Annotated in this window: 53 protein-coding genes, 2 tRNA genes and 1 pseudogene (1 of these 56 cut by a window edge); 36 read left to right on the forward strand and 20 right to left on the reverse strand. The window is 69.8% G+C overall.

The window, feature by feature from the left end; genetic code table 11:
• Nucleotides 1–495: 495 nt before the first annotated feature.
• Both IMZ11_RS00960 and IMZ11_RS00965 read right to left on the reverse strand, forming a co-directional pair.
• Nucleotides 496–1,962, reverse strand: a complete 1,467-nt coding sequence (locus IMZ11_RS00960; protein ID WP_228636806.1) for a serine protease — start codon at nt 1,960–1,962, stop codon at nt 496–498.
• 509 nt (nt 1,963–2,471) lie between these two features.
• Nucleotides 2,472–2,996, reverse strand: coding sequence for a MarR family winged helix-turn-helix transcriptional regulator (locus IMZ11_RS00965; protein WP_228636807.1), 525 nt, complete (start codon nt 2,994–2,996; stop codon nt 2,472–2,474).
• A gap of 80 nt (nt 2,997–3,076) precedes the next feature.
• On the opposite strand from IMZ11_RS00965, the gene IMZ11_RS00970 reads away from it, so the two are divergent.
• A complete protein-coding gene (locus IMZ11_RS00970; RefSeq protein WP_228636808.1) occupies nt 3,077–3,886 on the forward strand; it encodes a trans-aconitate 2-methyltransferase in 810 nt (269 codons plus the stop codon).
• A gap of 32 nt (nt 3,887–3,918) precedes the next feature.
• On the opposite strand, the gene IMZ11_RS46590 is transcribed toward IMZ11_RS00970, so the two are convergent.
• Nucleotides 3,919–5,094: a TetR family transcriptional regulator gene (locus tag IMZ11_RS46590; RefSeq protein ID WP_374461904.1), complete on the reverse strand. Its 1,176-nt coding sequence runs from the start codon at nt 5,092–5,094 to the stop codon at nt 3,919–3,921.
• A gap of 163 nt (nt 5,095–5,257) precedes the next feature.
• Nucleotides 5,258–6,196 (reverse strand): fatty acid desaturase, encoded by a 939-nt coding sequence (locus IMZ11_RS00980; protein WP_228636809.1) that lies wholly within the window; start codon nt 6,194–6,196, stop codon nt 5,258–5,260.
• A 289-nt stretch (nt 6,197–6,485) separates the two neighbouring features.
• Here IMZ11_RS00980 and IMZ11_RS00985 point away from each other — a divergent pair, with 289 nt between their 5' ends.
• The 6 genes from IMZ11_RS00985 to pth all read left to right on the forward strand — a co-directional run bounded on the left by IMZ11_RS00985 (nt 6,486) and on the right by pth (nt 11,762).
• A complete protein-coding gene (locus tag IMZ11_RS00985; RefSeq protein WP_228636810.1) occupies nt 6,486–7,070 on the forward strand; it encodes a hypothetical protein in 585 nt (194 codons plus the stop codon).
• 42 nt (nt 7,071–7,112) lie between these two features.
• Nucleotides 7,113–7,185, forward strand: a tRNA-Gln gene (locus tag IMZ11_RS00990).
• A 526-nt stretch (nt 7,186–7,711) separates the two neighbouring features.
• Nucleotides 7,712–9,160 (forward strand): bifunctional UDP-N-acetylglucosamine diphosphorylase/glucosamine-1-phosphate N-acetyltransferase GlmU, encoded by a 1,449-nt coding sequence (gene glmU / locus IMZ11_RS00995; RefSeq protein WP_061258208.1) that lies wholly within the window; start codon nt 7,712–7,714, stop codon nt 9,158–9,160.
• A 193-nt stretch (nt 9,161–9,353) separates the two neighbouring features.
• A complete protein-coding gene (locus IMZ11_RS01000) occupies nt 9,354–10,331 on the forward strand; it encodes a ribose-phosphate diphosphokinase (protein ID WP_061258362.1) in 978 nt (325 codons plus the stop codon).
• 147 nt (nt 10,332–10,478) lie between these two features.
• The gene (locus IMZ11_RS01005) at nt 10,479–11,090 is read left to right on the forward strand and encodes a 50S ribosomal protein L25/general stress protein Ctc (protein ID WP_228636812.1); all 612 of its coding nucleotides are present in this window, start codon (nt 10,479–10,481) and stop codon (nt 11,088–11,090) included.
• A 69-nt stretch (nt 11,091–11,159) separates the two neighbouring features.
• Nucleotides 11,160–11,762, forward strand: coding sequence for an aminoacyl-tRNA hydrolase (pth, locus tag IMZ11_RS01010; RefSeq protein WP_228636813.1), 603 nt, complete (start codon nt 11,160–11,162; stop codon nt 11,760–11,762).
• On the opposite strand, the gene IMZ11_RS01015 is transcribed toward pth, so the two are convergent.
• On the reverse strand, nt 11,746–12,294 hold the full coding sequence (locus IMZ11_RS01015; protein ID WP_228636814.1) for a 3'-5' exoribonuclease domain-containing protein: 549 nt from the start codon (nt 12,292–12,294) through the stop codon (nt 11,746–11,748). The genes pth and IMZ11_RS01015 overlap by 17 nt on opposite strands.
• Nucleotides 12,295–12,503: 209 nt before the next feature.
• On the opposite strand from IMZ11_RS01015, the gene IMZ11_RS01020 reads away from it, so the two are divergent.
• From IMZ11_RS01020 to IMZ11_RS01050, 7 genes are all read left to right on the forward strand, one after another.
• Nucleotides 12,504–13,925: a sugar transferase gene (locus tag IMZ11_RS01020; RefSeq protein WP_255705889.1), complete on the forward strand. Its 1,422-nt coding sequence runs from the start codon at nt 12,504–12,506 to the stop codon at nt 13,923–13,925.
• Entirely contained in the window at nt 13,926–14,687 is a 762-nt protein-coding gene (locus IMZ11_RS01025) for a 3'(2'),5'-bisphosphate nucleotidase CysQ (RefSeq protein ID WP_228636816.1), read from the forward strand. It begins immediately after the preceding gene.
• A 20-nt stretch (nt 14,688–14,707) separates the two neighbouring features.
• Nucleotides 14,708–15,622, forward strand: a complete 915-nt coding sequence (cysD, locus tag IMZ11_RS01030; RefSeq protein ID WP_228636817.1) for a sulfate adenylyltransferase subunit CysD — start codon at nt 14,708–14,710, stop codon at nt 15,620–15,622.
• Nucleotides 15,623–16,885 carry a sulfate adenylyltransferase subunit CysN gene (gene cysN / locus IMZ11_RS01035; protein WP_228636818.1) on the forward strand — a complete coding sequence of 421 codons (1,263 nt, stop codon included), beginning with the start codon at nt 15,623–15,625 and terminating at the stop codon, nt 16,883–16,885.
• Nucleotides 16,886–16,964: 79 nt separating this feature from the next.
• On the forward strand, nt 16,965–17,906 hold the full coding sequence (locus tag IMZ11_RS01040) for a sulfotransferase (RefSeq protein WP_308066716.1): 942 nt from the start codon (nt 16,965–16,967) through the stop codon (nt 17,904–17,906).
• Nucleotides 17,903–18,817, forward strand: a complete 915-nt coding sequence (locus tag IMZ11_RS01045; protein WP_228636819.1) for a glycosyltransferase family 2 protein — start codon at nt 17,903–17,905, stop codon at nt 18,815–18,817. The genes IMZ11_RS01040 and IMZ11_RS01045 overlap by 4 nt, the downstream gene beginning before the upstream one ends.
• The gene (locus IMZ11_RS01050; RefSeq protein ID WP_228636820.1) at nt 18,817–19,626 is read left to right on the forward strand and encodes a WecB/TagA/CpsF family glycosyltransferase; all 810 of its coding nucleotides are present in this window, start codon (nt 18,817–18,819) and stop codon (nt 19,624–19,626) included. Before IMZ11_RS01045 ends, IMZ11_RS01050 begins: the two co-directional genes overlap by 1 nt.
• Here IMZ11_RS01050 and IMZ11_RS01055 read toward each other — a convergent pair.
• From IMZ11_RS01055 to IMZ11_RS46595, 7 genes and pseudogenes are all read right to left on the reverse strand, one after another.
• Complete coding sequence (locus IMZ11_RS01055; protein WP_228636821.1) at nt 19,574–20,512, reverse strand: sulfotransferase; 939 nt, start codon at nt 20,510–20,512, stop codon at nt 19,574–19,576. The genes IMZ11_RS01050 and IMZ11_RS01055 overlap by 53 nt on opposite strands.
• A complete protein-coding gene (locus IMZ11_RS01060; RefSeq protein WP_228636822.1) occupies nt 20,509–21,795 on the reverse strand; it encodes a lipopolysaccharide biosynthesis protein in 1,287 nt (428 codons plus the stop codon). Before IMZ11_RS01060 ends, IMZ11_RS01055 begins: the two co-directional genes overlap by 4 nt.
• Nucleotides 21,792–22,667, reverse strand: a complete 876-nt coding sequence (locus tag IMZ11_RS01065; protein WP_228636823.1) for a sulfotransferase domain-containing protein — start codon at nt 22,665–22,667, stop codon at nt 21,792–21,794. Before IMZ11_RS01065 ends, IMZ11_RS01060 begins: the two co-directional genes overlap by 4 nt.
• Nucleotides 22,664–23,569: a hypothetical protein gene (locus tag IMZ11_RS01070; protein ID WP_228636824.1), complete on the reverse strand. Its 906-nt coding sequence runs from the start codon at nt 23,567–23,569 to the stop codon at nt 22,664–22,666. The genes IMZ11_RS01065 and IMZ11_RS01070 overlap by 4 nt, the downstream gene beginning before the upstream one ends.
• The gene (locus IMZ11_RS01075; RefSeq protein WP_228636825.1) at nt 23,562–24,908 is read right to left on the reverse strand and encodes a hypothetical protein; all 1,347 of its coding nucleotides are present in this window, start codon (nt 24,906–24,908) and stop codon (nt 23,562–23,564) included. Before IMZ11_RS01075 ends, IMZ11_RS01070 begins: the two co-directional genes overlap by 8 nt.
• Nucleotides 24,905–25,783, reverse strand: coding sequence for a hypothetical protein (locus tag IMZ11_RS01080; RefSeq protein ID WP_228636826.1), 879 nt, complete (start codon nt 25,781–25,783; stop codon nt 24,905–24,907). The genes IMZ11_RS01075 and IMZ11_RS01080 overlap by 4 nt, the downstream gene beginning before the upstream one ends.
• Nucleotides 25,784–25,873: 90 nt before the next feature.
• Nucleotides 25,874–26,122: pseudogene (locus IMZ11_RS46595) on the reverse strand (Wzz/FepE/Etk N-terminal domain-containing protein); the annotation flags it as partial.
• A 189-nt stretch (nt 26,123–26,311) separates the two neighbouring features.
• Here IMZ11_RS46595 and IMZ11_RS01090 point away from each other — a divergent pair.
• Nucleotides 26,312–27,352, forward strand: a complete 1,041-nt coding sequence (locus IMZ11_RS01090; protein ID WP_228636828.1) for a glycosyl hydrolase — start codon at nt 26,312–26,314, stop codon at nt 27,350–27,352.
• Here the strand turns inward: IMZ11_RS01090 and IMZ11_RS01095 are convergent.
• Nucleotides 27,324–28,226, reverse strand: coding sequence for a sulfite exporter TauE/SafE family protein (locus IMZ11_RS01095; RefSeq protein WP_228636829.1), 903 nt, complete (start codon nt 28,224–28,226; stop codon nt 27,324–27,326). The genes IMZ11_RS01090 and IMZ11_RS01095 overlap by 29 nt on opposite strands.
• A gap of 57 nt (nt 28,227–28,283) precedes the next feature.
• Nucleotides 28,284–29,510, reverse strand: a complete 1,227-nt coding sequence (cysC, locus tag IMZ11_RS01100; RefSeq protein ID WP_228636830.1) for an adenylyl-sulfate kinase — start codon at nt 29,508–29,510, stop codon at nt 28,284–28,286.
• A gap of 103 nt (nt 29,511–29,613) precedes the next feature.
• Here cysC and IMZ11_RS01105 point away from each other — a divergent pair, with 103 nt between their 5' ends.
• Complete coding sequence (locus IMZ11_RS01105) at nt 29,614–30,135, forward strand: SigE family RNA polymerase sigma factor (RefSeq protein WP_228636831.1); 522 nt, start codon at nt 29,614–29,616, stop codon at nt 30,133–30,135.
• Complete coding sequence (locus IMZ11_RS01110; RefSeq protein WP_228636832.1) at nt 30,132–31,433, forward strand: hypothetical protein; 1,302 nt, start codon at nt 30,132–30,134, stop codon at nt 31,431–31,433. The genes IMZ11_RS01105 and IMZ11_RS01110 overlap by 4 nt, the downstream gene beginning before the upstream one ends.
• Before the next feature lie 144 nt (nt 31,434–31,577).
• Here the strand turns inward: IMZ11_RS01110 and IMZ11_RS01115 are convergent, their stop codons facing one another.
• Nucleotides 31,578–32,324: a bifunctional 2-polyprenyl-6-hydroxyphenol methylase/3-demethylubiquinol 3-O-methyltransferase UbiG gene (locus IMZ11_RS01115; protein WP_228636833.1), complete on the reverse strand. Its 747-nt coding sequence runs from the start codon at nt 32,322–32,324 to the stop codon at nt 31,578–31,580.
• Nucleotides 32,325–32,478: 154 nt separating this feature from the next.
• Between IMZ11_RS01115 and mfd the strand changes: the two genes are divergently transcribed.
• The 13 genes from mfd to IMZ11_RS01180 all read left to right on the forward strand — a co-directional run bounded on the left by mfd (nt 32,479) and on the right by IMZ11_RS01180 (nt 46,665).
• Nucleotides 32,479–35,964, forward strand: coding sequence for a transcription-repair coupling factor (gene mfd, locus IMZ11_RS01120; RefSeq protein WP_228636834.1), 3,486 nt, complete (start codon nt 32,479–32,481; stop codon nt 35,962–35,964).
• A 59-nt stretch (nt 35,965–36,023) separates the two neighbouring features.
• Entirely contained in the window at nt 36,024–36,629 is a 606-nt protein-coding gene (locus tag IMZ11_RS01125) for a hypothetical protein (protein WP_228636835.1), read from the forward strand.
• 18 nt (nt 36,630–36,647) lie between these two features.
• Complete coding sequence (locus IMZ11_RS01130) at nt 36,648–37,607, forward strand: MazG family protein (protein WP_228636836.1); 960 nt, start codon at nt 36,648–36,650, stop codon at nt 37,605–37,607.
• Between the two features lie 88 nt (nt 37,608–37,695).
• Complete coding sequence (gene eno / locus IMZ11_RS01135) at nt 37,696–38,976, forward strand: phosphopyruvate hydratase (protein ID WP_061258229.1); 1,281 nt, start codon at nt 37,696–37,698, stop codon at nt 38,974–38,976.
• 43 nt (nt 38,977–39,019) lie between these two features.
• Nucleotides 39,020–39,418 (forward strand): septum formation initiator family protein, encoded by a 399-nt coding sequence (locus IMZ11_RS01140; protein ID WP_228636837.1) that lies wholly within the window; start codon nt 39,020–39,022, stop codon nt 39,416–39,418.
• A 12-nt stretch (nt 39,419–39,430) separates the two neighbouring features.
• Entirely contained in the window at nt 39,431–39,946 is a 516-nt protein-coding gene (locus tag IMZ11_RS01145) for a DUF501 domain-containing protein (protein ID WP_061258231.1), read from the forward strand.
• Nucleotides 39,943–40,902, forward strand: coding sequence for a Ppx/GppA phosphatase family protein (locus tag IMZ11_RS01150; protein ID WP_228636838.1), 960 nt, complete (start codon nt 39,943–39,945; stop codon nt 40,900–40,902). Before IMZ11_RS01145 ends, IMZ11_RS01150 begins: the two co-directional genes overlap by 4 nt.
• Before the next feature lie 72 nt (nt 40,903–40,974).
• Entirely contained in the window at nt 40,975–41,304 is a 330-nt protein-coding gene (locus IMZ11_RS01155; protein WP_061258233.1) for a PadR family transcriptional regulator, read from the forward strand.
• A complete protein-coding gene (locus tag IMZ11_RS01160) occupies nt 41,301–42,320 on the forward strand; it encodes a hypothetical protein (protein ID WP_228636839.1) in 1,020 nt (339 codons plus the stop codon). The genes IMZ11_RS01155 and IMZ11_RS01160 overlap by 4 nt, the downstream gene beginning before the upstream one ends.
• Nucleotides 42,321–42,369: 49 nt before the next feature.
• Nucleotides 42,370–43,164, forward strand: a complete 795-nt coding sequence (locus IMZ11_RS01165; RefSeq protein WP_228636840.1) for a uracil-DNA glycosylase — start codon at nt 42,370–42,372, stop codon at nt 43,162–43,164.
• Nucleotides 43,165–43,315: 151 nt separating this feature from the next.
• Nucleotides 43,316–44,683, forward strand: coding sequence for an NAD(P)/FAD-dependent oxidoreductase (locus IMZ11_RS01170; protein ID WP_228636841.1), 1,368 nt, complete (start codon nt 43,316–43,318; stop codon nt 44,681–44,683).
• 131 nt (nt 44,684–44,814) lie between these two features.
• Nucleotides 44,815–44,887: transfer RNA gene (locus tag IMZ11_RS01175), tRNA-Leu, on the forward strand.
• Nucleotides 44,888–45,942: 1,055 nt separating this feature from the next.
• Entirely contained in the window at nt 45,943–46,665 is a 723-nt protein-coding gene (locus IMZ11_RS01180) for a collagen-like protein (protein ID WP_228636842.1), read from the forward strand.
• Nucleotides 46,666–46,830: 165 nt separating this feature from the next.
• Here IMZ11_RS01180 and IMZ11_RS01185 read toward each other — a convergent pair whose 3' ends face one another.
• Together IMZ11_RS01185 and IMZ11_RS01190 are read right to left on the reverse strand one after the other, a co-directional pair.
• The gene (locus tag IMZ11_RS01185) at nt 46,831–47,451 is read right to left on the reverse strand and encodes a pentapeptide repeat-containing protein (protein ID WP_228636843.1); all 621 of its coding nucleotides are present in this window, start codon (nt 47,449–47,451) and stop codon (nt 46,831–46,833) included.
• A gap of 96 nt (nt 47,452–47,547) precedes the next feature.
• Nucleotides 47,548–48,024, reverse strand: coding sequence for a GreA/GreB family elongation factor (locus IMZ11_RS01190; RefSeq protein WP_228636844.1), 477 nt, complete (start codon nt 48,022–48,024; stop codon nt 47,548–47,550).
• Nucleotides 48,025–48,188: 164 nt separating this feature from the next.
• On the opposite strand from IMZ11_RS01190, the gene IMZ11_RS01195 reads away from it, so the two are divergent.
• The 5 genes from IMZ11_RS01195 to IMZ11_RS01215 all read left to right on the forward strand — a co-directional run bounded on the left by IMZ11_RS01195 (nt 48,189) and on the right by IMZ11_RS01215 (nt 52,814).
• Nucleotides 48,189–49,724: a CdaR family transcriptional regulator gene (locus IMZ11_RS01195; RefSeq protein WP_228636845.1), complete on the forward strand. Its 1,536-nt coding sequence runs from the start codon at nt 48,189–48,191 to the stop codon at nt 49,722–49,724.
• Between the two features lie 146 nt (nt 49,725–49,870).
• Nucleotides 49,871–51,073: an NAD(P)/FAD-dependent oxidoreductase gene (locus IMZ11_RS01200; protein ID WP_374461943.1), complete on the forward strand. Its 1,203-nt coding sequence runs from the start codon at nt 49,871–49,873 to the stop codon at nt 51,071–51,073.
• Nucleotides 51,074–51,225: 152 nt separating this feature from the next.
• Nucleotides 51,226–52,014, forward strand: a complete 789-nt coding sequence (locus IMZ11_RS01205; RefSeq protein WP_308066720.1) for a Bax inhibitor-1/YccA family protein — start codon at nt 51,226–51,228, stop codon at nt 52,012–52,014.
• A gap of 108 nt (nt 52,015–52,122) precedes the next feature.
• A complete protein-coding gene (locus IMZ11_RS01210) occupies nt 52,123–52,350 on the forward strand; it encodes a DUF4287 domain-containing protein (protein ID WP_061258367.1) in 228 nt (75 codons plus the stop codon).
• A 53-nt stretch (nt 52,351–52,403) separates the two neighbouring features.
• Nucleotides 52,404–52,814: a PPOX class F420-dependent oxidoreductase gene (locus IMZ11_RS01215; RefSeq protein ID WP_228636847.1), complete on the forward strand. Its 411-nt coding sequence runs from the start codon at nt 52,404–52,406 to the stop codon at nt 52,812–52,814.
• A 10-nt stretch (nt 52,815–52,824) separates the two neighbouring features.
• On the opposite strand, the gene IMZ11_RS01220 is transcribed toward IMZ11_RS01215, so the two are convergent.
• The 3 genes from IMZ11_RS01220 to IMZ11_RS01230 all read right to left on the reverse strand — a co-directional run bounded on the left by IMZ11_RS01220 (nt 52,825) and on the right by IMZ11_RS01230 (nt 56,523).
• The gene (locus tag IMZ11_RS01220; RefSeq protein WP_228636848.1) at nt 52,825–54,042 is read right to left on the reverse strand and encodes an acetyl-CoA C-acetyltransferase; all 1,218 of its coding nucleotides are present in this window, start codon (nt 54,040–54,042) and stop codon (nt 52,825–52,827) included.
• Nucleotides 54,043–54,136: 94 nt separating this feature from the next.
• Nucleotides 54,137–55,498 carry a PQQ-binding-like beta-propeller repeat protein gene (locus IMZ11_RS01225; RefSeq protein WP_228636849.1) on the reverse strand — a complete coding sequence of 454 codons (1,362 nt, stop codon included), beginning with the start codon at nt 55,496–55,498 and terminating at the stop codon, nt 54,137–54,139.
• A gap of 47 nt (nt 55,499–55,545) precedes the next feature.
• Nucleotides 55,546–56,523 (reverse strand): SGNH/GDSL hydrolase family protein, encoded by a 978-nt coding sequence (locus IMZ11_RS01230; protein ID WP_228636850.1) that lies wholly within the window; start codon nt 56,521–56,523, stop codon nt 55,546–55,548.
• A 121-nt stretch (nt 56,524–56,644) separates the two neighbouring features.
• On the opposite strand from IMZ11_RS01230, the gene IMZ11_RS01235 reads away from it, so the two are divergent.
• Nucleotides 56,645–56,713, forward strand: the 5' end (the start) of a protein-coding gene (locus IMZ11_RS01235) for a cystathionine beta-synthase (protein ID WP_228636851.1). It continues 1,302 nt past the right edge of the window; 69 of the gene's 1,371 nt are visible here — the first part of the coding sequence; its start codon is at nt 56,645–56,647; its stop codon lies beyond the right edge, outside the window.

Raw genomic sequence — 56,713 nt, forward strand, 5'->3', positions numbered from 1 at the left:
CCTACGGACGCCGACCCCCGTCGCCCCGTCGCCCCGTCGCCCCGTCGCCGTCGGCCCGACGGGCCCGACGGAACGGAAGCCGTTCACGATCGTGCTGGGAAAGCTCCGCACGAACGCCGCGCCATCTCGTCCAATCCCAATCCCATTCCCATGACCCCGGCGTCGCGCGGTTCGCATAAGGATCTCGCGTGGGGCCTTGTCGCGGCCCGCGTCTGCTTCCTGTCTTGGGCGACCGCGCTTCATGCGCAACACTCGAATTACCGCTTTATCGCACAAAAAGGATAATTAACGCAAAGAGCCATTTAAGGGTGAAACGCCCGATTTTTGCGTGAATTGGTCATGCGCGGGGAGTCCGCGGGTGAGGGCACCCGCGCGGTGGCCGGATGTGAGCTGCTTCCCGGCGGAGACGCGAAAAAGGGGCCCGGCTGGATGCCGGGCCCCTTCGTCGTCGCGGAAGGGCTGAGTTTTACCTCAGCTCAGATCGCTGATCAGTGATCAGACGATCTTGCCGGACCAGAGGTTCTTGGCCGCGGAGTAGACGCCGTACAGCTCACCGTCGAAGTACGGCGAGAAGCTGGTGTCGTAACGGTTGTTGCCGTCGGTGTCGGAGACGCCGATGGTCACACCGTTCAGGTAGCCCAGACGGCGGCCGTTGTTGTAGTTCACCAGCCAGGAGGAGCCGATGGCGCCCTCACCGGTGAACGACGACTTGGTGCCGATGAGTTCCTCGCCCTTGATGGCCGGGGCCTGGACCGCGAAGGTCTTGCCGTAGGTCCACTTGAGGGTCTTGCCGGTGAAGGCGTTGTTGCCGTCGGGGTGAACGCCGCTCGGGTAGCCGAACACGAAGACCGGCTTGCCGACCTTCTGGTTGTAGGCCAGACCCTGACCACCGACGTTGTCGCCCAGGCGGCCGACGTCCTTCAGACCGATCTGGAAGAACTTGCCGGTGACCTTGTAGTCAACGTCGTAGTTGATCCAGTAGGTGCGGGTGATGTACTTGCCGCCCGACTGGAAGTAGAAGGTCTTGCCGTCGGTGGAGACGCCGTCCTTCCAGCCCTCAGGCTTGGTGTCGGACTTGACGTCGGTGACGCCGGTGCCCTCCTTGAAGGGGCCGAAGGAGGCGGTGCCCTCAGGGTTGAGCTTCTTCCAGTCGTCCCGCTTGACGTAGACCTTCTCGGACCCCGGCGTGCCCTCCTTGACAACCTCGTTCGTCACGAACGGGGTCATCTTGGCGTGCCCACGCACGGTGGAGGGGGACTTCTCGATGCGGTCCACGTCGGCCTTGGCCTCGGCCTCGGTCTCCCAGACCTTCGTGTAGTGGCGGTCGGCGCTCACGCTCTCGGGCAGGACGCCGTTGTAGACGGTCACGAACGCGTAGTCGCGGTCGCCGTCCTCGTAGACGTCGTAGTCGTAGTGCGTGAAGGCCTGCTTGCCGACGTAGATGCCCCACGGGGTCTTGGCCTGGTAGTAACCCGGGACGAAGACCCACTTGTCGAGGGTGGCCTTGTTCGACTCGGTGTCGTAGACGCAGTGGCCGGCCGTGGCGACCAGGTTGCGGTACGCGGACTGGACCGAGGTGGCGGAGCACCAGTGCGGCTTGCCGTCCCCGCCCTTGAAGAACACCTTGCCCGTGGTCTTGGGCAGGTTGACGTTCTTCGACTTGGCGGTCGTCTTCTTCTCGTCGCCGATCGCGGGCACGACGCCGGGCTTGCTGTCAGCCGCGGGGCCGCCCTTGGAGACGTGCTTGGCGACGATCTTCGTCTCCACGCCGTACGGCGTGGCGTTGATCAGGTTGGCCTTGGCCTCGCCGTACCAGTAGGCGGCGACCTGCTGGGCGGCCAGGTTGGTGTTCGCGAGGGGGGTACTGGCAACGTCACCGGTGGCGTTGGCCGGGGCGGCCAGGCCGGCGGCGAGCAGACCGGCGGTGGCGACGAGGCCACCATAGGCAAGAGTGCGCTTCAAGGGGTTCGCTCCTTGGTCTGTCGTGGGGCGTCAACTTGCGTCCCACCGTCAGTAAAGGGATGACAAAGGACGTTACATAAGTGTTTGCTGTGAGGGAACCCGCCAGAAAAGTTCTGAGTCAGTGGAACCAGATGGCTGGTTGACACCGTCTGAGCGATGAGGAGCGGTATTTCCGCTGATCAACTTGGGGTGAGCCCGGCGTCCGGCACCCGAGCGGCAGCGCGTCGAGTCCGCCCGCGTTGTGAGTTAAATCACAGTTTTATCTACCGAATCGGCGTAGACGGCAATCGACTAAAGACCTCTTTGCCCGTTTTGTCCCGAAAAGTCGGAACTCAAAGGGTGTCAAAGAGGGCCCTGGCGCCTGGATGGCGAGAGGCGACGAGGTCACGCCCCCGCTCCGCGGATCTTCGTCGCGTGGAAGCGGGCTCTGCACGCCGGAAGGCGAAAAGGACGCTCTCGTCCCGTGGAGGGGCATTCGCGGGCCGCGGCCTGGTATGCCGCGGCACGACCTAATGCGATCCGCCGTCCGAGGCGTCGAAGGGGACGAGCAGGGTGTGAAGCAGGGCGGCGAGCGTGCGCTGCTCGCGTTCGCCCAGACCGGCGAGCAGTTCCCGTTCGCGGCGCAGTAGGCCGGCGAAGGCGGCGTCCACCCGCTCGACGCCCCGGGCGGTCAGTCGGACGAGAACACCGCGGCGGTCCTCCGGGTCGGGGTGGCGGGTGACCAGCCCGGAGGCGACCATCCGGTCGATCCGGTTCGTCATCGTTCCCGATGTGACGAGGGTCGCCCGCAGCAGCGCCCCCGGGCTCAGCTCGTACGGCCTGCCGGCGCGCCGGAGCGCGGTGAGCACGTCGAACTCCCATGATTCGAGGTCGTGCTCGGCGAACGCCGCGCGTCGCGCCCGATCCAGGTGGCGGCTGAGCCGGGACACCCGGCTGAGCACTTCGAGTGGGGTGACGTCCAGGTCGGGGCGTTCCTGCTGCCAGGCCGCGATGAGGCGGTCCACCTCGTCTTCGGCGGCCCTGGAGTGCGACATGGTGTTGATTTTAGCTCTCTTGACATCGAGAGACTCCGGTATGGACTATCTCGACATCAAGATAAAGAGGAGCGCCCTTCATGGCACCGGACATCTGGGATCCTACGATCTACGGGACATACGCCGACGAGCGGTCCCGTCCCTTCTTCGACCTGATCACCCGCGTGGCGGCCGACGCCCCCGAACATGTCGTCGACCTCGGTTGTGGCACCGGCGAGCTCACCGCCGAACTCGCCAGACGCTGGCCCACCGCGACCGTCCACGGCATCGATTCCTCCGCCGCCATGATCGGAAAAGCTCCTCGCGGGGAGCGCCTCGAGTTCGAGGTCGCCGACATACGGGACTGGCGCCCGCGACGCCCCGCCGACGTCATCGTGTCCAACGCGGCGCTCCAGTGGATCCCCGAGCACCGCGAGCTCCTCGCCCGGTGGGCGCAGGGCCTGCCTGCCGGCGGCTGGCTCGCCTTCCAGGTGCCCGGCAACTTTGACGCGCCCAGCCACGCCCTGATCCGCCGGCTGTGCCGTACGACCTGGCGCGACGAGTTGGGCGACCTGGCGCGGGATACCCCGGTCGGTGATCCCGCCGACTATCTGGACCTGCTCGCGGGCCTCGGCTGCACCGTGGACGCCTGGGAGACCACATACGTCCATGTGCTCCCCGGTGACGACGCGGTGCTCAACTGGGTCAGGGGCACCGCCCTGCGGCCCATGCTCGCCCGGCTCGGGCCGGACCGCCGGGCCGATTTCCTGGCCGACTGCGCACGGCTGCTCGGTGACGCCTACCCACGCCGCCCGTACGGCACGGCCTTTCCCTTCCGGCGGATCTTCGTCGTCGCCAGGAAGGACAGGGAGGACAGGCAGGACAGGGAGGAACAGGCGCCGCAGGGATAGAGAAAGGAGAAGGGGAACGCGTCGCCCGACCGTCAGGCCGAGTCCCCGTCCTCCTGCTGGGGACTGCCTTTGGCGGCCTTACGGGCCTGCCGCTCCCGCGCTTTCTCCTGGTCGCGCTGGAGCTTCTCCTGCTCGCGCTGGACCTTCTCCTGCTCCTTGAGTTCGCGTTCGCGGGTCTTTTCTTGTTCTTTCAGCTCGCGTTCGCGTGCTTTCTCCTGGTCGCGCTGGGCCTTCTCCTGCTCGCGCTGCAGCTTCTTCTGCTGCTCCTTGAGTTCGCGTTCGCGGGTCTTTTCTTGTTCTTTCAGCTCGCGTTCGCGTGCTTTCTCCTGGTCGCGCTGGGCCTTCTCCTGCTCGCGCTGCAGCTTCTTCTGCTGCTCCTTGAGTTCGCGTTCGCGGGTCTTTTCTTGTTCTTTCAGCTCGCGTTCGCGTGCTTTCTCCTGCTCGCGCTGGGCCTTCTCCTGCTCGCGCTGCGCTTTCTCCTGCTCCTTGAGCTCGCGTTCCCGCGCCTTCTCGCTCTCCTTGAGCTCACGCTCCGTCGGCCGTGCCGTACGGGCGTCCGCGGGCGGGGCCAGCACCAGACCGCGGGTGGCCGCGGTGAGCTGGGGATTCGGATCGAGGCCGGTCAGTCCGTTCCACGACAGGTTGACCAGATGCGCGGCCACCTCCTCGCGCCGCGGCTTGCGCACGTCCAGCCACCACTGCCCGGTCAGCGCCGTCATCCCGACCAGCATCTGCGCGTACATCGGCGCGAGGTTCGGGTCGTAGCCGCGTTCCTTGAACTCGTCGGCCAGTACGTCCTCGACCTGGCTGGCGATGTCGCTGATCAGGCTCGCGAACGTGCCCGTCCCGGACGCGGCGTGCGAGTCGCGGACCAGGATGCGGAATCCCTCGCTGCTCTCCTCGATGTACTGGAGGAGCGCCAGCGCCGCCCGTTCCAGCTTCACCAGCGCGTGCGACGCCGACAACGCCTGCGTGACCAGGGTGAGCAGCCGCTGCATCTCCCGGTCGATGACGACCGCGTAGATGCCCTCCTTGCCGCCGAAGTGTTCGTAGACGACAGGCTTGGAGACCTTGGCGCTCGCCGCGATCTCCTCGACAGAGGTGCCGTCGAAGCCCTTCTCCGCGAAGAGCGCGCGGCCGATCTGGATCAGCTGCTCGCGTCGCTCCGCGCCCGTCATGCGTCGTCGAGATCGGGAGGAGTCGTTCACACGTCCCATGATGGCCTGTTTGGTTCCGTCGGCAGATTCCGGTACCGCCGCGGCCTCACCGCCCGGCGGGTCCAGACGCGTACGTACGGCTGTCGCCGCCGCCCCCGCCGAAGCGAGGGGCGCGACGACAGCCGGGCGGCGCCGAGAAGAGGTATCGGCGGGATCACCCAAGTCGTTTCGCCGCCAGTCGCTCGGCGTTGGGCCAGCGCACGTCGTGCGCCCAGCCGGCCTTCTCGAACCAGCGGATCATGCCCGCGCTGAGGTCGATCTGGCCCTTGAGCACGCCGTGCCTGGCGCAGGTCGGGTCGGAGTGGTGCAGGTTGTGCCACGACTCGCCGAACGACGGGATCGCCAGCCACCACACGTTGCGCGACTTGTCGCGGACCTCGAAGGCCTCGTCACCGAAGACGTGGCAGATCGAGTTGATCGACCAGGTGACGTGGTGCAGCAGGCCGATGCGGATCAGGGTGCCCCAGAAGAAGGCGGTGACCGCACCCTGCCAGGACCAGGTCACCAGCCCGCCGAGTACCGCCGGCAGCAGCATCGAGGTGGCGGCCAGCGCCGGGAACCACTTGTGCAGCTTCATGATGTCCGGGTCCTTGACCAGGTCCGGAGCGTACTTCTCGCGGTTGGTGCGCTCGGACTCGAACAGCCAGCCCATGTGCGCGTAGAGCAGCCCCTTGGACAGGGACTTGAAGCCCGGACCGAACCGCCACGGTGAGTGGGGGTCGCCCTCCTTGTCGGAGAACTTGTGGTGCTTGCGGTGGGTCGCGACCCAGTCGAGCACGGACATCTCGAGCGAGAGGCTGCCGGCGATCCCCAGGATGAGCTTCAGGGGGCGGGTGGCCTTGAACGACCCATGCGTGAAGTAGCGGTGGAAGCCCACGGTGACCCCGAGGCCGGTCACGACGTAGAAGACCGCGAAGATGATCACGTCGCTCCAGCCCAGGCCCCATCCCCAGGCGAACGGCACGGCGGCGAACAGCGCGATGATGGGAGCTCCGACGACGATGCCGAAGGTGATCAGTTCGGCTCGGGTTTTCGGCTCCGGCTCGAACTCCGGCTTGGGCTGCTGTGCAGGACGTTCGGTGAGGACAGTCATGGGCTACCTCGCGAAGATGTGGGGAAGATTGTCCGGCTACGCCACCGTAACCTACGCCATCGTAAGTTAGGAATTCCTAAGCCGCGAATGTAGGGAAGGTGACTCATTCCCACCCCAACTCGTGGCGCATCCATGCCTTGTGGAAGTGTCACTAGGTCTGCTAAAAGCGTGGGCCCTCGGCGGCTGCGGAGCCAGGGTGGCGGGGCAACCTTTGCGCCAGGTTGGCGGCCCCCTGGAGGACCTGTCCCGCTCGCACCGTGCCGGTCGCGAATCGCGTTGAGTATTCGGATTGCGACGGAGAGTCATTCAAACTAGTGTTCGATTAACCAGCGACCTGCCCGATCCGCCGACGTTCGGCCCCGAGCAGCGCAAGCAGCGCGCGGCGGAAGGAGCGCGGCGCTACTGGGAGACCGAGCGAGATGAGCGCGAGTCCCTCAGGCGGGCGGGCCGGGACGACGCGGCTGCGATGGTCGGCGGGCTCTCGGAGAGGGATCTCCTCATTGCCGGCGTGGTGGCCTGTCGGTGCGAAGGGGGGAAGAGCAAGCCGGGCCGTCGTTATGACCGGGTCGCTTCCATGAACAGCGACCCGGGTTTGATCCGCTTCTTCCTTCGATTCTCGGGAGTTGTCGGCGTGGATCGCGCCGATCTGGCCTTCCCCATCTGCATCCATGAGACGGCGGACCGGTTCGGGAGTCCCGTCATCAAGAGGCATCGGCCCATGACGGCGCGTAGCAATGTGGGGGACGACTGCCACGGATGCCTCCGGGTGGAGGTTCGCCGCGGCGCGTGGCTTTATCGAAAGATCGAGGGTTGGGTCGAGGGGATCTTCCGAGCCGCATCCGGCGAATCAGCAGAGCATGCCGTCGATCGGTAAGCTAGGGCGAGGCTCCGAACCTTCTTAGAAGGTTCGAGACCATCCCGGGTCGTCTAACCAGGCAGGACAACGTCTTTTGGTGTCGTTTGTAGGGGTTCGAATCCTCTCCCGGGAGCAGTAAGAACGGGTTCGGGGCCTGGTCGGGTGGTGAGACCGGCCAGGCTTCTTCCTTGTCCGGACCTTTCCGGCCGGGAACCGGGCCGGTCGCTCATCGCGGGCATGGGCGCACCGCGCGTCCGCCGCGACGCTCCGATCACTCGCGTCTTCGCGACGGCGTTCGGCCCGATCGGGCGGCTCGCTGTCACGGCGTCTTCGCTCGCCGGGACCGCCCGCTGTCGGGCTGTTTTCGGCTGAGGAAGCAGCGCCGTGGTTACTGTCCGGAGTGTCCGGCAAGGTGAACATCGGGACCAGCGTCCTGACCCGGGCACACCGGCGTACTCGGCCGCGGGTAACGGTGCTTCGCCGTCACGTTGCGTGACCCCGAGCCGAGGGCGGCGTTCCAGGTGGGGGCTGGATTCCGGTTGGGGGACGGCAGGTAAGCTCACCTTGTCGAGTGGGTGACCGTGCGACGCCCTGGCGGTAGCCGTACGTGATCCTCAAGCCGACCCGTTTCAATCGCGGATCCGAGGGAGCCCCCGCAAGTGAGTGTGCCGCGCCCTGCCGCCGTCATCGTCCTCGCCGCGGGCGAGGGCACCCGGATGAAGTCGAGAACCCCCAAGGTCCTGCACGAGCTGTGCGGTCGCGCGCTCGTCGATCACATGCTCGGCGCGGCCCGCGGGCTGGAGCCCGAGCGGCTGATCGTGGTGATCGGCCATGCCCGTGAGCAGGTCGAGGCCCATCTGGCCGGGAGCGCGCCGGACGCGCGCACCGTCGTCCAGTCCAGGCAGAACGGCACCGGCCACGCCGTGCGCACCGTCCTCGAGGCGGTCGGCACGATCAACGGCACGGTCCTCGTCACGTACGGCGACACGCCGCTGCTGCGCGCCGAGACGCTGAGCGCCCTGGTGGAACGGCACGCCGAGGACGGCAACGCCGTCACCGTGCTCACCGCGGTGGTGCCCGATCCGACGGGATACGGGCGGATCATCCGCGACACCACCGGCGCCGTCCTGGAGATCGTCGAGGAGAAGGACGCCACACCCGAGCAGCGAGCGGTCACCGAGATGAACTCGGGCGTCTACGCCTTCGACGGGTTGCTGCTCGCCGACGCGGTCAAGCGGGTGGGCGCGGCCAACGCCCAGGGTGAGGAATACCTCACCGACGTGCTGTCCATCCTGCGGGAGGACGGCCACCGCGTGGGGGCGCACGTCGCGGCCGACTACGTGGAGGTCGAGGGCGTCAACGACCGGGTCCAGCTCGCCTTCGCCCGGCAGGTGCTCAACGACCGCATCCTCAAGGCGCACATGCGGGCGGGGGTCACGATCGTCGACCCGTCCAGCACGCTGGTCGACGCCGGGGTGGTCATCGGCCCCGACGCCGTGATCCTCCCCGGGACCCAGCTCCACGGTGCGACGAGCGTGGGCGGTGGCGCCAGGATCGGCCCGGCCACGACGCTGACCGACACCGTGGTGGGCGAGGACGCCGTGGTGCGCAACGCGGTCTGCGAGGGCGCCGAGATCGGCGCGGAGGCGTCGGTCGGCCCGTTCGCCTACCTGCGCCCCGGCACCCGTCTCGGGCGCAAGGGGAAGATCGGGACATACGTCGAGACCAAGAACGCCGCGATCGGCGACGGCTCCAAGGTGCCGCACCTGACCTATGTCGGGGACGCGACCATCGGGACCGGGTCCAACATCGGCGCGGCGTGCGTCTTCGTGAACTACGACGGCGTCGACAAGCACCACACGGTCGTGGGCGACCACGTCCGGATCGGCAGCGACAACATGCTGGTCGCTCCGGTGCGGGTGGGTGACGGCGCCTACACCGCCGCCGGCTCGGTGATCACCAATGACGTCCCGCCAGGGGCGATGGCGGTGGCCAGGGGCAGGCAGCGCAACATTGAAGGATGGGTCACGCGCCGTCGTGCCGGGACCTCTTCGGCCGAGGCCGCCCGGCTCGCTCTGGCGGCGCAGGAAGAGGTCGACCAGGAATAGCGACCGAACAAGCGGCGCGAGGCCGTACGCAGTCAGCAAGGAGAGATCGAGGCGCGGGAGACCGCGTAACTTCCCGAGGGGAAACAGCCGCCGTGAGCGTGCACAGCGAGCGAGCAAGGGGGCACAGCGAGGTGCCGCGGGTACGGATGACGAGTTGCCGGATGGTGGCCGCATGTTCGGCGAGGAGAGCGTCGTGAGTGGAATCAAGGCGGCGGGCGAGCGGAACCTGATGTTCTTCTCGGGCCGGGCGTTTCCCGAGCTGGCCGAGGAGGTGGCGTCGAACCTCGGGGTGGAGATCACTCCGACGGCGTTGCGCGACTTCGCGAACGGCGAGATCTACGTGCGCTATCTGGAGTCCGTCCGGGGCTGCGACGCGTTCGTGATGCAGTGCCACACCGCTCCGATCAACAAATGGATCATGGAGCAGCTGATCATGGTCGATGCCCTGAAGCGGGCCTCGGCCAAGCGCATCACCGTGATCATGCCGTTCTTCGGGTACGCCCGGCAGGACAAGAAGGGGCGCGGCCGCGAGCCGATCACGGCGCGGCTGATGGCTGACCTGTTCAAGCAGGCGGGCGCGGACCGGCTGATGTCGATCGATCTGCACACCTCGCAGATCCAGGGCTTCTTCGACGGCCCGGTGGACCACCTGTTCGCCTCGCCGGTGCTGATCGACTATCTGCGGGACAAGCTCGACCCCGCGACCACGACGATCGTCTCGCCCGACACCGGCCGCGTGCGGCTGGCCGAGCGCTGGTCGGACGCGCTGGGCACCCAGGTGGCGTTCATCCACAAGCGGCGGGACCTCGACGTGGCGAACCAGGTCAAGGTGCACGAGGTGGTCGGCCGTGTCAAGGGACGCACCTGCGTTCTCATCGACGACATGATCGACACGGGCGGCTCGATCTGCAAGGCGGCCGACGCGCTGTACGAGCACGGCGCGACCGACGTGATCGTGGCGGCGACGCACGCGGTGTTCTCCGACCCGGCGGTGGACCGGCTGAAGAACTCCCGGATCTCCGAGGTGGTCGTCACCAACACGCTGCCGCTGGCGGAGGACAAGAGGTTCGACAGCCTGACCGTGCTGTCGATCGCACCGCTGATCGCGCGCGCCATCGAGCAGGTCTTCACCGACGGTTCGGTGACCAGCCTCTTCGAGGGCGACAGCTGATCGCTCGTGACCCGCGGGTCCCCGCCATCGTGGAGTGGCGGGGGCCGCGGTTCGGGTAGGCTGCTCAAGTTGCGCTCGTAACGCCTTCCGCTAGGGCGGGTGAGGGGGAGCGCGTCATCCATAACGATCATCCCTAGGAGATGTGCCGTGTCTGAGGTTCGCATCGCCGCTGAGCTCCGTACGGAGTTCGGCAAGGGCGCCGCTCGCAAGATCCGCCGCGCCGACAAGGTCCCCGCCGTCCTGTACGGCCACGGCACCGACCCGAGGCACCTGACGCTGCCGGGCCACGAGGTCCTGCTGGCCCTGCGTACGGCCAACGTGCTGATCCACCTGCAGGGTGAGGTGGACGAGCTGGCGCTGCCCAAGGGTGTCCAGCGTGACCCGATCAAGGGCTTCGTCGAGCACGTCGACCTGCTCCTGGTCAAGCGGGGCGAGAAGGTCACCGTCGAGATCCCGGTCACCGTCACCGGTGACGTGGTCGGCGGCGCCCTGCTCGACCAGCAGCTGGTGACGGTCTCGGTCGAGGCCGAGGCGACGCACATCCCGGCCGGTGTCGAGGTGGACGTCGAGGGCAAGGAGGTCGGCTTCGCCGTTAACGCGAGCGACCTGAACCTGCCGAACGGCGTCACCCTCGCGGGCGACCCGGAGGCGCTGGTCCTGCACGTCGTCGCGGCTCAGGTGGCGGAGCTGCCGGCCGAGGGCGAGGCCGTCGCGGCCGAGGCCGCCGAGGGCGAGGCTCCGGCCGAGGCCGCCGAGTAGGAACGTTTCGCGTGAGAGGGTCCTCCACAGGATGTCCTGTGGAGGACTTCTCCGTATGAGGAGACGGTGATGGAGGATCAGCGCTGGCTGGTCGTCGGCCTGGGCAACCCGGGGCCGGAGTACGCCGGTAACCGGCACAACGCGGGATTCATGGTGCTGGACGAGCTGGCGGCGCGGGTCGGCGGCCGGTTCAAGGTGCACCGGTCGCGGGCGGAGATCGTCGAGGGCCGGCTGGCGGGTGCTCCCGCTGTGCTGGCGAAGCCGCTGTCGTTCATGAACTTGTCCGGCGGTCCGGTGAAGGCGCTCGCGGACTTCTACAAGGTGGCCCCAGCCAATGTCGTCGTGATCCATGACGAGCTGGACATCCCGTACGGCGCCCTGCGGGCGAAGCTGGGCGGCGGCGACAACGGGCACAACGGCCTCAAGTCGATCACCAAGTCCCTGGCGACGCGGGACTACCTGCGGATCAGGTTCGGGATCGGCCGGCCGCCGGGCCGGATGGACGCGGCGGCCTTCGTTCTGAAGGACTTCGCGACGGTGGAGCGCAAGGACCTGCCGTTCCTGGTGGACCGGTCGGCGGACATGGTGGAGTCGCTGATCCGGGTGGGGCTGGAGGCCACGCAGAACACCTTCCACGCGGCCGACCTGAACCCGGTCAAGCCTCCTCGCTGACGGCGTCCCCGGCGGTGGGGCGGTCGCGGTCCCGCCAGAGCATGAGGTTCTGGAAGAGCTCGGCCTGCTCGATCGCGTCGTCGAGGGCGTGGTGGGTGTGCCGGCGGGTGGATCTCACCTCGCGCGGCATCTGCCGTTTGGTGGACCAGGCGATCGGGACGCCGGCCTTCGCCGCGTAGAGCGTCTTGATGTCGATGCACCGGGAATGTCCGAACGGAGATTCCCCGGTGAATTTCATGAAATACCAGTAGATCCACATCCAGTCGTAGGAAAGCGGGAACGCGGCCAGCACGGGCAGCGTGTTCCCGCAGACCTCGCGCACCCAGGCCGCGGCTGCGCTCATCGCCTCAGCCGGGTGCCATCCCTCCCTGATCAGCGCGTCGCGGTCGAGGCCGCTCACGGCGAGGGCGGCGGGCACGTAGTCGTCGCTGATCGGGCGGAGTTCGGCGTAGAAGGTCGCCGATTCCGGTTCGGGCCTCTCGAACGTCCTTCCCGCCATACGTCCGGCGACCGCCATGCCGAAACTCACCATGGAATAAGGGCCGGGAATGGGCCCGTCGGCTTCGATATCAACGGATATATACGTTTCGGCTTTCACGGATTCTCCTCAAGCGTGGCCATTCGGCCGCTAGCATGCCGTCACTGTCGGTAAGCGTTCAGTGACAGTTCGATGGCAAATCGACCATTCGCGGGGAGGCGGGGGGCGTGCAGGAGGGCGAGTTGGCCGCGGCGGCCGTGAGCATGCCGGGGGGCGTGTCCGCGTCTCCTGTCTCCCGGCCGCCGAAATGGGCCTCGCGGTACCGCTTCCACGCGGCACTCGTCGACATCGCCTGTGCTCTCCTCGCTGGAACCACCGCTGTCGCGGCCCGGTTCGGCGAGGTTACTCCGTACGTCGCCCCCTATGTCGTGATGAGCGGGATGCTGCCGCTCCTGTGGTCGTGCTCGCTGGCGATCAACCGGGCGTACGAGCCGCGCCTGATCGGGGTGGGCTCCGAGGAGTTCCGCCGGATCGCCCAGTCCGGCTTCACGCTGACCGCCGCCGTCGCGATCGCCGCGTACGTGACGAAGACCGACATCGCCCGCGGTTACGTGGTGCTGGCCCTCCCGGTGATGACCGTGCTCACCCTCTGCGCCAGGTACGGCATGCGCCGCAGGCTGCACCGGCGCTGGGCGAGGGGCGGCTGCATGCGCAGGGTCGTGGCGGTCGGCCACCGGGCCGCGATCACGGATCTGACGCGCAGGTTCCGGCGCGAGCGCTACCACGGGATGGAGATCGTCGCCGCCTGCGTGCCGTACGACGCCTCGGGAGAGGTGGAGGGCGTGCCGGTGCTCGGCGACTTCACCGACGTCCCCCTGGTGGTGGAGCAGGCCGGGGCGGACACGGTGGCCGTGCTGGCCTGCCCCGAGCTGGACGGTACGGCGCTGCGGCGGCTGGCGTGGCGGTTGGAGCGCAGCCGTACGGACCTGGTCGTCGCGCCCGCGCTGATGGAGGTGGCCGGGCCGCGCACCACGATCAGGCCCGTGGCGGGGCTGCCGCTGCTGCACGTGGAACATCCGGAGCTGGCCGGGATCCGGCAGCTCATCAAGAACGCCTTCGACCGGATCGTGGCGGGAGTGGCGCTCGTCGTGCTGTCCCCGCTGCTCGCCGTCCTGGTGGTGGCCGTACGCGTGTCGAGCCCGGGACCGGCGCTGTTCCGGCAGACGCGGGTCGGCAAGGACGGCGCGGAGTTCACCATCCTGAAGTTCCGCACGATGTGGCAGGACGCGGAGGCGCGGAAGGTCGATCTCGTCAGCGACGCGGGCGGGGTGCTGTTCAAGATCCGTCAGGACCCGCGGGTGACGCCGATGGGAAGCTGGCTGCGGCGCCGCTCGCTGGACGAGTTGCCCCAGCTGATCAACGTGGTGAAGGGACACATGTCCTTGGTGGGGCCGCGTCCGCCGCTGCCGGAGGAGGTCGCACGGTACCGTGACGACGTCCGCAGGCGGCTCGTGGTCCGCCCGGGGATGACAGGCCTGTGGCAGGTGAACGGGCGATCGGACCTGTCATGGGAGGAATCAGTGCGGTTGGACCTGCGTTACGTCGAGAGCTGGTCTCTCATGCTGGATCTGCAGATCCTGTGGAAGACGTGGTCGGCCGTGATACGCGGGGCGGGAGCTTACTGAATGACGATGCGGGACGACCACACTCTGGCCGGTGAGCTGGCGTCGGAGGCGGGTGAGCTGCTGCTGCGGCTCCGCGACCGCCACGGCTTCGCCGATCCGAAGGCGTTGAAGGACGCGGGAGACCGCGGGTCGCATGACTATCTGATGGAGGCCCTGGCGCGGTTCCGGCCGGACGACAGCGTTCTGTCGGAGGAGGCCACGCGCGAGGAGCGGCTGGATCCCCGGAGGCTCTCCGCCGAGCGGGTCTGGATCGTCGATCCGCTGGACGGCACCCGCGAGTTCGCCGAGGAGGGCAGGTCCGACTGGGCGGTCCACGTGGCGCTGTGGGAGGGCGACGCGCTGACGGCCGGCGCCGTGGCGCTTCCGGCCCAGGGGAGGACGCTCACCACCGGGGAGCCGCCCCTGCTGCCCCGGGCGTCCGGGCGCTTCCGCATCGCGGTCAGCCGGACCCGACCGCCCGAGTTCGTGGCGAAGCTGGCGCACGAGGTGGGCGCGGAGCTGGTGCCGATCGGCTCGGCGGGCGCCAAGATCGCCGCGGTGCTGACGGGCGCGGTCGAGGCGTACGTGCACGCGGGCGGCCAGTACGAGTGGGATTCGGCCGCTCCGGTCGCCGTCGCGCTCGCCGCGGGCGCCCACGCGAGCAGAATCGACGGCTCGCCGCTCGTGTACAACCAAGCCGACCCCTCATTGCCGGATATCCTGGTCTCCCTACCGGATCTGGCGCCAACGTTGCTCGCCGGCATCCGTGACCTGCACCGCTAGCCCGTCGAAGGAATCCCCTAATGCTTCAGCGCGACTACACGACGTCGCAGCTCGACGTCCTGGAGGCCGAGGCGATCCACATCATGCGTGAGGTCGCGGCCGAGTTCGAGCGCCCTTGTCTGCTGTTCTCCGGCGGCAAGGACTCCATCGTCATGCTCCGCATCGCGGAGAAGGCGTTCTGGCCGGCGCCGATCCCCTTCCCCCTCATGCACGTGGATACGGGGCACAACTTCCCTGAGGTCATCGAGTTCCGCGACCGGCGGGCCGACGAGCTGAGCGCCCGGCTCGTGGTGGCCAGCGTGCAGGACTCGATCGACTCCGGGCGCGTCTCCGAGGAGACCGGGCGGCGCGCCTCGCGCAACCGGTTGCAGACGACGACGCTGCTGGACGCCATCGAGGAGCACGAGTTCGACGCCGTGTTCGGTGGAGCCCGGCGGGACGAGGAGAAGGCGCGGGCCAAGGAGCGGGTCTTCTCCTTCCGTGACGACTTCGGCCAGTGGGATCCGAAGAACCAGCGTCCCGAGCTGTGGAACCTGTACAACTCGAAGATCCGCAAGGGTGAGCACATCCGCGTGTTCCCGCTGTCCAACTGGACCGAGCTGGACATCTGGGACTACATCCGGCGCGAGGGCATCGAGATCCCGTCGATCTACTTCTCGCACACGCGGACGGTGTTCGAGCGGGACGGCATGCTGCTCCCCGACGCCGAGGTGGTGCGGCGCGGTGAGGACGAGCCGCTGTTCGAGGCCGTCGTCCGCTACCGCACGGTCGGTGACATGACGTGCACCGGCGCCGTGGCGTCCACGGCCGCGACGGTCGAGGAGATCATCGAGGAGATCGCGGTGACGCGGATCACCGAGCGCGGCGCGACGCGTGCCGACGACCGCGCCTCGGAGGCCGCGATGGAGGACCGCAAGAAGGAAGGCTACTTCTAAATGGACATCCTTCGTTTCGCCACCGCGGGTTCGGTCGACGACGGCAAGTCCACCCTGATCGGGCGGTTGCTGTTCGACTCCAAGGCCATCTTCGAGGACCAGTTGGAGGCGGTCGAGCGGACCTCGCGCGACCGCGGCACCGAGTACACCGACCTGTCGCTGCTCACCGACGGCCTGCGCGCCGAGCGGGAGCAGGGCATCACGATCGACGTGGCGTACCGCTACTTCGCGACGCCCAAGCGGAAGTTCATCATCGCCGACACTCCGGGACACATCCAGTACACCCGGAACATGGTCACCGGCGCGTCCACCGCCGACCTGGCGATCATCCTGATCGACGCCCGCAAGGGCGTGCTCGAGCAGTCGAGGCGGCACGCCTTCCTGACGACGCTGCTTCGTGTGCCGCACCTGGTCCTCGCGGTGAACAAGATGGACCTGGTCGACTACGCCGAGGAGCGGTTCGAGGAGATCCGGGAGGAGTTCACCGCGTTCGCGTCGAAGCTGAACGCGGCGGACCTCACATTCATCCCGATCTCGGCGCTGCACGGCGACAACGTGGTCTCCCGCTCGGAGAACATGCCCTGGTACCAGGGGACGTCGCTGCTGCACCACCTGGAGAACGTGCACATCGCCTCCGACCGGAACCTGGTCGACGTGCGCTTCCCCGTGCAGTACGTGATCAGGCCGCACAGCGCGACCAGCCAGGAGCTGCACGACTACCGGGGATACGCCGGGCAGGTGGCCGGCGGCGTGCTGAAGCCGGGTGACGAGGTCACGCACCTGCCGTCGGGGCTGACCACACGCATCGCGGCGATCGACACGTTCGACGGACCGGTCGAGGAGGCGTTCCCGCCCATGTCGGTCACCCTCCGGCTGGAGGACGACATCGACATCTCGCGGGGCGACCTGATCTGCCGGCCGCACAACCAGCCGAGCGTCGCGCAGGAGCTCGACGCGATGGTCTGCTGGATGGCCGACTCGGTGAAACTCCAGCCCCGGTCCAAGCTGATCATCAAGCACACGACGCGTACGGCACGGGCCCTGGTCAGGGATCTGCAGTACCGGCTGGACGTCAACACGCTCCACCGGGACGAGGCGGCGACGTCGCTGGGTCTCAACGAGATCGGCCGGGTGTCCCTGCGGATCACTCAGCCGCTGTTCGTCGACGACTACTCGCGCAACCGGCTCACCGGCGGGTTCATCCTCATCGACGAGGCGACGAACGGCACCGTCGGCGCCGGGATGATCGTCGACGCGCGGTAGATCATCAGCCGTTCCATGAACGGCTGATTACCTTCCGCGCTAGGGTCGTCACGTTCCGCATCCACAGCGTGGAGGGTTCGTGACTGACGCTCAGCCGATGATCTTCGTGGGTGGGCTCGGCCGCAGCGGCACCACATTGCTGGAGCGGCTGCTGGGCGAGTTCCCCGGAGCCGTGCCGCTCGGAGAGGTCGTCCATCTCTGGGCGCGCGGCGTCCACGCCGACGAGCCGTGCGGGTGCGGAGAGACGTTCTCCCGCTGCCCTTTCTGGGGCAAGGTGGGCGACCTGGCCTTCGGTCGCTGGAAGGCGAGCGAGGCCGATCGCCTGCTCCGGCTGCGGGCCCGGGTGGACCGCACCCGTCACGTCCCGTTCCTCGCCTTCGGCAGGGGGCGGCGCGCGGCCGAACTCGATGAATACGTGTCGGCCTACGCCTCCGTCTACGCCGCCGCCGCCGAGGTCGCCGACGGCGACTGGGTGATCGACTCCAGCAAGCACGCCTCCCTGGCGTACTGCCTGGCGGCGGCCGAGGCGACGCGGGCGCGCCTGCGGGTCGTCCATGTCGTACGCGATCCGCGAGCGGTCGCCGCGTCCTGGCGCAGCGACGTGCGGCGGCCGGAGGACGGTCGGCCGATGGCCCGATGGGCGCCGGGACGGACGGCCGTCCACTGGCTGGTCCAGAACCTCGCCTTCGAGCTGCTCCGCAGGCGGGGCGTGCCCGTCATCCGGGTCCGTTATGAGGACCTGCTGGGGCGGCCGGCCGAGACGCTGCGTGAGCTGGCCGCCGAGCTGCGGGTGGCGCGCGCGCGTGACGCGCTGCTGTTTCTCGACGATCAGGAGGCGCTGCTCGGCGTGGCGCACACGGTGTCCGGCAATCCGATGCGGTTCGTCGTCGGGCGGGTGCGGTTCAGTGCGCGCCGGGCCGCGTTGCCGTTCGTTCACCGCCTGCTGGTCACCGCGCTGACCTGGCCGTTGCTCCTCCGGTACGGCTATCGCCTCGCGCCGCGGCCGGAGGCCCTGGGATGAAGCCGTCCGTGGGCGTCGTGATCCCCACCAGGGGAGACCGGCCCGAGCTGCTCGCGGCGGCGGTGTCGGGCGTGCTCGATCAGGAGTACGGTCGGCGGCTCCGGGTCGTCGTGGTGGTCGACGGCGGCGACGTCACCCGATCCGCCGAGCAGGTCGCCGACGTGGTGGCGGCGACCCGGGGGAGCGTCCGGGTGATCGCCAACCGGTGCACGCCCGGCTTGCCGGGCTCCCGCAACACGGGCATCGCCGAGCTGGACACCGACCTGGTGGCGTTCTGCGACGACGACGATCTGTGGCTGCCCGGCAAGCTCGCGGCGCAGGTGGCGGCGCTGGTCGAGGAGCCGGGGGCCGACTTCGCGAGTTGCGCGATCCAGGTCGAGTACGGCTCCCGCCGGGTGCCCCGGCTGGCCGGTGCCGACCGGGTGACCCGGGCCGACCTCACCAGGTCGCGGATGGTGATGGTGCACTCCTCGACCTTCCTCTTCCGCGCGGCCGCGGCCTATCGGGCCGACGAGAGCGCCCCGGGCGGGCAGAACGAGGACTGGGACCTCGCGTTGCGCGCGGCGCGGCGGCATCCCATCGTGCACGTGGATCAGCCGCTCGTCCGGGTGCGCTGGGGTGCGTCCGGATACGCCACGAAATGGGCGGAACGGATCGCCGGGCTGGAGTGGATGCTGGCCCGGCACGCCGACCTGGAGACGGATCCCCGAGGCGCCGCCCGGATCTACGGCCAGATGGCGTTCCACCACGCCGCGCTCGGCCATCGCAGGGACGCCGGCCGGTGGGCGTGGAAGGCATTTTCCACCCGCCGGGGCGAGCCGCGGGCGGCCATGGCACTGGCGGTCGCGACCGGCCTGGTGCCGGCGCGCGCGGTGCTCGGGCTGCTGCACACGCGCGGCCGGGGCATCTGATGCCGGCGGCCCGGGTGGCGGTCGCCGGAGTGGAGCTTGACCCGCTCACTGAGGGCGAGGTCGTGACGCGGGTGTTCGACGACCTGCGCCGTGGCCGGGGCGGCCACCTGGTCACCCCGAACGTCGACATCTGCCGGTTGGCCGTGCGCGACGCGGAGCTGCGCGCCCTCGTCCGGCGGGCCGACGTCGTCGTGGCGGACGGCATGCCGCTCGTGTGGGCGGCGCGGCTGCTCGGCACGCCCCTCCCCGGAAGGGTGACCGGCGCCGACCTGATCTGGGCGCTGTCGGAGGCGGCGGCGCGCCACGGCGTCCCCGTGTACCTGCTGGGCGGCCCGCCGGGGGTGGCCGACGCCGCCGCGTCGGCGCTGCGCGCACGCTGCCCGCGCCTCGCCGTGGCGGGGACGCACACTCCGCCCTTCGGGTTCGAGTCCACCCCCGGCGGGGTGACCCCGATCAGGGACGCCCTGCTCCGCGCGAAGCCCGGCCTGGTCTTCGTGGGCCTGGGCTTTCCCAAGCAGGACCGCCTGATCGAGGTGCTGCGCGCCGACCTGCCCGCGGCGTGGTTCGTCGGCTGCGGCTCGGCCATCGCCTTCGCCGCCGGTGCCGTACGGCGGGCGCCGGGGTGGATGGGCGAGGCGGGCCTGGAGTGGCTGTTCCGGCTGTTGTCCGAACCGGCCCGGCTGGGGAGGCGCTATCTTGTGGACGATCTGCCCTTCGCCCTCCGGCTGCTCGCCGGCTGCCTGGTCGGCCGTGGGCTCACTGGAGAGCGGACGTCAGATCGCGTATCCGGGACACCTCGCCGGGGGTGAGCCGCTCCCGATAGGTCCCGAGGGCCGCTCGCGAGTCCATGGGCCGGAAGGCCGTCCTCGACAGGCCGGTCCAGGAGAAACCCGTCGCGGGCGTGCCGGTCGCCGCGGTGCAGCCGGCGGCGATCCGGCCCGCCGCACGCTCCGACCAGGGCAGGCCGCACCAGGCGTAGAGGTCGCGGAAGCGGTCCAGCGGCGCGGTGGCGAGCGACTCGTAACCGATGATCCGGATTCCGGGGTCGGCGGCGGCCAGGTCGGCCGTCACCCGCCGGGCCACCCGCCAGAGCGCCGCTGCCTTGGCGATGCGGTCCTGGGAGCCGACCAGCGGGCGCAGCTCCTCCACGCAGGGGTGGTCGCGGACGAGGAGCGGCTGTTCGAGCAGCTCGTGGAAGTAGACCGTCCAGCCGAGCCGCTGCCAGCTGCCGACGAACGACACCGGATCCCTGACGAGGACGAGCACGCGGCAGCCGAGGCGCCGGGCGAACCAGGCGGCGGAGAACAGCGCGAACGGGTCGTCCAGGAGGGCACGCCGCCCGAGGAGCCGGCCGAGGCGGAACGCCGTGCCGTACTTCGCCATGCGGGCGAGGTCGCGCGGGCGGCGGTTGCGGCGGAGCTCGGCGAGATGGCCGTAGCGCAGCCCGACGGTACGGGTGAACGCCTCCAGCCAGGGCGACTCGTCGTCGGGGCAGATGTACTGGAAGCGGTGCGTCACGGAGGCGTCGAGAACGCCGGGGCTGCGTCCCGGCGGGTGCTCGGGGTTGAGCGGCTCGTTGACGTAGACGAGGCGTCCGCTCGCCGCGAGCATCTTCCCCGCCCAGCTGGTCCCGCTGCGCGGCAGCCCCGTCACCAGCAGCGGCCCGCCGTACCCGCTCGTGCGGCCGCCGCTCACGCGGTCGCCCTGAGCCCGAACGCCGCCATGCTGTGCCGGCCGAACGGCCGCAGGCCGTACCGGCGGGAGAGCTGGACGAGCGGCAGCAGGTTCTTCACCAGGACGCCGCCCGACCAGCCCAGAGCGGCTCCGAGAGCGCCGTGGACGGGCACGAGCAGGACGTCCAGGGCGATGGTCGCCGTCACCGCGCAGACGGCGTTGACGAGGCTCGCCGTCGTGTGCCCGGAGGCGATCAGCATGACGTCGACCATGCCGCAGGCGCTGGCGACCATCATCGTCGCGGACAGGACGAGCGCCACGGACGCCCCCCGGGCGTACGACGTGCCGAAGATCTGCAGCAGCCAGGGAGCGAGCACCGCGTACCCGAGCCAGACCGGCCAGGTGACCATGACCAGCCACATCGTCGCCGTCTGGTAGAGCTCCCGCGCCCTGCCGAGGTCGCCCTGTGCGAGCGCACGGACCAGCCCGGGTTGTACGGCCTGCGCGAGCCCCTGCCCGGCGAGCTGGCCGACCACCTTGAAGCGGGTGGCGGCCGTGTACATCGCGGCGGGCGCGGGACCGGCGAGCGCGGCCACGATCACGATGTCGAGCCGCTGGAAGACCGCCTGGATCGCGGCCGCCGCCGACCGGGGCGCGGTGTACCGCCAGAACCGTTGCCAGCGCACGGTCGGCGTACGGCCCCGAAGCCAGCGGGCCGCCACGGCGCCGACCGGAAGCGCGGGGAGCGCCCACGCGGCGGTCAGGACGGGGACGGCCGCTCCGGCGAGCAATCCGGTGGAGACCAGCGCGACCTGGCCGAGCGGTTGCGCGACACCGCTCAGGAACAGGGTGGGCCGCATCGAGCCGAGCCCGCGCGTGGCCGCGATCAGGACGTCGGCGACGGCCACCGCGGGCAGCGCCGCCGCGAGCACCGGCCAGACACCCGCGGGGACGCCGACGAGCGGGGCGAGCAGGTCACCGAAGGCGGCGACGGCCACGGCGACCAGGGACGAGAGCACCACCACCGGGCCCAGCGCGACCAGCAGCACCGGACTGCCCGCCGACCCCGGATCTCGGGACACCCCCGCGAGGAAGTAGACCAGGCCGTTCCCGGTGTCGAGCCGGGAGACCCCGGCGAGCATGAGGCACAGCGCCGTCGCCGCGAAGAACGCCCCGGCCTGGGCGGGGGCGAGTGACCGGGTCACCACCAGGACGACCAGGAACTGGGCCGCCGCGCCCGTCGCGGCGCACAGCAGCCCGGCCGCGCTCTTGCGGGCCAGCGGGAGGTCCCGCCGCCTGGTCACCGGCGTGCGTCCCGGCCCGAATGCCAGGAAGGTTCGGCGCCCAGCCACGGGGTGAGCAGGGCGTCCCAGGGGGCGAAGTGCTCGGTCAGGCGGCGCCGTACCGAGGCGGGCATGTCCGCGGTGCGTGGCTGGGCGTTGTGCCGCTCGAAGAGGGGATTCCCGAGTCGGGGCAGGCCGAGGAACCCGATGACCCTGTCGTAGACCGGCTGGGGGTCGCGGAAGAACGCGCCGCTGTCCAGGACGAGCACGTGCTCACGCCCGACGAGCAGTTCCAGGCGGGCGAGCTGCTCGGCGTACCGGCCGCGCGTGACGTAGGCGTGGTGCCGGTGGGCGTGGCTGGCCGCGTGGGGGAAGACGCGGAGGCGGTGCGCCTCGCCGGCGAGGCGTTCCTCCTCCAGGTCAAGGGCGCGTTCGAAGGAGCGCTCGGTCTCGAAGCCGCGGGCCAGCTCGTGCGCGTGGGCCGAGTAGGCGCGCTCCACGGGGTCCCGCACCAGCACGATCAGCTTGGCATCCGGCAGGTCCCAGGCGATTCGGGCCGGGGCGAGCGGGTGGAACAGGTAGTAGGGCGACGACTCGAACGCCTGGGCCTGGTGGCCGTGCCGCCGTTCCTGCCGTCGCGCGGCGGCCTTGCGCGGGAAGTGCGCCTGGTACCAGGCCAGCCCCTTCTCGTACGCCATGTCGAAGTAGTGCACTCCCTTGTGCAGCACCGGCTTCATGATCAGCGGGTGCCGGGAGAGCGCGCGGTAGAGCGAGGTGGTGCCGCACCGCTGCGCGCCGACGAGAAGGAACGACGGCAGGATCCTGCCCCCCACGGTGAGTCTGCCCGTGGTCAAGGAGACGGCGTGCGCCGAGCGCTTGAGGGTGGACTTCACAGCAGGGGCTCCAGATGGTCGACGAGTGGGTTGAGCCAGGTCGAGGCTGGGCCGAGCGGTTGGTGGCCGTCTCGGTCGTGCCGGTCGGCGAGCGTGATCAGATAGTGCGCGGCCGTCCGCCTGGCCTCCGCGGCCGAGAGCCCGAACGGTGCCAAGAGGGGGACGGCCCGGGCCAGGCAGGCCTGCGTGGCGCCCACCGGGCCCATGCGTTTCAGGACCCGATGCAGGAAATGGTGGAGCGCGTCGAAACCGAGGGGAACGTCGGTGCCGAACCGTTCCCAGTCCCAGACGAGGAGCCGTCCGTCCGCGCCCGCCGAGATGTTCCAGGGGGCGAAGTCCCCGTGCCAGGCGCACGATCCGAGAGAGGCGATCTCGGTCACGGCCGCGTTGAGCAGGCCCGGTGGAATCGCCGCCGACGTGATCGGCAGCGGCGACAGGACCAGCACGTCCATGTCGTGCCAGAGGCCGTGGTGCAGCACGGCGGGCACGGAGATCACCTTGAGCGGCCGATCGGCGAGCATGCGCAGGGTGGCGCTCTCGTGCCGGATCAGGTCGCGGGCCCGGTCCGAGTCCCCGACCTTGACGAAGCCGAGCACGCCGTCGGATCCGCGCGCCGACAGGATCGGCTTGCGGTTGGCCCGGCGCGCGGGCCGTACGCGCAGCACCGTGCGGACGCGCTGGCCGAACACCTCGCCGAGGTACGTCTCGATGGTGTCGGGGCCGTCGGGCACCAGAAGCCGCCCGCCGCGCCCGAGCACGGAGTGCCAGCGGGTACGCGGAACGAGCCGCCGGGGGACGAGCCGGTGCGGGAGCACGGTCCTGGCGCTCGTGGTCGTGGACGGGGGATAGAGCAGGTCGAGCACCTCGTGGAGGTAGCGCAGCCGGGCCCTGGCGTCACCCATGCGCCCACCTCGCGTTCCCCGTCCTCGAAGGCCGTGCTGGATGTCGTGCTGGATGTCGTGCCGGATGTCGCCCGAGCGGCTGGGCGGAGTTGCGCCAGAGCAGGGCGAAGGAGATCAGATAGAGGCTCAGCGCGCTGACCAGGCCGTCGTAGACGAACATGTAGAAGAGCACGAGGATCATGACGAGCGTCCCGGCCTGCCCGATCGGCGACCGGTCGTGCCAGAAGCGCCGCAGGGCCCCGAGGAAGAAGCCGACGTACAGTGCCGCGCCGGCGAAGCCCTGCGTGATGAGCGTCAGCCAGAGCTGGCCGTCGCTGCCGAGCGGGGGATGGCCGCAGGTCGGGCACCACTCGGTCTTGCCGGTCGTGATCGTGGAGTAGTTGCCGTAGGCGTTGCGCGTGCTGCCGTAGCCGATCACCGGCGACGAGGCGGCGGCTCGGACGGTGGACGACACGGTGAACGCCCGGATGTCGTTGCTGTGCGGGTTGTCCAGCCGTTGCCCCACGATCGTGGCGAGCGGCGACAGCACCAGCGCCGTACCGGCCAGGGCGACGGCCGTGCCGACGACGAGGGGGCGGCCCCGGAAGGCGAGGTACGCGGCGGACAGGCCGAGCCCGATCCACAGGCCGCGGTTGAGCGAGTAGACGATGGGGATCGCCGCGAGCGGGAGCAGCACGGCGACGGCCACCCGCCGCAGCGGCCCGCCGTACACCCACCAGCCGACCAGGAACCAGACGAGCAGCACGGAGATGTTGCTGCCCCAGGCGTTGGCCCACTCGAACGGCGCCTCGGGCCGGGGGGACGCGTGCCCGAGAACGTGCTGCATCTGCGCCGCGGTCGGGTGGATGAGGTTGCTGACGAAGGAGTTGCCGCCGATCCACTCCGGGAGCAGCATCTCGACGGGAGCGGTGAACTGGAATCCGGGGGCGAACACGCCGAGCAGCCCGCCCGCCACGGTGGTGACGAACAGCACGCCGAGCAGCCGGATCAAGGTCAGCTGGGGAAGCTCCTCGTGGGTGAGGTTGCCGAGGTAGAGCACCATGACGGCGAGCGCGGTGTAGACGGCGAAGCGCATCAGATAGCCGAGGATCCGGCCGGTGGACAGGTCGCCGTAGGTGCCGGGAGGGTTCTCGGCCAGGGTGAGCGCGCTGATCGCGTATCCGGCGAGCAGCAGCATCCACAGGCCCATGCCCGTGGGCACCCGGATCGGCCGCCTGCGCCACAGCACCACCGCCATCGGCACCGCGACCACGACGATCGACAACCCGCCCAGGCCGAGCGCCCACCAGATCGGATAGCCGGCGAGCAGGGCGGCGATGGGCCACACCGCGGGTCTCATGCCGTCTGCTTCATCGAGCGCGTCGACATGGGCAGCGTGGGCGGCACGGTGACCGCGCCGAGCACCGTCGTGCCCTGCCTGGCGAGTCGCCGTACGGCCTGGGCGACCTCGGTGGAGGTGGTCCGGCGCAGGCCGAGGAGGAGGACGGCCGCGTCGGGGCGGTCGGCGGGGTCGGTGATCACGGCGATCGGGGCCAGGTGGGAGAGCGCGGCGCCGAGGCGTTCGGCGACCGGCCCGCCGGTGACCGTGCCGAGCTCCACGAGCAGGAGCCGGTGGTAGCCCTCGCCGAGCGAGGCGGCCACTCCGGCGGCCAGCCCGCGGAAGGCCCCGGGATCGGCCCGGAGCGGGATGTCGGCGAGCAGCGGGAGGGTGGTGAGGCGCTCAACGTCCGCGGCCGCGCGCACCCGGGTGTCCAGCCGGTCGCGGCCGAACGCGGCCCCCGCGCCGGCGAGCAGGCCGAGGAAGAGGCCGCTGCCGAGGTACAGCGGGACGCTCGGCGCGCTGGGGGCCGACGGGGGGCGTGACTGGCTGATCACCGCTCCGGGAGTGACCGCGATGGTCTTGAGCGCGTCGTATTTGAGCGTGAGGCTGTACACCTGCCGGCCGAGCACCGACTGCTGGTGCTCGGCGACCACGCGGGCCGCGGATCCGTGTGGCAATATCGCGACGTTCTCGGCGGCCTTGCCGAGCTCGCTGTCCAGTTCGTGCAGCTTGGTGGACAGTGCCTTCATCTGCGCGGCGAGGGTCTGGGTGGCCGACAGTGAGCGGTTCCGCAGGTAGGCGTCGGCGAACGCCTGCGCGCCGGCGGCGGCCGAGATCGGGTCGCCCGCGGTGAACCAGATGGAGAGGATCGCGGAATTCGGTGGAACGTCCACGGTGACCTGTTCCCGCAATTCCTCCGAATCGGGCTTTTTCAAAATTTCAGCGGCTTTGGAGGCAACTGTCGCAGAGTGGGCGATTTGCGCTTCTGTATCAAGATTGAGGGGTTCGCGCTGGCGCGAGGTCACCTGGTTGACCTGATCCTGAACGCCGGTCGGCAGAACCTGTACCTGTGCCACGGACGCGTATTCCTTGGGGGTCACCACCAGCAGCGCGACACCGCCCGCGACACCCATGAACAGGCATGACGCGACGAGCAGCCGACGGCGGCGGAGAACCGACCCGTAGTCGGCGAGATCCCTGCTGTACGGCGGTGGAAAAGAAGATCTCACCATGCCCCCGAACTATAGGCGCGGTTGTGCTTTTCCCCATCGGATATTGAAAGATTTTCTTCCTCCGAATCGCCGCGCAATAGCGATCATTAATACGAAATATCCGATGGCGCGATATCACAAAGTTCCCCTCGATCTTCCCTCGAGTAATGGCAAGGTGGCCCCCAAGGTCGTTCAAGCGAAGGGGGAAAGGTGCGGCGAACAGCGCTGATCGGGCTGGCGGCACTGCTGGTGGGGTGCTCGGCCGCGCCGAGCACCCCGGTGCAGGGCGTACGGACCGACCTCGACAGCAGGATGGGCACGCGTGGCGCGATGTCCTGCACGGTCACCGCCAAGCTCATCCCGACCTGCGGGGCGTGGTGGGGCATCGCCCCCGACATCTTCACAGGACGGCGCGTGGACGCCGCCACGGTGCGCGCCGAGCGGCGGATGGGCCGCAGGGCCGACATCGTGCACGTCTATCACCGGGGCGGGGAACTGTTCCCCACGCCCGCGGAGCGGCAGATCGCCCAGGGGCGGCGGCTGCTACTGATCAACTGGAAGCCGTCCATGACCGCGAGCTGGGCGGAGGTCGCGAGCGGTGTGGTCGACCACCGGATCGACATCCTCGCGGCGTACATCAAGCGGACCTTTCCCGGCCGGTTCTTCCTCACGATCCACCACGAGCCGGAGAACGACGTCCGGCTGGACGGCGGCTACTCCGCCGAGGACTACGTCGCGATGTTCCGCCACGTGGTCACCCGGCTGCGGAGCAGGGGAGTGGCCAACGCCGTCACCGTCATGACGTACATGGGCGCGCCCAACTGGGCCACCAAGCCGTGGTTCGACAAGCTCTATCCCGGCGACGACGTGGTCGACTGGGTGGGTCTGGACCCGTACGCAGACACGCGGGTGCACGACTTCGCGAGCCTGGTCAACAAGACCAGGCCCGACCATCCGCAGTGGCCGGGTTTCTACCGGTGGATGCAGTCGCGCTTCCCGGGAAAGCCGATCATGCTCTCCGAGTGGGGTGCCTTCGAGCGCCCGGGCATGCCGCAGTTCAAGCCGCAGTTCTACGCCTCGGTCGGCCGGCAGATCAGCGAGTTCCCGCAGATCAAGGCCCTGGTGTACTTCGACTCCCCGGCGGCGCCACGCGGCGACACGCGGTTCGACTCCACCATGGCGGCGGACAGGGCGTTCTCCAGTCTGGCGGGCGGTCCTTACTTCAGCGGGACGCAGGTTCCCGTGCGCTGAGCGGCTCCTCCAGTACGACGCGCGCCTTGGCGAACCGCCACGCGAACGCGGCGGCCACGCCGAAGCAGACGACGACCACCAGCAGGGGCACGTTGCCCACGCCGAGAAGCTTGAGCGCCGAGGCGAGGAGCACGACCGCCAGCGCGAGCCGGATCACCTGGTCGGGCGCCCAGGCCGAGATCCGCGACCCCAGATAGACGCCGGGGATCGACCCCAGGAGCAGCGACGCGGTGAGATCGAGCTTGAAGTCGCCGAACAGGATGTGGCCCACGGCCGCCGAGGCGACCAGCGGGACCGCCTGGACGAGGTCGGTGCCGACGAGCTGGTTGGCCCGCAGGGTCGGATAGACCATGACCAGCGCGACGACGATGAGGGAGCCGGACCCGACCGACGTCACGCCCACGACCAGGCCGCCGACCATACCGATCAGTACAGTCGGCATTGGGCGCACGTCGACGTGCCGCGCGGAGAGCGCGCCCGCCCCCTGACGCAGGCCGAGGAGTGACTTCGCCAGCAGGCCGGTCAGCGCGAGCAGCAGTGCCACTCCGAGCGCGTACTTGACGGCCTGCTGCATCTGCTCGCCCTCGCCGAACAGCCGGGCGGCGAACACCCCGGCGAACGCCATGGGGACCGAGCCCAGGCAGAGCCAGCCCACCATGCGCAGGTTCACCGTCCCGTTGCGCAGGTGCACCATGCCGCCCACCGGCTTCATGATCGCCGACGCCACGAGATCGCTGGAGACCGCGGCGAGCGGCGGCACGTTGAAGAACAGCATCATCATCGGCGTCATGAGGGCGCCTCCGCCCATGCCGGTCAGCCCGACGATGATCGCCACGAGGAACGAGCCCGTCACCAGGGCCGGATCGATGTCCATCAGTCGTTCATCGCTCCTCGTCCGCGTGGTTCCCCGCCGCGCCGGTTCCGTCCGTGATCACCGGATCCATCCTCCCGATGTGAGCAGATTCAGCACGGCGGAGACCGCCCTGTCCACCGTCATGCCGGTGGTGTCCAGCGTCAGCTCGGCGTCCTCGGGCTCCTCGTACGGGTCCGAGACGCCGGTGAACTCCGGGATGAGCCCCGCGCGGGCCTTGGCGTACAGGCCCTTGCGGTCGCGGCGCTCGCACTCCTCCAGCGGCGTGGAGATGTGGACGAGGAGGAAGTCCGCGCCCACCTCCTCGGCCATCGCGCGCACCTCGTCCCGGGTCTCGGCGTACGGCGCGATGGGCGCGCAGATGGCGAGGCCGCCGTGCCTCGCCACCTCGGCGGCGACGAAGCCGATCCGCCGGATGTTGTGGTCGCGGTCCTCGCGGGAGAAGGTCAGCCCGGCGGACAGGAGCCGGCGGACGACGTCGCCGTCCAGGTAGGTGACGGTGCGGCCGCCCCGCTCCAGCAGGGCGTCCCGCAGCCCGCGGGCGATCGTGGACTTGCCGGAGCCGGACAGGCCGGTGAAGAACACCACGAGCCCGCGGCGGTGCGGCGGCCCGGGGATGACGACGGGCGCCGGGCCCGCGTAGTGCTCGGTCGCGCCGTAGTTGCGCGCCACGTGCTCGCGCAGCTCCAGGTCGATCTCGGGGTCCTCGCGCGGCGCCAGCGGCACGGCGACGACGGACGAGCCGGGCAGTGCGGCGGACGCCTTGAGCGCGGCCCGCACCACGGCGGGGCCGCTCTCCCCGAACACGAGGGGGAGCAGCAGGATGCCGGCCTCCAGTTCCTCGGCGGTCGCCGTGATGTCGTCGAGCGTGGCGGAGTCCAGGGGCCCCCGCATGGTGACCGCGAGGGTCTCGCCGTCAGGCAGTTCCTTGCGCACGTCCTCGGGGGTACGGCGCAGCCGGGCGAACGGCCCGTACGCGGGGGCGTCGAGCGCCTCGACCGGACCGGCGGCGTGGTGGCCGTCCCGCTCGCGCACGGTCATGACGGCGACGGACGCGCCCTCGGGGTCCTTGAGCGTGACCTGCTCGCCGGGCCGGATGCTCTCGGGAAGCGCGATGGTGATCGGGTCGGGCCACGATGTGCCGTCGGCGAGCCGTCCGTGGGCGACCACCTCGTCCACGTCGGCCGAGCTGAGGAAGCCGGTGAGCGGCGCGAACGCACCTGAGAGGAGCAGTTCCAGGTCGGCGAGCTCGCGCGCGTCAGGAGTCCATTCAGACATAGCTTCCATTTCCGATCGAATTAGTCGGATACCTACCTTATCCCGCGACCGAGGCATAGCGCAGCCCTCGCCGGGGCGTCCAAGAAGGTGACATTAACCCCTGGAGGTGGTCGTGGACGCCGCAGACGAGCGACGTTTCCGCGAGTTCGTGTCCGAGGCGTCTCCGGCACTGATGAGATTGGGCTTCCTCCTGACAGGAGGAGATCAGCACTCAGCCGAGGATCTGGTGCAGACCGCGCTGGTCAAGGCGCTCGCGATGTGGAGCCGCATCGACGATCCCGAGGCGTACGTCCGCCAGATCATGTACCGGCAGCAGGTCAGCTGGTGGCGGCTGCATCGGCGGTGGAGGGAGACGATCGTCGCGGAGCCGCCGGAACGGGCGGCGGCGGACGACTTCCACCCGGCGGAGCTCAGGCTCGCCCTCCGCCAGGCGCTCGCCCGTCTCACAGCACGCCAGCGGGTTGTTCTGGTGTTGCGCTATCTCGAAGACCTGCCCGAGGGCGAGGTGGCGCGGATCCTGGGCTGCTCGGTCGGGACCGTGCGGAGCACGGCGCACCGGTCGCTCGCCCGGTTGCGCGGGAGCTCGCCGGAGCTCGCCGATTTCCGTCTTACCGCCAGTGAGGTGAGGTCATGACGCCCCGAGTGCTCAAGGAGACCCTGGAGGAGTGGGCGCAGGAGGCGCGCGTCCCGCGTGACCTGGCCGATCGCGCGCTGCGGCGGAGAGGGCGCCGTCGTTTCGCCGCGTTCCTCGCCCCCGCCCTCGCGACCGGGATCGTGGTCCTGGCGGTCATGTTGGTGGTCCCGTGGTTGCGGGCGGCCGGGCCCGCGCCCGTACGGCCGGCGGTGTCGTCCTCTGGGGCGCCGCTGAGGCAGGTGATCCCGCTCCGGCCGGCGGACGATCCTCCGGTCAAGGTGACCTTCGACGAGCGGAGCCGGGGCGGCGTGCTCACGGACACGCGCGACTCCCCGCCGAAGAAGATGATCGCGGCCGGCCGCGTGGGCGTGTCGGCGTACTGGATCTGGCATCCGCGGGCCACCGCCGACGGGGAGACGCTCGACCGCACCTGGTACCTGCTCGACCAGGTCACCCTGAGGTACGAGAAGACGGACTGGGGCTACCTCGACGTGGCGCCTGGCCTGCGGTACGCGGCGGTGCTGGAGAAGGAGCTTCCGGTGCGGCGCATCGGGATCTTCCACATGGAGACCAGGCGGGTGCTGGCCTGGATCCCGGTCGATCAGCCCGTGGCCGCGGTCGCCTGGTCGCCTGACGGTACGCGGCTGGTCGCCACCGCCTACGCCGAGAACCCGGACAGGCGCTCTGACGACTCCGCGCAGTGTCCGCCGAGCGATGGGGGCGGGACGGACACGGCCGGCGCCGTGGCGGGGCCGCGGCGCTGGAGCATGAGGACGAGCCGTACCGGGTTCTACGTCGTCGACGTGGCGACCGCCACGGCGGGGGAGTTCCGGGCCATCGATCCCTGCGTGGTCGACAACATGAACACGCGCAGGGACTTCCGCTGGAGCGATGACGGCACGCTGCTCTACGAGCGGTCCATCGTCCAGGGACAGCCTGACGTCTTCTACGACGTGGAGGGAAACCGGCACGCCGCCCCCGCCGATTACCTGGCGAAGGAGTCGAAGGCGGGCCTCTCGCCGAACGGCCGGCTGCTGGCCGGGAGAGACGGGCTGCCGACCGCGGTGACCGAACGCGCCACCGGAAAGGTGGTCGGCCGCCAGCGCGTGCTCCAGTTGCTCGCCTGGGCCGATGACGACCACCTCGTCGCGCTCGGCTGCGCGGGCACGTGCCGCAACGAGTTCAACAACGGACTGGTGCTGGTGAGCGTCGACGGCGCGAAGACGGTGCAGCTCAGCGCCAACCGGAAGAACACGACGAAGCCCGGATCCTGGGAGCCGGTCTTCACCCTCAGATAGACACCGCAGATAGACACCTCAGATAGACACCGCCTGGAGAGGCCGGATCGCGGGACCGCGCGGGTGGAGCGGCCCGGTCGGGCGAGGCCGGGTGGCGCCGGTTCGGGTGACCCCGATCAGATGAGCCGGTTCCGGCGGGCCGGGTCAGATCAGGCGGGCGAAGTGGCTCTGCGGCTTGCGGATGACCAGGATGATCTCGTCGTGACCGGCGGGCAGGCGTCCTCCGGAGAGCTTGCCCACCATCCCGCACACCGTCTCCACCAGACCCGCCCGCGGCCCGCGGCATGCGGGGCCACTCGTCCGGGTGTAGTCCTCGGCGATCATCAGGCCCCGCATGAGGCAGTACGCGTGGATGCCCTCGCGCGAGCTGACCGGCTCGTATACGGCGGGCAGCGGGCCCACGGTCCCGGCGGGGACGAACTGCTTCCACATCATCCGGCGCAGCCACGACGGCAGCACCCGGTCGCAGAAGCCGTAGGCCGAGCTCCTGTCCCTGAGCCGGATCAGCATCAGCCCACCGGGACGCAGCCCGGCCGCCATGCGGTCCAGCACGATCTCGGCGTTGCGGATGCGGTCGAGCAGGAAGTCCACGAAGATCACATCGTAGGAGCGCTGGGGGATCGGCACGTGGCGCAGGTCGCCCAGGGTGCACGAGTCCAGGTCGTCGCGCTTGGTGGCGTACGCACGTAGCGCCGGCAGGTCCTCGTCGATCCCGCTGACCCGGGAGCCGAGCCTGTCCATGTTCCCGTCGCCGAAGATCGACGTGCTGGCCCGGCCGCACCCGGCGACGAGGATGTCGAGCTTGCGGCCAAGCTGCTCGGTCCACTGCTCGCGGATCTTCTTGCTGAAAACGTCGTCGTGGCCCGCCGACGGCGAACGAACATCGGTCATGTCACCGATAGTAATCAGACATGCTCGCAGCGTTGTGCATCCGGGTCGCGGCAAGCGGTTTGTCCGGGCACGTCGGTGGGCGGGCGTAGCCTTGAGCAATGCCCCCCGGTTCGCACCGACCGGGGGTTTGACCCGTGCCATCGTGGGGCTTTTCATGTCACTTTCCGGCTTGCTCGACCTGGTCGCCGCGGAACCGGCTCTGGCCGCGGCGCTCGACCAGTCCGACCTCGGCGCCGATCTGATCGCGCCCGCCGCGCTGCGGCCACTCGCCGTCGCGGCGCTTTCGCGTGCCCGGCCGGTGCTCGCCGTGACGGCCACGGGCCGGGAGGCCGAGGACCTGGCCGCCGCCCTGACGAGCCTGCTCGACGAGACGTCGGTGGCGGTCTTCCCGGCCTGGGAGACCCTCCCGCACGAGCGGTTGTCGCCGCGCAGCGACACCGTCGGCCAGCGCCTCGCCGTACTGCGCCGCTTGGCCCACCCGGTGCAGGGCGACCCGAGTGCCGGGCCGTTGCGCGTCGTCGTGGCGCCGGTCCGTTCCCTGTTGCAGCCGATCGTGTCCGGGCTCGGCGACCTGTCGCCGGTACGGCTGCGCGCGGGTGAGGACGCCGAGCTCGACGAGGTCGTGGCCAGGCTCGTGGAGAACGGCTACCACCGCGTCGACATGGTGGAGAAGCGCGGCGAGGTCGCCGTGCGCGGCGGCCTGCTCGACGTCTTCCCCCCGACCGAGGAGCACCCGCTCCGGCTGGAGTTCTGGGGCGACACGGTCGAGGAGATCCGCTGGTTCAGGGTGGCCGACCAGCGCTCCCTGGAGGTGGCGCAGGACGGCGTGTTCGCCCCGCCGTGCCGCGAGTTGCTCCTCACCTCCGACGTACGGCAGCGCGCCCGCGAGCTGGCGGACGAGCATCCGGCGCTGAAGGACGTCCTCGACCAGCTGGCCGAGGGAGTGCCGGTCGAGGGCATGGAGGCGTTCGCCCCGGTGCTGGCCGGTGGCATGGACCTCCTCGTCGACCACATGCCGGTCAGGTCGGCGGTGTTCGTCTGCGATCCCGAGCGCATCCGGGGCCGGGCCGTCGAGCTGGTCCACACCAGCCAGGAGTTCCTCGAGGCGTCCTGGATCACCGCGGCGGCCGGCGGCGAGGCACCGATCGACCTCGCGGCGGCCGCCTTCCGCACGCTCGAGGAGATCCAGGAGCACGCCAGGGAGCTGGGACAGCCGTGGTGGAGCATCGCTCCGTTCGGGGACGGCGTGGAGGTCGGCGCGCAGGACGTCGAGGCGTACCGCGGCGACACCCAGCGCGCGCTGGCCGACATCAAGGGGTGGCTGGGCGCCGGCAAGGCCGTGGTGCTCCTCAGCGAGGGGCACGGCCCGGCCGAGCGCATGGTCGAGTTGCTCAAGGGTGTGGACGTGGCGGCACGCCTGGTGCCCTCCCTTGACGCCCCGCCCGTCCGCGACGTCGTCCAGGTCACGACCGGCCGGGTCGAGCACGGGTTCGTGACGGACGCGGTGGCCGTGCTGACCCACCTGGACCTGGTCGGCCAGAAGGCCTCGACCAAGGACATGCGGCGGCTCCCGTCGCGCCGGCGCAACATGGTGGACCCGCTCCAGCTCAAGGTCGGCGACCACGTGGTGCACGAGCAGCACGGCGTCGGCCGCTATGTCGAGATGGTCCAGCGGACGATCCAGGGCGCCACCCGCGAGTACCTCGTGATCGAGTACGCCAAGGGCGACCGGCTCTACGTCCCGACCGACCAGCTCGACGAGGTCACCAGGTACGTCGGCGGCGAGTCCCCGACCCTGAACCGCATGGGCGGCGCCGACTGGGCCAAGGCCAAGACCAAGGCCAGGAAGGCCGTTAAGGAGATCGCGGGCGAGCTGATCCGCCTCTACTCCGCCCGGATGGCCTCGCCCGGCCACGCCTTCGCCGCCGACAGCCCGTGGCAGCGCGAGATGGAGGACGCCTTCCCCTACGCCGAGACCGGCGACCAGCTTGAGGCGATCGACGAGGTCAAGCGCGACATGGAGCGCCCGGTCCCGATGGACCGGCTGATCTGCGGCGACGTCGGCTACGGCAAGACCGAGATCGCGGTGCGCGCGGCGTTCAAGGCCGTGCAGGACGGCAAGCAGGTCGCGGTGCTGGTCCCGACGACGCTGCTCGTCCAGCAGCACCTGTCCACCTTCGGCGAGCGTTTCGCGAGCTTCCCCGTCACGGTGAAGCCCGTCTCCCGCTTCCAGACCGACGGCGAGGTCAAGGAGACCATCGAAGGTCTCAAGGTCGGTGGCGTCGACGTGGTGATCGGCACCCACCGGCTGCTCTCCCCGGAGGTCAGGTTCAAGGACCTGGGCCTGATCATCGTGGACGAGGAGCAGCGGTTCGGCGTCGAGCACAAGGAGGCGATGAAGCACATGCGGACGCAGGTGGACGTGCTCGCCATGTCCGCCACGCCGATCCCGCGGACCCTGGAGATGGGGCTCACCGGCATCCGCGAGATGTCCACGATCCTCACCCCGCCGGAGGAACGGCACCCGATCCTGACGTTCGTCGGGCCGTACGACGAGAAGCAGATCGCGGCGGCGATCCGGCGTGAGCTGATGCGCGACGGCCAGACGTTCTTCGTGCACAACCGGGTGCGCAGCATCGACAAGGTGGCCGCGCGGCTGCACGAGCTGGTCCCCGAGGCGCGCGTCGCGGTGGCCCACGGCCAGATGAACGAGCAGCAGCTCGAAAAGATCATGGTGGACTTCTGGGAGCGCAACTTCGACGTCCTCGTCTGCACCACGATCGTCGAGTCCGGTCTGGACGTGCCCAACGCCAACACGCTGATCGTGGACCGGGCGGACAACTACGGCCTGTCGCAGCTCCACCAGCTCCGCGGCCGGGTGGGCCGGGGCCGCGAGCGCGGCTACGCCTACTTCCTCTATCCGCCGGAGTCACCGCTGACCGAGACCGCCCATGAGCGGCTGGCCACGATCGCCCAGCACACCGAGATGGGCGCCGGCATGTACGTCGCGATGAAGGACCTGGAGATCCGGGGCGCGGGCAACATCCTCGGCGCGGAGCAGTCCGGTTTCATCGCCGGCGTCGGGTTCGACCTGTACGTCCGGATGATGGCCGAGGCCGTGCAGGAGCAGAAGTCCAAGCTCTCCGGCCAGGCCGAGGTGGAGGAGCGCCCGGACGTCAAGGTGGAGCTGCCGATCAACGCGCATGTGCCGCACGGCTACGTGACGTCCGAGCGGCTGCGCCTTGAGGCGTACAAGCGGATCGCCGCGATCGGCTCCGAGGACGACATCGCCGCCGTGCGCGACGAGCTCACCGACCGGTACGGCCGCCCGCCGCAGGAGGTCGACAACCTGCTGGAGGTGGCCCGCTTCCGGATCCGGGCGCGCAAGGCCGGGCTCACCGACGTCACCCTGCAGGGCCAGCAGATCAGGTTCGCCCCGGTGGTCCTGAAGGACTCCCAGCAGGTACGGCTCCAGCGCCTCTATCCGAAGTCGATCGTCAAGCAGGCGACGGAGACCCTGCTGGTCTCGGTGCCCAAGACCAAGCCGATCGGCGGGCAGCCGCTGCGGGATCTGGACCTGCTCAAATGGTGCGGTGACCTGGTCGAGGCCATGTTCCTCGAGCCCCTGCGGGTACAGTGACCCGCGGATCTGTGAAAATCGGCACAATTGCCTGACCTGCGTCGTCGGAGGGATCGTTCGTGAAGTCGTATCGAGTGCGGGTCGCCGTGGCCGCCGGGCTGGCGGTCGCCGGTCTCGCGTTGAGCGCCTGCGGGCCCGTCCAGGCCGGTGCCGCAGCCATCGTGGGCAAGGAGCGCATCTCCTCCAGTGATCTGGACGCGAAGGTCCGCGAGTTCCGCGCCGACCTGGCCTCCCGCAAGATGGCGGAGGACCAGCTCAACCTGAGCATGTCGGTTCCGCAGCTCATCCTGTACAACACGGCCAACGCGCGGCAGTACGCCGAGCTCGCGCGGCGCAAGGGCGTCACCGTCGCCGAGAGCGAGATCGACGGCTTCGTCGCCGCGCGCGGCGGCCAGGCGAAGGTCGACGAGATGCTGCTGTCCGGCGGCATCCCGCGCTCCATGGGCCGGGACACCATCCGGGCGGTTCTCGTCCAGCAGAAGCTGATGGTCCAGCAGGGCGCGGGCAACGACGAGCAGAGCCAGCAGGCCGCGCTGGTCAAGGTCGGCCAGGAGGCCGACGCCACCGTCCCGGTCACCTTCAGCCCGAGGTACGGCAAGTTCGACCCGCAGCAGGGCTTCGTCGCTGACGACCGCTTCGGCGCCGTCGCCGTCGCCGCCCAGTAGGCCGGTGTTCTCCTCGGCATGGCGCTGATCATCCTGACGACGTCGCCCCGGGTCGCCCCGGGGCTGCTGACCGGCCAGGCGTGGGCGGCGCTCGGCCGGCACCCCGTCCGCACCGCCTCGGCCGACCACCCCTACCTGCCCTTCCTCGCCGAGGCGGGGATCGAGGTCGAGACGGTGACGCCCGACCCCGCCGCCCTCGCCCGCGAAGGCCGTACGGACACGATCGTCTGGCTGGCCGCGCAGGACGGCGAGGAGGCGTTCATGCGGGCGCTGGGGCAGGCGGCGATCACTCTTGACGACCCTCCGGTGATCGAGGTGCTCCCCGGGTCCTACGACCTGCCGGGGGCCAGGCTGCTCGATCTCGTCGGGGTCATGGACCGGCTGCGGCGCGAGTGCCCCTGGGATCGCGAGCAGACCCACGAGTCGTTGGTGCCCTACCTCGTCGAGGAGTCCTACGAGGTCCTGGAGACGATCGAGGAGGGCGACCGGGCGGCGCTCCGTGAGGAGCTCGGCGACCTGCTGCTCCAGGTGATGTTCCACTCCCGCGTCGCGCAGGAGCGGCCGCCGGAGGACGACGGGTTCGACATCGACGACGTCGCGGCCGGCATCGTCGAGAAGCTGGTCCGCCGCCACCCCCACGTCTTCGCCAGTACGAGCGTGTCGGGGGCCGACGAGGTCAGCGACAACTGGGAGACCATAAAGGCCGCCGAGCGTGCGGCCAAGGGGGCGCCGGAGTCGGCTGTGGCGGGTGTGCCCATGGGCCAGCCCGCGCTGTCCCTGGCCGCCCAGCTGCTGCGCCGCGCGGAGCGTGCCGGTGCCCCCGCCGAGCTGGCCGGGGATCTTCCCTCCGAGCTCGGCGCGCGCCTCTTCGAGCTCGTACGGCTGGCGGCGGAGCGCGGCCTGGACCCGGAGGCCGAGCTGCGGGCGGCGGCCCGCGCGTACCGCTCCCGGGTGGAGGAGTGGGAGACCCGCGCATGACGGGACGAACAGGGCGGTAGCCGTACCGGGTAGTAGGGGCCGATAGGCTCGTGAGGCAAACTGCCCGCGACTTTGCTAGGAGCGATCCGTGGCTGCCATCGAGGCCGTTACCGCCCGAGAGATCCTGGACTCCCGTGGCAACCCCACGGTCGAGGTCGAAGTCCTGCTCGACGACCACAGCACCGGCCGCGCCGCGGTCCCGAGCGGCGCCTCCACGGGCCAGTTCGAGGCTGTCGAGCTGCGTGACGGCGACAAGAGGCGATACCTCGGCAAGGGCGTCGAGAAGGCCGTCCTCGGCGTGACGGACGAGATCGCCGACGAGATCATCGGCTTCGACGCCGAGGAGCAGCGGCTGATCGACCAGACGATGATCGACTTGGACGCCACGCCCAACAAGGCCAGGCTCGGCGCCAACGCGATCCTCGGCGTCTCGCTCGCCGTGGCGAAGGCCGCGGCCGACAGTGCCGACCTGCCGCTGTTCCGTTACGTCGGCGGCCCGAACGCGCACATCCTGCCCGTGCCGATGATGAACATCCTGAACGGCGGCGCGCACGCCGACACCAACGTCGACATCCAGGAGTTCATGATCGCGCCGATCGGCGCCGAGACGTTCTCCGACGCCGTGCGCATGGGCACCGAGACCTACCACTCGCTCAAGAGCGTGCTGAAGGAGAAGGGCTACGCCACGGGTCTGGGCGACGAGGGCGGTTTCGCGCCGAGCCTCCCGTCCAACCGCGACGCGCTCGACCTGATCCTCGTGGCCATCGAGAAGGCGGGGTACACCCCCGGCGAGGACATCGCCCTCGCGCTCGACGTGGCCGCCTCCGAGTTCCACAAGGACGGCGTCTACACGATCGACGGCAAGGGCCTGTCCGCCGCCGAGCTGATCGCCTTCTACGAGGACCTGGTCCGCTCCTACCCGCTGGTCTCCATCGAGGACCCGCTGAACGAGGAGGACTGGGAGGGCTGGCAGGCCATCACCGCCGCCCTCGGCAACCGGGTCCAGCTCGTCGGCGACGACCTGTTCGTCACCAACCCGGAGCGGCTGGAGCGCGGCATCCGCGACGGCGCGGCGAACGCCCTGCTGGTCAAGGTCAACCAGATCGGCACCCTGTCCGAGACCCTCGACGCGGTCGAGCTCGCCCACCGCAGCGGTTACCGCTGCATGATGAGCCACCGCTCCGGCGAGACGGAGGACACGACGATCGCCGACCTGGCCGTCGCGACCAACTGCGGTCAGATCAAGACCGGGGCGCCGGCCCGTTCCGACCGCGTCGCGAAGTACAACCAGCTCCTGCGCATCGAGGAGCTGCTCGACGACGCCGCCCGTTACGCGGGCCGGGGCGCGTTCCCCCGGTTCCGGGGCTAGTTTGTGACGATGCCCCGCTCGGGCGTTCGGGAGGTGGTTGGAGTTGGCGAAGCGGCCGCAGCTGACGGGACGCGCGGCGATCCTCGCGGTCGTCGTGTGCGCGATCGCGATGAGCCTGGCCTACCCCTTCCGTGAGTACATCGCCCAGCGGCGGCAGATCGCCGAGCTCGAACAGGAGCAGGCACAGGCCCTCCAGCACCTGCGCAATCTCGAGGACCAGCGCAGGAAGCTGGAGGACCCCGATTACATCAAGCAGCTCGCGAAGAAGCGGCTGCACTACTGCGAGCCCGACGCCAAGTGCTACGTCCTGCTCGACGGCAAGGACAAGACGGTCACGGTGAAGGCCGAGGCGAAGAAGTCCGGAACCGCCCCGTGGTACGTGACACTCTGGCAGTCCGTCCAGGCGGCGGACGCGGGCGACGGCCAGAAGGCCGCTTCGTGAAGGAGTTCGAGGGTGGTTGATCCGGCCGATCTGGCGGCCGTACAGGCGCAGCTCGGGCGCCCGCCGCGCGGGGTGCGCGCGGTGGCGCACCGGTGTCCCTGCGGCCTGCCCGACGTGGTGGAGACGTCGCCCCGGCTGCCCGACGGCTCGCCGTTCCCGACGCTGTTCTACCTGACCTGCCCCAGGGCGGCCTCCGCGATCGGCACGCTGGAGTCGTCCGGCCTGATGCGGGAGATGAAGGCCAGGCTGGCCGAGGATCCCGAGCTCGCCGCGGCCTACCGCGCGGCGCACGACGACTACGTCACGCGCCGGGACAAGGCGGCGGAGGAGGACGGCCTCGCGCCCCTGCCGCGGGACATGCAGAGTGCTGGAGGCATGCCGGAGCGGGTCAAGTGCCTGCACGCCCTGGTGGGCCACGAGCTGGCCGTGCCGGGGGCCAACCCGTTCGGGCGGGAGGCGCTGGACGCCCTCCCCGACTGGTGGGCGGACGGGCCCTGCGTGGGGCCGTGCGCGGAGGAGCGGGCATGACCCGGGTCGCCGCGATCGACTGCGGGACGAACTCCGTCCGGCTGCTCATCGCCGACCTCCCGGACGATCCCGAGCGTGGCGAGCCGGTCGACGTCGAGCGCCGCATGGAGATCGTCCGGCTCGGCCAGGGGGTGGACCGCACCGGCAGGCTCGCGCCCGAGGCGCTGGAGCGCACCTTCACGGCCATGCGCGGCTACGCGAAGCTGATCGTGGAGCACGGCGGGGGCGGGCCCGGCGCGCGTCCCACCGACGTCATGCCGGTCCGGGTCGTGGCGACCAGCGCGACGCGGGACGCCTCCAACCGCGAGGAGTTCGTGGCCGGGGTCCGCGAGATCTTCGGCGTCGATCCCGAGGTGGTGACCGGCGCCGAGGAGGCCCGGCTGTCCTTCACCGGCGCGACGCGCGGCCTGGCCGCGCTCGGCCCCGAGGCGCCCTACCTCGTCGTGGACATCGGCGGCGGCTCGACGGAGTTCGTCGTGGGGACGGACACCGTCGACGGCGCGCTGTCGGTGGACATCGGGTGCGTACGGCTGACCGAGCGCCACATCCGCCGGGACCCGCCGGAGGAGCGCGCGGTGGAGGCGACGATCGCCGACATCGAGGCCGCGATGGACCTGGTCGAGGAGGCCGTTCCGGTCCGGGAGGCACGCAGCCTGGTCGGGCTGGCCGGTTCCGTCACCACGGTCGCGGGCATCGCCCTCGGCCTGCCGGAATACGACTCCACGCTGATCCACCACTCGCGGATACCGGCCGGGACGGTGCACGAGGTCTCTGCGCGGCTGCTCGCGTCGACGCACGAGGAGCGCGCCGCCATCGCGGTGATGCATCCGGGCCGGGTCGACGTCATCGCCGCGGGAGCGCTCATCCTGGACCGCATCGTGCGCAGGTACGGCTTCGCCGAGGTCGTCGTCAGCGAGCACGACATCCTCGACGGCATCGCCTGGTCGCTCGTCTGATCGTCCTGTCGCAGGGCCCTCCGTGGGCCCTGCTGTTGCCACTATTGCGCATTGCACAGTACTGTGCGGTGCGTGGACAGTAGCCAGCTACTCAAGGGCGTCCTCGACCTAGCCGTGCTCGCGGTGCTCGACGGCCAGGACAGCTACGGATACGACGTCGTGCGCCGCCTGCGCGAGGCCGGGCTCGACGATGTCGGCGACGCGTCGGTGTACGGCACGCTGCGCCGGTTGTTCAAGGCCGGGGCACTCACCTCCTACGTGGTGGCCTCCGACGAGGGGCCGCACCGCAAGTACTACGGCCTGAACGACGTGGGCCGATCGCTTCTCTCCGACTCGGCGAGGACCTGGACGTCCTTCGCCTCCACCATGGACGGCCTACTCAAGGAGGTTGGTGCGGGATGACCCCCCCGATGGATCCGCACGAGTACGCCCGCGCCGTGCGCGCGGAGCTCGCCGACCTGCCCGCGAAGGACAGGGACGAGCTGATCGAGGATCTCGACGACCATCTGGCCGAGGTGGCGGCCGAATCGGACGTGCCGCTGGAGGAGCGGCTCGGTTCTCCCGCCGCGTACGCGGCCGAGTTGCGGGCCGCCTACGGGGGCCGCCCCGCACGGCCGCGGACCCGCGTCGCCGACCGGGCCGGCGCCCTGGCCGGTACGGCGCACGCCCGGCTGCTGCGGCTCACGCCGTACCGGCAGGTCATCGCCTTCCTGCCGGAGCTGCGGCCGGCCTGGTGGGCGCTGCGGGGGTACGCGCTGGCCCTGGTCGTGCTGTCGGCCGTCGGGCCGGGCGGTGTGATCCCCGGTGACCCGGTGGCCTGGGTGTTCACCCTCATGATGGTCTGGGCCTCCGTCTGGCTCGGGCGGCGGACCGTCGCGGGCTCCCGGGTGGGCTGGAGGCGGATCCCGCTGATCCTGGCCAACGCGGCGGCGGCGTGGGCCGTCCTCGTGGGAATGGCCACCGCGGACCACACAGGGGTGTACGAGAGCTCGACCACGTTCGAGGCGAGCGGGCCCGCGCCGGTGGAGGTCAGGAACGTGGCCACGTTCGACGGCGGCGGTGTCTACAACATCCTCCCGTACGCCGAGGACGGCACTGCCCTGAAGAACGTGCGGCTCTACGACCAGGACGGCAGGCCGCTCGTCCTCGAACCGGAGATGTACGACAAGCGGATCGTCCGGCCCTGCGAGGGGGAGCCGCCGATGGCCAACTCCTATCCGCTGGACCTGCGGGACAAGTACGACGAGAACGGCTTCCCGGTGACCGAGGCCACCTGCGTTCCCGCGAGTCCGGCCGCGTCGGTCACGGCCGAGCCGTCGCAGCAGGGTGAGGAATCGGCCTCCCCTGCAACCTCGCCCTCGGCTGAGCCGTCGGGCTCCCCCGAGCCGTCCGTCCGGCCGTCCCCCGCTCGGCACTGACCAGGGGGAACGGCGGAAGCACGGGTGCGAAGCTGGCACGATCGATGGCATGAGCTTCGTACCTCCCGGATCCGGGTGGCCGGGGGACCCGGCCCGGCCGGATACGCCGGTCGCGCACGACGCCGCCGAGGTCGTACGGCTCGCGGGCGAGAGCCGTACGGTCGCGGAACTGGTCGCCCGCGAGTCGGTGTGCCGGGCCTGCCCGTCGCTGGTGAAGTGGCGGGAAGAGGTCGCCGACGTCAAGAGGAAGTCGTTCGCCGACCAGACCTACTGGGGCCGGCCGGTTCCGGGATGGGGCGACGACGATCCGCGCGTCCTGATCGTCGGGCTGGCCCCGGCCGCCCACGGAGGCAACCGTACGGGCCGGATCTTCACGGGGGACCGCAGCGGCGACTGGTTGTTCGCCTCGCTGTACCGGACCGGGCTGGCCGCGCGGGAGACCAGCACACACGCGGAGGACGGGCAGCGGCTGATCGGGGCGCGGGTGATGGCGGCGGTCCGCTGCGCGCCACCCGCCAACAAGCCGACCCCGCAGGAACGCGACACCTGCTCGCCGTGGCTGGCCCGCGAGTTGGCGCTCGTCGCCGGGTCCACGCGGGTGATCGTGGCCCTGGGCGGGTTCGCGTGGCAGGCGATGTGGCCGGCGCTGCGCGCGGCGGGATACGAGCTGCCGCGCAGCCGGCCGCCGTTCGGTCACGGACGCGAGGTCACCGTCTCCTACGGGTCGCGTCCGGTGCACCTTCTGGGCTGCTACCACCCGAGCCAGCAGAACACCTTTACCGGCCGGGTCACGGCGGAGATGCTGGACGCGGTGTTCTCACAGGCGGCCACCCTGGCCTTGTGAACGCTTTCACGAATGTGAACTCGGTCACGCCCGAAACTTTGCGTCATTTTCCCGAGGGAAGATGGTCCCGATCCACTCAAAATCGGAAATATAGGACAAGTTCTCCAAGGGTGGATTGGTATCGGCCGCGCGGCGTGACGTAGCCTTGTGAATGCTTTCACAAGCGATCTACACACGAAGGGCACCCGTGGTGAACCGCAAGTCAAAGCACATTCTCATCGTCGGCGGTGGATACGTGGGCCTCTACACGGGCCTTCGGCTCCAGCGCAACCTCCGCCGGGAGCTGCGCGAGGGGAGTGTGCGGATCACGCTCATCGACCCCCAGTCGTACATGACCTACCAGCCGTTCCTGCCGGAGGCGGCGGCCGGGAACATCTCTCCCCGTCACGTCGTCGCCCCGCTGCGCAGGGTGCTGCCCAAGGTCCGCATCCTCAACGGCAAGGTCTCCAAGGTTCACCACGAGGCCAGGACGGTGACGTTCGAGCCGGGCACGGGCCAGTCCCGCGAGATCGAGTACGACATCATCGTCATGGCGGCCGGATCCATCTCGCGCACGCTGCCCATCCCGGGCCTGGCGGACGCCGCGATCGGGTTCAAGACCGTCGGTGAGGCCATCGCGCTGCGCAACCGGGTGATCGGGCTGCTCGACCGCGCCGAGTCCAGTGAGGACGAGGAGGTGCGCCGCCGCGCCCTCACCTTCGTCGTGGTCGGCGGCGGTTTCGCGGGCATCGAGGCGCTCGCCGAGCTTGAGGACATGACCGAGGACGCGATCAAGTACTACCCGAGCATCGAGAAGAAGGACCTGCGCTGGGTCCTCATCGAGGCCTCGGACCGGATCCTGCCCGAGGTCGGCCCCGAGATGGGCCAGTGGACCGCCGAGCAGCTCCGCGAGCGCGGCATCGAGCTCAAGATGGAGACGTTCCTCCAGTCGTGCGAGGGCGGCCTGGTCACGACCTCGGACGGCGACGAGTTCGAGTCCGCCACAATCGTGTGGACCGCCGGGGTCAAGTCGGCCCCGGTCGTCAACTCCGGCGACCTGCCGCTCGACGAGCGCGGCCGGGTCAAGACCACCACCCGGCTGACGGTCGCCGCCACCAAGGACGCCTTCGCCGCCGGTGACGTCGCGGGCGTGCCCGACATGACGAACGCGGGCCAGTACTGCGCGCCCAACGCCCAGCACGCCGTACGGCAGTCGAAGGTCCTCGGCGACAACATCACCGCGCACCTGCGCGGCGGACAGCTGAAGGACTACCGGCACAGGTACGCCGGTTCGGTCGCCGGCCTCGGCCTCTACCGGGGTGTCGCCAACGTCTACGGCGTCAAGCTGCGCGGATTCCCCGCATGGTTCATGCACCGGACCTACCACCTGTCCCGGGTTCCCACGATGAACCGGAAGGTCCGCGTGGTGGCCGACTGGACGCTGTCGCTCTTCTTCCGTAGGGAGACGGTGTCGCTCGGCGAGATCGAGCACCCGCGGGACATCTTCAAGGCCGCGGCCGCCTCGACGCGCAAGAAATAGACCCGCTCGCCGTACGGCGCGTACCCCTCGACCGGGGTACGCGCCGTACGACTTTCTGTGTCCGGAAGAAGGAGAAGCGGCGTAAGGTCCAACCAGTTACAGATGAGCGATCCGTGACGTATGATCGCGGCGCCCCCGTAGCCCAATGGCAGAGGCAAGCCCCTTAAAAGGGCTCCGGTGTGGGTTCGAGTCCCACCGGGGGCACCTTAGGCATGCTCGCAAAAACAAACCTGTGACCTGTGGGAATGCGGTGACGGATCGATCGGTACCGTCCGGCCGGCTATGGATGTGACCGAGCGACTACGGAACGTCGTCCCGTTCGCCGTTGTCCGACCGGGCCGAGCCGGGGGCGAGGTCGGCCATTTCAACGACCGGCTCCCCCATCCCTCCGGTAGGGCCGGTCTTCCCAGAGGTTGACGGCGTCTTCGGGTGCAGCATGGCGTCGTGCACGAGGGTGAGGGCCGCAACAAGCCGAAACCGCGCGAACCCCGCGAACCCCGCGAACCCTGCGCGCCCTTCCGCGGCTCGCCTTGCTGTGGCGCCGGGCGTCGACGGCCCATTTCGGCACACTCGACAGGTGGAGGGCCGTCCCGCGGGTAAGGGGTTCCACGCAGGTCGGACCCAGATGATTTCGGCGCCCGCCACAGGGAATGGACAATCCCCTCACGGGAAACGCTTTTACGCCCCCGGCGGGTGCCATGTCCGTGGACGGATACATCGATAACAGGACTACCGGCCGACCTTCTGCCGGCGAAAGCGGGCGGGTTCGACCGGGTGGACGGGCTTCACGCGAAACCGGGGTGAGATTCCGAGCGGTGCGAACACGATCCGGCGGGGCGACCCGAGACTACTTGGCAGGGCTGTCGGCCCCCCAACCCGTCAGGAGCCATCCCTTGTTCGTACATCCCCGCTGAGGATCCGCTTCGGTGCCCGTGCCGGTTATATTCCGCCTGAGGTGGCGATTTCCTGACGAGGGGCGAATGCGTCCATGGCGCGGCGTTCGCCGGCGAAAGGCGTAATTGAGAGCCGGGCATCGGTGTTGCAAATGCGGCGCGGGCGATAATCGGTCGAAATGCGGAGCGAATTATCCGTCGCCTTCAAGCAAACGAAAAGCGACCGGAAAGCGTTTCCGGTCGCTGTTTATTTCCGATGGCCCGGGAGATCAGAGGGGAACGGGAATGCTCCCTGATGGGCCGATGGAATCGCACATTGCGCCGGGGAATTCCCGACTCGGATAACACGTCGCAAGAGGAACCAACTTGCTCAAGTCAAGCAACTTCGCCAGGCTGTTCGTGATCGGCACCATCCTGACGGGCAGTGCCATCGCTTTGAACGCGGCCGCCGCCGCTTCCGCGAGCGCCGCGGTGGAAGGCGGCGTTCCCGCCCGTGCGGCCGCCGGTCACCACGTCAGCGTTTTGTTCATCGGCCCGGGCAAGAACCGTAACCGGAACAAGAACAAGAACAGAAACCGGCAGCACCAGCGGGCCAGGCAGCACCAGCACGAGCGTCAGACGCAGCAGATCCGCAACAACGTGAACATCCACGGCGTCCCCGGCGAGCGCGGCCCGCAAGGCCCCGCCGGACCACGAGGCACACAAGGCGAGCAGGGCGCACCCGGCCCGCAGGGACTTCAGGGCGCCCAGGGTGTGCCGGGCCCGCAAGGCGTGCCGGGTCCACAGGGGGTTCAGGGCGTACCGGGTCAGCAGGGCGTGCCCGGAGTCTCCGGATACCAGGTGGTGAACGGGGCTAACGTGACCTGCCCCGCCAACACCCTGGTTTGTCCAGCAGCTGTGGCGACCTGCCCTGCGGGGAAGGTGGTGACCGGCGGCGGCTACGTGTTCTCGGTCGTCGGGCTCAACCCCGCACCTACCTTCTTCAACAACGGGGTGCTCTCGGGCCAGCAGTGGACCGTCCTGGCCACCAACCCGAACCCGGCAGCCGCTGCCGAATATCACGCGCAGGCATTCTGCGCCTCCGCCTGATCTTGCCCATCGGTACGGGGATTCGGGCGGAGGCCCCCGTCACCGGCAGGTCGATCGCGTCGCGCCGGGATGAGGGAGCGCTTCCCGGCGCTACGCCGTCCCGGGGCGGAGGTCTCCGGCGATCGGGCTCCGGGGGCACCATGCGCATGCCCGGGAAAGCCCAGGTCAGTCGGTGCGGACGTCCAGTCCCAGAGCGGTGGCGAGCAGGACGGCCTGCTGGAGGTCGATCACCGCGCCCTTCAACGTGACGGTGAGCGGGTCCAGGGACGAAAGGTCGCTTCCGCGGAGATCGCAGCGGGACAGTTCGGCGGCGCGCAACCACGAACCGGACAGATCGACCCGGCGGAAGGTCGCGCCCTCCAGCCGGGCGCCGGTGAGGTCGGCCTCGCGCATCCGGACGTCGGTGAAGGTGGTGCCGCGCAGATCGGCGCCGGGGAGCCCGGAGAACGACCAGTCCCCGCCGTCGACCTTCATCAGGTCGTAGGTGCAGCCGTCGAACATGCTGCCCACCATCTTGCAGCCGGTGAAGCTGGAGTCGAAGAACGAGCACCGGACGAACGTGCAGTTGGTGAAGGCGGCGTCGGAGTGCGCCGACGCGTTGAACCTGGCGCCGCGGAAGGTGCAGTCGGAGAAGACGGCGCCGTGGCCGAACGCCTCCGTCATGTCGAGGTCGACGAAGAGGATCTGGCTGTGATCGTGACCCGACAGGTCCTCGCTGTCCCAGTTCGCGCCGTGGACGGTGCTGTAGGTCGGCGCTGCCGGCCTGCCGTACGTGCGTTCAGCCACGGCGGGTCTCCTGGCGTCGGGTTCGGTGGGCCCGCATGATTCTGCCCCCGGGGTACGACAATTCGCGGGCGGCCCGGGGGCGTCGATGACGAACCTTCAGTGAGACGTGTGGTGACCGTAGGGGACCGCCTTCACCAGCGTCACCCTCATCGTCCGGCCGTTGGGCAGCTCGTACGCGCGCTGCTCGCCCTCCCTGGCCCCCGTCAGCGCCGTCCCGAGCGGGGAGTTCGGGGAGTAGACCGGGATGTCGCCATCCACGGACTCGTCCCTGAGCCCCATGAGGAAGGTCTCGGTCTCATCCTCGCCGTCGTAGCGGACGGTCAGCACCATGCCCGGCTCGGCGACCCCGTCGTCCGGCGGGTCCTCGCCGACCACCGCGGACTTGAGCAGGTCCTGGAGCTGGTGGATGCGCGCCTGACGGCGCTCCCGCTCCATGATCTCCTCGTTGCTGTCCAGGTCGTGCGGCGCGGCGCCGTCGCCCTCGCCCGCGCGGTGCGCGAGCAGCCCGGCCAGTTCCTCTCGGAGCCGGTCGTACGCGTTCTGGGTGAGCCATGTCCGCTGCGTGTTGGTCATGTCACGCCTCCTTGTCCACATAACATGTCCGCATAACACAAAGACACAGCCCGGTACGGACTGTGCCCAGTGCAATTATATCTACTTGTCAACCCAGTGAAAGATGCAACCTGGGCTACCGTTGAAGTGAATGTCGGCATCCGGTGACTCTGCGAGCGTGAACGATGGTGGTCCTGGGACAGCTCCTGGACATCCTCGGCACCCTGGGCACCTGTGAGTGCCGGGGCCCGGTCGACCGGGACACCAAGCTGCGCGGTCTGGCCCTGTACGACCCGTCCGACCCGCAGATGGCGGCGGGCGACCAGGTCATGCTCGGAGTCGGGATCGACACCCCGGCCGGGGCGGCCGGGCTGCTGAGCCGCGGCGACGCGGCCGTCGTGGTGCTGCGCGGCCGCTTCTCCCTGGACGAGGGCGTCGCGCGCGCGGCCCGTGAGGCCGGAACCCCGGTGGTGCTCGTCGATCCCGGCGTTTCGTGGGGCCAGCTCGTCGCGGTGATCCACACGCTGGTGTTCGGCGAGCACGCCGCGGCCAAGGCCGCGGCCCCGGGAGGGTTGTTCGACCTCGCCGACACCATCGCGGGAGCCGTCGACGGGTCGGTGACCATCGAGGACGTCCAGGCGCGTGTGCTCGCCTACTCCCACCGCCAGCAGGACGTCGACCAGGCGCGGCTGCTCACCATCCTGGGCCGTCGCGTGCCGGACGAGACCCTGGCGGCGCTGCGTACCCAGGGCGTGTTCGCCCATCTGGACGACTCCGACGAGCCGCTGTTCGTGCCCGCCCTCAGCAGCGAGTTGACCGCGCGGGTGGTCGTGGCGGTGCGCGCGGGCCGCGAGCTGCTCGGCTCGGTGTGGGTGGAGGTCGACCAGCCGCTTTCCCCCGGGCAGAACGCGGCGCTGGTCGCCGGCGCCCGCGTCGCGGCGACCCACCTGCTGACCAGTCGCGCGAGCGCCGATCTGGAACGCCGGGTCGAGGCCGATCTGGTGCGGAGCCTGATCGAGGGCGCCGCCGACGCCCCTGCCGCGCTGCTGCGGCTCGGGTTGCCCGCGACCGACCTGCGGGTCATCGCGCTGCGCGCCGACGGAGGCGCGGACGCGGTGCTGCTCGCGGCACGCCACGCGACCGTCGGCTTCACCTGGGCCCGTCCCGGCCGCAGCGCCCTCGTCGGCGACGTGCTGTACACCGTCCTCTCCGGCGGGAAGGACGCGGACGCGGCCCGTGCCTGGGTGCGGGCGCTGGCGCGTGATCTCCCATCCGACGCGACGCTGTGGGCCGGGATCGGCGGTCCCGCGGACCTGTCCCAGCTGCCGGCCAGCCGGAGCGAGGCGGACGAGAGCCTGGCGGTCCACATGTCCGATCCGGACACGGAACTCCCCGTCACCTACGACGCGGTCTGGGACCGCATCCTGCTGCGCCGCCTGGCCGGCGCGGCCGCGGCGGGGAGGATGCCGACCAGCGGCCCGGTCGTGGATCTGGCCCGACACGACGCCGAGCACGGCACCGAGTACGTCCCGACACTGCGCGCCCTGCTGCGCGCGCAGGGCGACCTCCGGGAGGCGTCAGCCAGGCTGGCCGTGCACCCCAACACGGTCCGGTACCGCCTGCGGAAGATGTCCGAGGCCACCCGGCTGGAGCTCGACGACCCGCGCAAGCGCCTGGCGATGATGATCGCATTGGAAGCCGGCGCGGCGATGTCCGAATAGAACAACCGGCTCGTCATCCATTGTCCGAATCGGGCAGCTCTCATCCCTTCTTCCGCGGCCATGCTCGTGGTGTACGTCTCAAGAAGGGGAGAGCAATCGTGGCGGAGGAGAAGTCACCGCGCAGCGTCGTGGTGGTGGGGGCCGGGATGGTCGGCCTGTCGGTGGCATGGTTCCTCCAGGAGCGAGGAGTGCAGGTCACGGTGGTCGACCGGGCCGGTGTGGCCGCCGGCGCGTCCTGGGGCAACGCCGGATGGTTGTCTCCTGGCCTCGCCATCCCGCTGCCCGAGCCCAGCGTCCTGCGGTACGGCATGCGCTCGCTGCTCGACCGTGACGCGCCGTTGTACATTCCGACCAAGCCGGACCCGCGGCTGTGGGCCTTCCTCACCAAGTTCGCCACCCACTGCACCATGCGGCAGTGGGAGCGCGGCATGCAGTCCTACCGCCCGATCAACGCCCGGTGCCTGGACGCCTTCGACGTCCTGACCTCGAACGGCGTCGAGGCCCCCACGATCGAGGCGCCGATCATGGCCGCCTTCGAGAAGGCCGGCCAGGCGGACGACCTGCGCCGTGAGCTGGAACTGATCCTGCGTTCCGGCCAGGAGATCAGCTTCACGGAGATCCCCGGAGACAAGATCGCCGCGGAGGTCCCGCAGATCTCGTCCAACGTCGAGCTGGCGATCCGGCTGGACGGCCAGCGCTACATCGACCCCGGCGCCTTCACCCAGTCGCTCGCGGACGCCGTGGTCGCCCGCGGCGGCCGGATCCGTACCGGCTTCACGGCGCGGAACCTGCGCCACGGCGCGCGCGGTGTCACCGTCGAGGCGTACGCGGGAGACCCGGAGCACGCGGACGCGGTCGTGATCGCGACCGGAGCGTGGCTGAACGACCTCGCCCGGCCGCTGGGCGTGCGCACCCCCGTCCAAGCCGGCCGTGGGTACTCGTTCACCGTGCCGACCGAGCAGACCGTTCCGTGCCCGATCTACTTCCCCGCCACCCGCGTCGCCTGCACGCCGTACCAGGGCCAGCTCCGGGTGGCCGGGACCATGGAGTTCCGCTCGCCCGACCACCCGCTGGACACCGGTCGGGTCGCCTCGATCATCAAGGCAAGCCGGCCGCTGCTCACGGGAGTCGACTGGACGAAGCGGACCGACACCTGGGTCGGCCCCCGTCCCGTCACCCCCGACGGCCTTCCGCTCATCGGTGGCACCCGGGTGCCCGGCGTCTACATCGCCGGAGGCCACGGCATGTGGGGAGTCACCCTCGGTCCGGTGACCGGGCAGCTTCTCGCCGAGCAGATGGTCCTGGGCAAGCAGCCCGCCGAGCTGCGCCCCTTCAGCCCGGTCCGCTGAGCGCGGGAGAGTCAGGGCACCCGCCGGAGTTCGACGAGAACTCCGGCGGGGAACTCCGACCACGGGACGATCGTTGAAAACGCCAGTGGACTGGCGTAACGCCCCGCTGAGATGCTGGGCGTCGCACGCTGATCGGAGAGTCGGAGGCAGAGGTGGAGAGCAAGAACCCCATTTTCAGTCAGCGGGGTGCTCCCGGGGGACGGCAGGCATGGTCCGGGCCGACCCCGAGTGTCCAGCAACTGAACGAGATGTACGGCGCGCCCTCTTACGCGCCTCCGGCGGAACGCGCGATGACGATCGACGACGTCGTCGTACGCGGTTTCATGACCCTCGGCACGCTGTTCCTCTCCGCGGCCGTCGCGTGGTACCTGGACCTCAGCTGGTCCGTCGCGGCCCCCGCGATGATCGTCGGCCTGATCCTCGGGCTGATCGTCTCCTTCCGGCAGAGCACCAACCCGGCGCTCATCCTCGGGTACGCCCTCTGCTACGGCGTGGCCATCGGCGTGCTCAGCCACATGTACGACGACATCTTCCACGGCATCGTCCTGCAGGCCGTGCTCGGCACGATGCTGGCCTTCGGCGGCACGCTCGCGGTCTACACGCTGAAGATCTTCCGGCCCACCCCCAAGTTCACCAAGTTCGTCATCGGCGCCGCCCTGGCCGCGGTCGGCCTCATGCTCGTGAACTGGATCGCCGGATTCTTCGTGAACGGCGGGCTCGGTCTGCGGGCCGACAACCCGATCGGCTGGATCTTCAGCATCGCGATGATCCTGCTGGGCTGCTTCTTCCTGCTCCTCGACTTCGACGAGATCGAGAGCGGTGTCCGGTCCGGCGTCCCGGCGAGATACTCCTGGCTGATGGCCTTCGGGCTGACGCTGAGCCTGGTTTGGCTCTACCTGGAGATCCTCCGGTTCATCAGCTACTTCACGGACAGCGACTAGTCTTTATGATCAACATTTCATAACGAAACGATTTCCGTTGGGGGCTTGTCAAGCCGGGACGGGTGAGGCAGTGTCGAGCGCAAAGGAGCCTTATCCGTGGAGGTGCTCATGACGTTGAACCACTCACCGGAGACACAGACCAAGATCATCGCTCGCGTCCCCACCATTACCGGACGCGCCCTCCCCGAGTGGTTCCGAACAATCGACAACGGCCCGGCTTTTCTACGATGTGATGAGCGGGCCAACTGGCTCGCCGACGAGCACGGGCTCACCCACGGCTACGCGGTCGCCATCGTCCTGGAGCACGAGCGGCGTCGCAGGGGCCGACACTTCTGATCTGATCTGATCCGCGCCCGCGCCGTCCTCGGCGCGGGCGCATCATTGTCTTCATGGACCTGGACAAGGCACGCGCGTTCCTCGGGAACAACCACCGCGCGGTCATGCTGACCTGGCACGCCGACGGGCGGCCGCAGATGTCTCCCGTCACCGTCGGTGTCGACCGCGACGGATACGTCGTCGTCAGCAGCCGTGAGACGGCCGTGAAGACCCGCAACCTCCGCCGCAACCCTCAGGTGTTCCTCACCGTCACGACCGACGCCTTCTACGGCGAATGGGTGCAGATCGAGGGCACGGCCGAGATCATCTCACTGCCGGACGCGATGGACCGGCTGGTCGACTACTACCGCGACATCAGCGGTGAGCATCCCGACTGGGACGACTACCGCGCCGCCATGGTGCGGGACCGGCGCGTGATCATACGGATCACGGTCGACCGCGCCGGTCCCGACTTCCAGGGTTAGCCGCCGACTGCTAGCTGAGGCGCTCGACGATCATGGCCATGCCCTGGCCGCCGCCGACGCACATGGTCTCCAGGCCGATCGACTTGTCGTGGAACTGGAGGCTGTTGAGCAGCGTGGAGGTGATGCGGGCGCCGGTCATGCCGAAGGGGTGGCCGACGGCGATCGCGCCGCCGTTCACGTTCAGCCGGTCGATGTCGATGCCGAGGTCCTGGTACGACGGGATGACCTGGGCGGCGAAGGCCTCGTTGATCTCGACGAGGTCGACGTCGCCGATGGACATGCCGGCGCGGGCGAGCGCCTGCTTGGTCGCCTCGACCGGGCCGTATCCCATGATCTCGGGGGACAGGCCGGTGACGCCGGTGGACACGATCCGGGCGAGGGGCGTGATCCCCAGGGACGCGGCCTTGGTGTCGCTCATGATGACGACCGCGGCGGCGCCGTCGTTCAGCGGGCAGCAGTTGCCCGCCGTGACGGTGCCGTCGGGGCGGAAGACCGGCTTCAGCTGCGAGACCGCCTCGTAGGTGGTGCCCGCGCGCGGCCCGTCGTCCTTGCTCACCACGGTGCCGTCGGGAAGGGTCACCGGGGTGATGTCCTTCTCCCAGAAGCCGTTGGCGATGGCCTTCTCGGCGAGGTTCTGCGAGCGGACGCCGAACTCGTCCTGCTCCTGGCGGGAGACGCCCTTGAGGCGGGCAAGGTTCTCCGCGGTCTGGCCCATCGCGATGTAGATGTCCGGCACCGTGCCGTCCCCGCGGGGGTCGTGCCAGTCTCGGCCGCCCTCGGCCAGCTTCGCGGTACGCTCACGCGCCTCCCCGAACACCGGGTTCTGCGTGTCGGGCAACGAGTCGGAGTTGCCCTTGGCGAACCGCGAGACGCACTCGACGCCGGCCGAGACGAACACGTCGCCCTCGCCGGCCCTGATCGCGTGCAGTGCCATCCGGGTGGTCTGCAGCGACGAGGAGCAGTAACGGGTGACGGTCGTGCCCGGCACGCCGTCCAGCCCGAGCAACACCGACACGACGCGCGCCATGTTGAAGCCCTGCTCGCCGCCGGGAAGCCCGCAGCCGAGCATCAGGTCGTCGATGTCGTTCGGGTCGAGCTGGGGGACCTTGGCCAGCGCGGCGCTGATCATCTGGACGGTGAGGTCGTCGGGACGGATGTCCTTGAGCGAACCCTTGAAAGCGCGTCCGATCGGCGAGCGGGCCGTCGCGACGATGACTGCCTCAGGCATGTGGCTCTCCCTGCCTTATCCCTTTTCTGCGGAGGTTACCCCGGGGTACGGCGGTCGCCATCCCCGGGGGGCCACAAAACAGAACTTTCTACGGTCAGCCGTACATGCCGGGAGAGGTGGTGGTTCCGTCCTTGATGGCGTGCAGCGCGCCCTTCTCGTCACGCCAGATCCGCCAGCCGCTCTGGCTGCCGGTGAACCACGCGGGCGGGGCCGCCGCGGAGGTGATCCGCTGGCCGGAGCCCAGATCGAACTCGCACAACGCGGCGATCGAGTAGAACCCGGGGGAGATGCCGGTGAGCTTCAGCGGCTGCGGGTCGGTCACGCAGAACGACCACCCCTTGGTGCCCCGCGCCTCGGCGGGCTGGCCGCTGAGCAGGTTGAACGCGGTGCCGGGCGCGCTGTGCTTCAGGAAACCCAGCGTGTCCATCTTCTGCGGGAAGGCGAGCCACCATCCCGAGCCGGGCACCTGGGCCGCGGTGATCTGGCCGACGACCCGGCCGGACTCGCCGTCCAGCCGGGCGAAGCCGCCGTACTGGCCCTGCTGGTCGACGGGACGGACGACCGGCGCGAACGCGGGGTTGCCGCTGGGATAGACCCGGACCACCGACGGCCGCATCCACTCAAGGACGCCGTCCGCCAGACGGATCGAGAACAATCCGAACGTCGAGGTCTTCTTGGTGCGCGAGTCGGTGTACGGCGCGACGTAGCCGACCAGGTTGTCCCCCGTGGCGCCGAAGGCCCAGCCGCCGGACATGTCGACGTCGGCGCCGAGGGCCTGCTCGATCGGCAACTGCCACAGGGTCTTGCCGGTCTTCAGGTCGTGTGCTTCGAGCACGGGATGGGTGGCGAGCCGCAGCAGCACGACCCGCGTCGGGTCCGACCACTCCACCTCGGCGATGCCGGGGACCCGCCAGATCGTCTTACCGGTCAGGGCGTCGAGCACCACGAGCCGGGCCGTGCTGAGCGCGGTGTGCTCGGACAGGCAGACGTACGGCCCGCACCGCTGGGGGCCGAAGGTCGAGTGGACGGGTCTGGTCCACTTCTGCCGGCCCGTGTGGGCGTCCCTGACAACCAGGGTGGCGTTCCACTGGCCCTGCTTGACGGGGTCGATCGCGGCGACGACGCTCTGGCCGCTTCCGGCGTCGACGATCGCCGGGGCCTGCACGCCCATCCCCGGCAGCCGTCCGGTCATCGTCGCCGGAAAGGCCCAGAGCTTCTTGCCCGTCGCCTCGTCGAGCGCCACCGTCTCCAGGGTGCCGTCCGGCTTCATCGAGGTGGTCGCGGCGACCCCTGACCCCGTGGTGGTTCGGCTGACGGCGTTCACCTCGGTGGTCTGCCAGGTGGGGTACTTCTTCTCGGAGGCGGCGTCGCTCTGGGAGCAGCCGGCCAGGGCCCCGCTGGTCAGCAGAGCGGCGGAGGCGAGCGTGAGGGTGACTTTCGCGTGGGGCCGGGTCATATCACTCCTACTGGGGGTGACGGCCGGGTCGCGAAAGGTGACCGACTCTAGGCGCTCTTGGATATCGGCCCGGGGCGTCGGCGGAGCAGTGCCGCCCACCGTCCCTGGGGGCCGACCGCCCGGCCGGCGACCCGGGTCGCGCTGACCTCGGTGCCGGGTTCTTCCACGGCCATTGCCGCCAACAGGTATTGCGATCCTTCGACGCGCTGGGGCTCGGGCTCGGGCCACAATCCCAACGCGGCGCATACAGACGGTAGCACTGTGTACGCGGCCTGTAGGTAACCTCTGGCAGAAGGGTGATAGCGATCAGGGCCGAACATCTCGGCAGGGTTCGTGTCGAACTCGGGTCCGAGCAGGTCGGCGAAGGCGACCGTCCGGCCGCCCGCCTCCACCACCGCCACGGTCTGGGCCGCGGCGAGCTGGCGGGACCAGCGCCGTGTCACCCAGCGAAGAGGCTGCGGGATCGGCCGGATCGAGCCGAGGTCGGGACACGTTCCCACGACGACCTCCGCCCCGGCCTCGCGCAGCCGGCGCACCGCCTTCTGCAGGTGCCGTACGGCATGGGCGGGGAGGGTGGCCGTGGTGACGTCGTTGGCGCCGATGAAGATGACGGCGACCTCCGGTTCGGCGGCGAGGGCGCGGTCCACCTGGGGGCCGAGGTCGGCCGAGGCCGCGCCCGACTGGCCGACGACGGTGAGACGCACCGGGCGTTCCGCCACGGAGGCGAGGCCGTTGGCGAGGTTCACCGCCGGGGTTCCGTCGGGAACCGTCAGGCCGAGACCCACGGAGGTCGAGTCGCCCAGCATGACCATGCGTATCGGTTCGCCGTCGAAATCGCCGTAGACGCCGTCGGCGTCCGGGCCGTCCATGCCGTGCGGATTTCCCACGATCCGGCGGGCGATCAGGGCCTCCGCCATGAGCAGGCCGTACGTGGCGACTCCCAGGGCGGTGAGGCCCCCTCCGCCCATCGCGGCCGCGGTCGCGATCCGGCGCGCGGCGCGCGCCGCCCCAGGCGTCCAGATCACCTGCTCTCCCCGTTGTGACGGTACCTTTTGGTAGAGAAACTAGCCCAGTTCCGGCCACCCCCTCGGGATGACGGCTGCAGGCAAGCTGACAAAGCTTCAGTAAATCAAGGCGGTCTTCGCAGTGCGCGTACACGATTCCCTGATCGAGCTCATCGGTGACACCCCGCTCGTGCGGCTGCGCAAGGTCACA

Origin of the sequence: Microtetraspora sp. AC03309 (assembly GCF_020826795.1) — a bacterium.
In the GTDB taxonomy this organism is placed as follows: domain Bacteria; phylum Actinomycetota; class Actinomycetes; order Streptosporangiales; family Streptosporangiaceae; genus Microtetraspora; species Microtetraspora glauca.

What these genes read in the sequence shown, in the direction of transcription:
- IMZ11_RS01110 (WP_228636832.1), top strand. Translation starts at nt 30,132, where the DNA reads ATGACGCCCCGAGTGCTCAAGGAGACCCTGGAGGAGTGGGCGCAGGAG.
- IMZ11_RS01195 (WP_228636845.1), top strand. Translation starts at nt 48,189, where the DNA reads ATGGTGGTCCTGGGACAGCTCCTGGACATCCTCGGCACCCTGGGCACC.
- IMZ11_RS01045 (WP_228636819.1), top strand. Translation starts at nt 17,903, where the DNA reads ATGAAGCCGTCCGTGGGCGTCGTGATCCCCACCAGGGGAGACCGGCCC.
- pth (WP_228636813.1), top strand. Translation starts at nt 11,160, where the DNA reads ATGGAGGATCAGCGCTGGCTGGTCGTCGGCCTGGGCAACCCGGGGCCG.
- IMZ11_RS01070 (WP_228636824.1), bottom strand. Translation starts at nt 23,569, where the DNA reads ATGGGTGACGCCAGGGCCCGGCTGCGCTACCTCCACGAGGTGCTCGAC.
- IMZ11_RS01170 (WP_228636841.1), top strand. Translation starts at nt 43,316, where the DNA reads ATGCTTTCACAAGCGATCTACACACGAAGGGCACCCGTGGTGAACCGC.
- IMZ11_RS01210 (WP_061258367.1), top strand. Translation starts at nt 52,123, where the DNA reads ATGACGTTGAACCACTCACCGGAGACACAGACCAAGATCATCGCTCGC.
- IMZ11_RS01015 (WP_228636814.1), bottom strand. Translation starts at nt 12,294, where the DNA reads ATGGTGAGTTTCGGCATGGCGGTCGCCGGACGTATGGCGGGAAGGACG.
- cysD (WP_228636817.1), top strand. Translation starts at nt 14,708, where the DNA reads ATGCTTCAGCGCGACTACACGACGTCGCAGCTCGACGTCCTGGAGGCC.
- IMZ11_RS01130 (WP_228636836.1), top strand. Translation starts at nt 36,648, where the DNA reads ATGGCGCTGATCATCCTGACGACGTCGCCCCGGGTCGCCCCGGGGCTG.
- IMZ11_RS01160 (WP_228636839.1), top strand. Translation starts at nt 41,301, where the DNA reads ATGACCCCCCCGATGGATCCGCACGAGTACGCCCGCGCCGTGCGCGCG.
- IMZ11_RS01025 (WP_228636816.1), top strand. Translation starts at nt 13,926, where the DNA reads ATGACGATGCGGGACGACCACACTCTGGCCGGTGAGCTGGCGTCGGAG.
- IMZ11_RS01075 (WP_228636825.1), bottom strand. Translation starts at nt 24,908, where the DNA reads ATGAGACCCGCGGTGTGGCCCATCGCCGCCCTGCTCGCCGGCTATCCG.
- IMZ11_RS00980 (WP_228636809.1), bottom strand. Translation starts at nt 6,196, where the DNA reads ATGACTGTCCTCACCGAACGTCCTGCACAGCAGCCCAAGCCGGAGTTC.
- IMZ11_RS01020 (WP_255705889.1), top strand. Translation starts at nt 12,504, where the DNA reads ATGCCGGGGGGCGTGTCCGCGTCTCCTGTCTCCCGGCCGCCGAAATGG.
- IMZ11_RS01165 (WP_228636840.1), top strand. Translation starts at nt 42,370, where the DNA reads ATGAGCTTCGTACCTCCCGGATCCGGGTGGCCGGGGGACCCGGCCCGG.
- IMZ11_RS01220 (WP_228636848.1), bottom strand. Translation starts at nt 54,042, where the DNA reads ATGCCTGAGGCAGTCATCGTCGCGACGGCCCGCTCGCCGATCGGACGC.
- mfd (WP_228636834.1), top strand. Translation starts at nt 32,479, where the DNA reads ATGTCACTTTCCGGCTTGCTCGACCTGGTCGCCGCGGAACCGGCTCTG.
- IMZ11_RS01095 (WP_228636829.1), bottom strand. Translation starts at nt 28,226, where the DNA reads ATGGACATCGATCCGGCCCTGGTGACGGGCTCGTTCCTCGTGGCGATC.
- IMZ11_RS00970 (WP_228636808.1), top strand. Translation starts at nt 3,077, where the DNA reads ATGGCACCGGACATCTGGGATCCTACGATCTACGGGACATACGCCGAC.
- IMZ11_RS00965 (WP_228636807.1), bottom strand. Translation starts at nt 2,996, where the DNA reads ATGTCGCACTCCAGGGCCGCCGAAGACGAGGTGGACCGCCTCATCGCG.
- IMZ11_RS01190 (WP_228636844.1), bottom strand. Translation starts at nt 48,024, where the DNA reads ATGACCAACACGCAGCGGACATGGCTCACCCAGAACGCGTACGACCGG.
- IMZ11_RS01115 (WP_228636833.1), bottom strand. Translation starts at nt 32,324, where the DNA reads ATGACCGATGTTCGTTCGCCGTCGGCGGGCCACGACGACGTTTTCAGC.
- IMZ11_RS01200 (WP_374461943.1), top strand. Translation starts at nt 49,871, where the DNA reads ATGGTCGGCCTGTCGGTGGCATGGTTCCTCCAGGAGCGAGGAGTGCAG.
- cysC (WP_228636830.1), bottom strand. Translation starts at nt 29,510, where the DNA reads ATGGAAGCTATGTCTGAATGGACTCCTGACGCGCGCGAGCTCGCCGAC.
- IMZ11_RS01150 (WP_228636838.1), top strand. Translation starts at nt 39,943, where the DNA reads ATGACCCGGGTCGCCGCGATCGACTGCGGGACGAACTCCGTCCGGCTG.
- cysN (WP_228636818.1), top strand. Translation starts at nt 15,623, where the DNA reads ATGGACATCCTTCGTTTCGCCACCGCGGGTTCGGTCGACGACGGCAAG.
- IMZ11_RS01215 (WP_228636847.1), top strand. Translation starts at nt 52,404, where the DNA reads ATGGACCTGGACAAGGCACGCGCGTTCCTCGGGAACAACCACCGCGCG.
- IMZ11_RS01050 (WP_228636820.1), top strand. Translation starts at nt 18,817, where the DNA reads ATGCCGGCGGCCCGGGTGGCGGTCGCCGGAGTGGAGCTTGACCCGCTC.
- IMZ11_RS01225 (WP_228636849.1), bottom strand. Translation starts at nt 55,498, where the DNA reads ATGACCCGGCCCCACGCGAAAGTCACCCTCACGCTCGCCTCCGCCGCT.